The 57,671-nt window shown below is 38.6% G+C and carries 50 protein-coding genes and 1 tRNA gene (2 of these 51 cut by a window edge); 25 read left to right on the forward strand and 26 right to left on the reverse strand.

The genetic code is table 11. From position 1 onward, the window contains the following. From L0668_RS16420 to L0668_RS16455, 8 genes are all read right to left on the reverse strand, one after another. Nucleotides 1-189: the 5' portion of a DUF2254 domain-containing protein gene (locus L0668_RS16420; protein ID WP_235313807.1), read on the reverse strand. It extends 1,152 nt beyond the left edge of the window; 189 of the gene's 1,341 nt are visible here — the first part of the coding sequence; the start codon lies at nucleotides 187-189; its stop codon lies beyond the left edge, outside the window. 1,247 nt (nucleotides 190-1,436) lie between these two features. Next, the gene (locus tag L0668_RS16425) at nucleotides 1,437-3,461 is read right to left on the reverse strand and encodes a HAMP domain-containing methyl-accepting chemotaxis protein (RefSeq protein WP_235313808.1); all 2,025 of its coding nucleotides are present in this window, start codon (nucleotides 3,459-3,461) and stop codon (nucleotides 1,437-1,439) included. 165 nt (nucleotides 3,462-3,626) lie between these two features. Further along, nucleotides 3,627-4,442, reverse strand: coding sequence for a symmetrical bis(5'-nucleosyl)-tetraphosphatase (locus tag L0668_RS16430; RefSeq protein ID WP_235313809.1), 816 nt, complete (start codon nucleotides 4,440-4,442; stop codon nucleotides 3,627-3,629). Between the two features lie 18 nt (nucleotides 4,443-4,460). Further along, complete coding sequence (gene apaG, locus L0668_RS16435) at nucleotides 4,461-4,835, reverse strand: Co2+/Mg2+ efflux facilitator ApaG/CorD (protein WP_235313810.1); 375 nt, start codon at nucleotides 4,833-4,835, stop codon at nucleotides 4,461-4,463. A 27-nt stretch (nucleotides 4,836-4,862) separates the two neighbouring features. Continuing rightward, nucleotides 4,863-5,669, reverse strand: a complete 807-nt coding sequence (gene rsmA / locus L0668_RS16440) for a 16S rRNA (adenine(1518)-N(6)/adenine(1519)-N(6))-dimethyltransferase RsmA (protein WP_235313811.1) — start codon at nucleotides 5,667-5,669, stop codon at nucleotides 4,863-4,865. Nucleotides 5,670-5,707: 38 nt separating this feature from the next. Further along, a complete protein-coding gene (pdxA, locus tag L0668_RS16445; protein WP_235313812.1) occupies nucleotides 5,708-6,691 on the reverse strand; it encodes a 4-hydroxythreonine-4-phosphate dehydrogenase PdxA in 984 nt (327 codons plus the stop codon). Continuing rightward, on the reverse strand, nucleotides 6,692-7,987 hold the full coding sequence (surA, locus tag L0668_RS16450; protein ID WP_235313813.1) for a peptidylprolyl isomerase SurA: 1,296 nt from the start codon (nucleotides 7,985-7,987) through the stop codon (nucleotides 6,692-6,694). It abuts the gene before it with no gap. A 115-nt stretch (nucleotides 7,988-8,102) separates the two neighbouring features. Continuing rightward, a complete protein-coding gene (locus L0668_RS16455; RefSeq protein ID WP_235313814.1) occupies nucleotides 8,103-10,292 on the reverse strand; it encodes an LPS-assembly protein LptD in 2,190 nt (729 codons plus the stop codon). A gap of 150 nt (nucleotides 10,293-10,442) precedes the next feature. On the opposite strand from L0668_RS16455, the gene L0668_RS16460 reads away from it, so the two are divergent. The 4 genes from L0668_RS16460 (at nucleotide 10,443) to L0668_RS16475 (ending at nucleotide 13,953) form a co-directional block, all read left to right on the forward strand. Beyond that, nucleotides 10,443-11,459, forward strand: coding sequence for an aminoglycoside phosphotransferase family protein (locus L0668_RS16460; RefSeq protein WP_235313815.1), 1,017 nt, complete (start codon nucleotides 10,443-10,445; stop codon nucleotides 11,457-11,459). Beyond that, complete coding sequence (gene murU / locus L0668_RS16465) at nucleotides 11,459-12,133, forward strand: N-acetylmuramate alpha-1-phosphate uridylyltransferase MurU (RefSeq protein ID WP_235313816.1); 675 nt, start codon at nucleotides 11,459-11,461, stop codon at nucleotides 12,131-12,133. Before L0668_RS16460 ends, murU begins: the two co-directional genes overlap by 1 nt. Before the next feature lie 51 nt (nucleotides 12,134-12,184). After that, a complete protein-coding gene (gene djlA, locus L0668_RS16470) occupies nucleotides 12,185-13,015 on the forward strand; it encodes a co-chaperone DjlA (RefSeq protein ID WP_235313817.1) in 831 nt (276 codons plus the stop codon). 149 nt (nucleotides 13,016-13,164) lie between these two features. Continuing rightward, nucleotides 13,165-13,953: a choice-of-anchor H family protein gene (locus L0668_RS16475; RefSeq protein WP_235313818.1), complete on the forward strand. Its 789-nt coding sequence runs from the start codon at nucleotides 13,165-13,167 to the stop codon at nucleotides 13,951-13,953. A 76-nt stretch (nucleotides 13,954-14,029) separates the two neighbouring features. Here L0668_RS16475 and L0668_RS16480 read toward each other — a convergent pair whose 3' ends face one another. After that, nucleotides 14,030-14,239 carry a type II toxin-antitoxin system antitoxin gene (locus tag L0668_RS16480; RefSeq protein ID WP_235313819.1) on the reverse strand — a complete coding sequence of 70 codons (210 nt, stop codon included), beginning with the start codon at nucleotides 14,237-14,239 and terminating at the stop codon, nucleotides 14,030-14,032. Between the two features lie 26 nt (nucleotides 14,240-14,265). Continuing rightward, a complete protein-coding gene (locus tag L0668_RS16485; RefSeq protein ID WP_235313820.1) occupies nucleotides 14,266-15,123 on the reverse strand; it encodes an SPFH domain-containing protein in 858 nt (285 codons plus the stop codon). Nucleotides 15,124-15,432: 309 nt separating this feature from the next. Here L0668_RS16485 and L0668_RS16490 point away from each other — a divergent pair, with 309 nt between their 5' ends. The 3 genes from L0668_RS16490 (at nucleotide 15,433) to L0668_RS16500 (ending at nucleotide 21,078) form a co-directional block, all read left to right on the forward strand. Then, entirely contained in the window at nucleotides 15,433-20,001 is a 4,569-nt protein-coding gene (locus tag L0668_RS16490; protein WP_235313821.1) for an ExeM/NucH family extracellular endonuclease, read from the forward strand. Between the two features lie 13 nt (nucleotides 20,002-20,014). Then, nucleotides 20,015-20,563, forward strand: a complete 549-nt coding sequence (locus L0668_RS16495; RefSeq protein ID WP_235313822.1) for a hypothetical protein — start codon at nucleotides 20,015-20,017, stop codon at nucleotides 20,561-20,563. A gap of 224 nt (nucleotides 20,564-20,787) precedes the next feature. After that, nucleotides 20,788-21,078, forward strand: a complete 291-nt coding sequence (locus tag L0668_RS16500; RefSeq protein ID WP_235313823.1) for a YebG family protein — start codon at nucleotides 20,788-20,790, stop codon at nucleotides 21,076-21,078. Nucleotides 21,079-21,127: 49 nt separating this feature from the next. Here the strand turns inward: L0668_RS16500 and olsF are convergent, their stop codons facing one another. The 3 genes from olsF to L0668_RS16515 all read right to left on the reverse strand — a co-directional run bounded on the left by olsF (nucleotide 21,128) and on the right by L0668_RS16515 (nucleotide 24,986). Beyond that, nucleotides 21,128-22,900 carry a bifunctional ornithine lipid synthase OlsF gene (gene olsF, locus L0668_RS16505; protein WP_235313824.1) on the reverse strand — a complete coding sequence of 591 codons (1,773 nt, stop codon included), beginning with the start codon at nucleotides 22,898-22,900 and terminating at the stop codon, nucleotides 21,128-21,130. Nucleotides 22,901-23,080: 180 nt separating this feature from the next. Continuing rightward, nucleotides 23,081-23,734 carry a dUTP diphosphatase gene (locus L0668_RS16510; protein ID WP_235313825.1) on the reverse strand — a complete coding sequence of 218 codons (654 nt, stop codon included), beginning with the start codon at nucleotides 23,732-23,734 and terminating at the stop codon, nucleotides 23,081-23,083. Nucleotides 23,735-23,747: 13 nt separating this feature from the next. After that, nucleotides 23,748-24,986, reverse strand: a complete 1,239-nt coding sequence (locus tag L0668_RS16515) for a multifunctional CCA addition/repair protein (protein WP_235313826.1) — start codon at nucleotides 24,984-24,986, stop codon at nucleotides 23,748-23,750. Between the two features lie 176 nt (nucleotides 24,987-25,162). On the opposite strand from L0668_RS16515, the gene L0668_RS16520 reads away from it, so the two are divergent. Together L0668_RS16520 and L0668_RS16525 are read left to right on the forward strand one after the other, a co-directional pair. Then, nucleotides 25,163-26,074, forward strand: coding sequence for an ExeA family protein (locus tag L0668_RS16520; protein ID WP_235313827.1), 912 nt, complete (start codon nucleotides 25,163-25,165; stop codon nucleotides 26,072-26,074). Beyond that, nucleotides 26,067-27,215, forward strand: coding sequence for a general secretion pathway protein GspB (locus L0668_RS16525; RefSeq protein WP_235313828.1), 1,149 nt, complete (start codon nucleotides 26,067-26,069; stop codon nucleotides 27,213-27,215). Before L0668_RS16520 ends, L0668_RS16525 begins: the two co-directional genes overlap by 8 nt. Before the next feature lie 233 nt (nucleotides 27,216-27,448). Here the strand turns inward: L0668_RS16525 and L0668_RS16530 are convergent, their stop codons facing one another. Continuing rightward, entirely contained in the window at nucleotides 27,449-28,618 is a 1,170-nt protein-coding gene (locus L0668_RS16530) for an HD-GYP domain-containing protein (RefSeq protein WP_235313829.1), read from the reverse strand. Between the two features lie 149 nt (nucleotides 28,619-28,767). Between L0668_RS16530 and L0668_RS16535 the strand changes: the two genes are divergently transcribed. The 3 genes from L0668_RS16535 (at nucleotide 28,768) to L0668_RS16545 (ending at nucleotide 33,501) form a co-directional block, all read left to right on the forward strand. Further along, a complete protein-coding gene (locus tag L0668_RS16535; protein ID WP_235313830.1) occupies nucleotides 28,768-29,574 on the forward strand; it encodes a substrate-binding periplasmic protein in 807 nt (268 codons plus the stop codon). 176 nt (nucleotides 29,575-29,750) lie between these two features. Further along, nucleotides 29,751-31,112 carry an MFS transporter gene (locus L0668_RS16540; protein WP_235313831.1) on the forward strand — a complete coding sequence of 454 codons (1,362 nt, stop codon included), beginning with the start codon at nucleotides 29,751-29,753 and terminating at the stop codon, nucleotides 31,110-31,112. A gap of 1 nt (nucleotide 31,113) precedes the next feature. Then, nucleotides 31,114-33,501 carry a GH36-type glycosyl hydrolase domain-containing protein gene (locus L0668_RS16545; RefSeq protein WP_235313832.1) on the forward strand — a complete coding sequence of 796 codons (2,388 nt, stop codon included), beginning with the start codon at nucleotides 31,114-31,116 and terminating at the stop codon, nucleotides 33,499-33,501. 36 nt (nucleotides 33,502-33,537) lie between these two features. Here the strand turns inward: L0668_RS16545 and L0668_RS16550 are convergent, their stop codons facing one another. Further along, nucleotides 33,538-33,891, reverse strand: a complete 354-nt coding sequence (locus L0668_RS16550) for a hypothetical protein (protein WP_235313833.1) — start codon at nucleotides 33,889-33,891, stop codon at nucleotides 33,538-33,540. Nucleotides 33,892-34,208: 317 nt separating this feature from the next. Between L0668_RS16550 and L0668_RS16555 the strand changes: the two genes are divergently transcribed. Next, nucleotides 34,209-35,117 (forward strand): transporter substrate-binding domain-containing protein, encoded by a 909-nt coding sequence (locus L0668_RS16555; protein WP_235313834.1) that lies wholly within the window; start codon nucleotides 34,209-34,211, stop codon nucleotides 35,115-35,117. Here L0668_RS16555 and L0668_RS16560 read toward each other — a convergent pair. After that, a complete protein-coding gene (locus tag L0668_RS16560) occupies nucleotides 35,101-35,298 on the reverse strand; it encodes a YwbE family protein (RefSeq protein ID WP_235313835.1) in 198 nt (65 codons plus the stop codon). The two genes, L0668_RS16555 and L0668_RS16560, sit on opposite strands and share 17 nt — an antisense overlap. 214 nt (nucleotides 35,299-35,512) lie before the next feature. Here L0668_RS16560 and L0668_RS16565 point away from each other — a divergent pair, with 214 nt between their 5' ends. Beyond that, nucleotides 35,513-36,637: a DUF3083 family protein gene (locus L0668_RS16565; RefSeq protein ID WP_235313836.1), complete on the forward strand. Its 1,125-nt coding sequence runs from the start codon at nucleotides 35,513-35,515 to the stop codon at nucleotides 36,635-36,637. A gap of 360 nt (nucleotides 36,638-36,997) precedes the next feature. On the opposite strand, the gene ychF is transcribed toward L0668_RS16565, so the two are convergent. The 7 genes from ychF to lolB form a co-directional block, all read right to left on the reverse strand. Then, a complete protein-coding gene (ychF, locus tag L0668_RS16570; protein WP_235313837.1) occupies nucleotides 36,998-38,089 on the reverse strand; it encodes a redox-regulated ATPase YchF in 1,092 nt (363 codons plus the stop codon). A 117-nt stretch (nucleotides 38,090-38,206) separates the two neighbouring features. Then, nucleotides 38,207-38,803: an aminoacyl-tRNA hydrolase gene (pth, locus tag L0668_RS16575; RefSeq protein WP_235313838.1), complete on the reverse strand. Its 597-nt coding sequence runs from the start codon at nucleotides 38,801-38,803 to the stop codon at nucleotides 38,207-38,209. 6 nt (nucleotides 38,804-38,809) lie between these two features. Beyond that, nucleotides 38,810-39,442 carry a 50S ribosomal protein L25/general stress protein Ctc gene (locus L0668_RS16580; protein ID WP_235313839.1) on the reverse strand — a complete coding sequence of 211 codons (633 nt, stop codon included), beginning with the start codon at nucleotides 39,440-39,442 and terminating at the stop codon, nucleotides 38,810-38,812. A gap of 237 nt (nucleotides 39,443-39,679) precedes the next feature. Next, on the reverse strand, nucleotides 39,680-40,627 hold the full coding sequence (locus tag L0668_RS16585) for a ribose-phosphate pyrophosphokinase (protein WP_235313840.1): 948 nt from the start codon (nucleotides 40,625-40,627) through the stop codon (nucleotides 39,680-39,682). A 133-nt stretch (nucleotides 40,628-40,760) separates the two neighbouring features. Continuing rightward, nucleotides 40,761-40,835, reverse strand: a tRNA-Gln gene (locus L0668_RS16590). A 54-nt stretch (nucleotides 40,836-40,889) separates the two neighbouring features. Beyond that, entirely contained in the window at nucleotides 40,890-41,780 is an 891-nt protein-coding gene (ispE, locus tag L0668_RS16595; protein ID WP_235313841.1) for a 4-(cytidine 5'-diphospho)-2-C-methyl-D-erythritol kinase, read from the reverse strand. Next, nucleotides 41,771-42,400: a lipoprotein insertase outer membrane protein LolB gene (gene lolB, locus L0668_RS16600; protein ID WP_235313842.1), complete on the reverse strand. Its 630-nt coding sequence runs from the start codon at nucleotides 42,398-42,400 to the stop codon at nucleotides 41,771-41,773. The genes ispE and lolB overlap by 10 nt, the downstream gene beginning before the upstream one ends. 124 nt (nucleotides 42,401-42,524) lie before the next feature. Here lolB and hemA point away from each other — a divergent pair, with 124 nt between their 5' ends. The 8 genes from hemA to L0668_RS16640 all read left to right on the forward strand — a co-directional run bounded on the left by hemA (nucleotide 42,525) and on the right by L0668_RS16640 (nucleotide 50,283). Further along, nucleotides 42,525-43,787, forward strand: coding sequence for a glutamyl-tRNA reductase (gene hemA, locus L0668_RS16605; protein ID WP_235313843.1), 1,263 nt, complete (start codon nucleotides 42,525-42,527; stop codon nucleotides 43,785-43,787). 111 nt (nucleotides 43,788-43,898) lie between these two features. Next, nucleotides 43,899-44,984: a peptide chain release factor 1 gene (gene prfA, locus L0668_RS16610; protein ID WP_235313844.1), complete on the forward strand. Its 1,086-nt coding sequence runs from the start codon at nucleotides 43,899-43,901 to the stop codon at nucleotides 44,982-44,984. 53 nt (nucleotides 44,985-45,037) lie between these two features. Then, nucleotides 45,038-45,892: a peptide chain release factor N(5)-glutamine methyltransferase gene (prmC, locus tag L0668_RS16615; protein WP_235313845.1), complete on the forward strand. Its 855-nt coding sequence runs from the start codon at nucleotides 45,038-45,040 to the stop codon at nucleotides 45,890-45,892. A gap of 207 nt (nucleotides 45,893-46,099) precedes the next feature. Beyond that, nucleotides 46,100-46,540 (forward strand): phosphate-starvation-inducible PsiE family protein, encoded by a 441-nt coding sequence (locus L0668_RS16620; RefSeq protein WP_235313846.1) that lies wholly within the window; start codon nucleotides 46,100-46,102, stop codon nucleotides 46,538-46,540. 36 nt (nucleotides 46,541-46,576) lie between these two features. Beyond that, nucleotides 46,577-47,194 carry a MarC family protein gene (locus L0668_RS16625; RefSeq protein WP_235313847.1) on the forward strand — a complete coding sequence of 206 codons (618 nt, stop codon included), beginning with the start codon at nucleotides 46,577-46,579 and terminating at the stop codon, nucleotides 47,192-47,194. Nucleotides 47,195-47,346: 152 nt separating this feature from the next. After that, on the forward strand, nucleotides 47,347-48,897 hold the full coding sequence (locus L0668_RS16630; protein WP_235313848.1) for a response regulator: 1,551 nt from the start codon (nucleotides 47,347-47,349) through the stop codon (nucleotides 48,895-48,897). A gap of 50 nt (nucleotides 48,898-48,947) precedes the next feature. Next, nucleotides 48,948-49,322, forward strand: coding sequence for a SirB2 family protein (locus L0668_RS16635; protein ID WP_235313849.1), 375 nt, complete (start codon nucleotides 48,948-48,950; stop codon nucleotides 49,320-49,322). Nucleotides 49,323-49,464: 142 nt separating this feature from the next. Next, nucleotides 49,465-50,283, forward strand: coding sequence for a SirB1 family protein (locus L0668_RS16640; RefSeq protein ID WP_235313850.1), 819 nt, complete (start codon nucleotides 49,465-49,467; stop codon nucleotides 50,281-50,283). Nucleotides 50,284-50,305: 22 nt separating this feature from the next. Here L0668_RS16640 and argJ read toward each other — a convergent pair whose 3' ends face one another. Further along, nucleotides 50,306-51,550, reverse strand: a complete 1,245-nt coding sequence (gene argJ / locus L0668_RS16645; protein WP_235313851.1) for a bifunctional glutamate N-acetyltransferase/amino-acid acetyltransferase ArgJ — start codon at nucleotides 51,548-51,550, stop codon at nucleotides 50,306-50,308. 193 nt (nucleotides 51,551-51,743) lie between these two features. Between argJ and L0668_RS16650 the strand changes: the two genes are divergently transcribed. Continuing rightward, nucleotides 51,744-52,913: a sugar efflux transporter gene (locus tag L0668_RS16650; RefSeq protein WP_235313852.1), complete on the forward strand. Its 1,170-nt coding sequence runs from the start codon at nucleotides 51,744-51,746 to the stop codon at nucleotides 52,911-52,913. Between the two features lie 29 nt (nucleotides 52,914-52,942). After that, nucleotides 52,943-53,290 (forward strand): cupin domain-containing protein, encoded by a 348-nt coding sequence (locus L0668_RS16655; RefSeq protein ID WP_235313853.1) that lies wholly within the window; start codon nucleotides 52,943-52,945, stop codon nucleotides 53,288-53,290. 70 nt (nucleotides 53,291-53,360) lie between these two features. Here L0668_RS16655 and L0668_RS16660 read toward each other — a convergent pair whose 3' ends face one another. Continuing rightward, nucleotides 53,361-55,016, reverse strand: coding sequence for a sulfatase family protein (locus tag L0668_RS16660; protein ID WP_235313854.1), 1,656 nt, complete (start codon nucleotides 55,014-55,016; stop codon nucleotides 53,361-53,363). 501 nt (nucleotides 55,017-55,517) lie between these two features. Further along, entirely contained in the window at nucleotides 55,518-56,810 is a 1,293-nt protein-coding gene (bioA, locus tag L0668_RS16665) for an adenosylmethionine--8-amino-7-oxononanoate transaminase (protein WP_235313855.1), read from the reverse strand. 139 nt (nucleotides 56,811-56,949) lie between these two features. Between bioA and bioB the strand changes: the two genes are divergently transcribed. After that, nucleotides 56,950-57,671 carry the 5' portion of a biotin synthase BioB gene (bioB, locus tag L0668_RS16670; RefSeq protein ID WP_235313856.1) on the forward strand. 415 nt of this gene lie beyond the right edge of the window, so 722 of the gene's 1,137 nt are visible here — the first part of the coding sequence; it begins with the start codon at nucleotides 56,950-56,952; its stop codon lies off the right edge, out of view.

Here is a 57,671-nt window from a genome sequence, read left to right on the forward strand (position 1 = left end):
AATAGCGTCAATATCAAGTTGATAAATTAATGGTAAGCTATGCTTAATACTATCAATATAAACGGCATCAATGTATATCGCTAATCCTGCAAGTAAGATTGACGATAACACCATAAAGCTTGGGACAAACCAAAAGCTGGTGCGGGCTTGTTCAATTATTGGCGCATATTTGGTGATACTAAATGGCAAAACGCTTCCTTTTAAATATTTAGACTAATTCAGTGACTTTACTACTCATTTTTCACTCTTAGAGATTGAGGTTTGAATTGAATATTTTAATTGGTGGGTGAATTGGTCAATCCACTGCGGGCTAAATCAGTTAAGTTGAGCATCTTTTCACCTACGGTTATATCTCCTTGTAACCAAGTAATATCTAATTTTCCGTCAGATAAATTTGGCTGTCCTCATCCTTGAGCTAGAATAGTAGAAAATGGTGCTGCATTTGCCATAACCAAACTGGCGGTTTCTAGCTTTAACGTAGGGCTTCATCGATCGTGACATTTGTTACCACTGACTCGCCTAACTTAACTGCATTCCACAAACCTTTGAGGTAAGCAAGTTGCCCTCCCTCATCTTTTTTTCAGCTCTATCAGCCGATTTAATCATTTTCTGACCTAAACCAATACTCATCATCAATAAAACTGGTTCGTTATTACATATTGCCGTATCCATGGTGCAAATGTTTGCTTATAACACAGTGTTGCAGCGCTTTAAGCTGTTGTGGATTTAGCCCTGCAGTCTTTCTAACACCATGAATAGCTTCGAGGGCATCTAAAAATTGACCATTTCTTATTTTTAATCAACAAATAGGCTGTAACGATAAAAACTGTTCGACTCTACTTCTACCCAAGGCACATTGCGCCACAAGGCTATTGTGTGCCACATTAACAAAAACTACAAAGACAGTCACTCTTAACAGCCAGCGTAGACGATCTTGTTTGTAAGGTAGTCATATAAAAACACCGGTTAACTTAAGTAAACGCCAAAAGAGCTATTGGATGTATTAGAGTCATCCATGGTTACAGGTAAAAATGTAGCTAAAAATCGACGCACTGCAAACAAATCCCGTATCCAATAAATTATTGGCTGGGTGAAACTGGATTCTCTAGAAGCGAAGCTTCGCCCAGTTGAACGGCTTGCCATGCAAGGCAATACTGGGTGCATATCATCATGGATGTGAATCTGACTTACTCTAAGTGATTTGTTTTTTAGGCATCTTTCATCGCAGGATGCGACTTATGCCCGTTTCGACAGCAATGAATAGGTATTTTTAGGTACGGAAGGTTAAGTGACGCAGGAGCAGTTACTGAGATTGCAGTGAATGCTTTGTCGCGAAGCGATGCACAGTGAACGAAGCACATGCCTTTTGGCGTAGCCAACAAAAAACCGGCTTTCGCCGGTTTCAACATTACTCTATATAAGCTCGTAGCTTATATCTAAACCCTAAACTGCTGTACTGAGTTTTGTAGCTCTTCTGCAAGTTTTGCCACTTCCTGACTTGAATCTGACGTTTGATGCGCGCCAACAGAGGTTTCTTCGGCTAAATTCACTATGTTTTCTAATTTCTGGCTTATCTCTTGAGATACAATATTTTGTTCACGAGCAGATTGTTCTATTTGGCTACTCACGTCGTGGGCTTTGTGTACCGCATCGGTTATTGATTGCAAGGCTTTCGCTGCGTTTTCAGTTTGTTCTACACAAACTGTTGTTTGCTCTTTACCTTGATTCATAACTGCAACTGCTTTTTCAGCGCCAGCTTGCAATACTTCGATCATAGAATTAATTTCTTGAGTAGATTGTTGTACTCGGCTAGCTAACGTTCTTACTTCATCAGCTACCACAGCAAACCCTCTGCCTTGTTCTCCGGCTCGTGCTGCTTCTATCGCAGCGTTTAACGCGAGTAGGTTGGTTTGATCAGCAACACCACGAATAACGTCTAAAATTCCGCCAATACTGGCGCTATCTTGATGCAGTTTGTTAATGACTTCAGCTGCTTCTTCAACATCTTTGGCTAATACTTCAATGGTTTGTCTGTTTTCTTCAGATATATTTTTAACTTTTTCTGCTTCGATATCTGCATGTTTGATTTGATTTAGCGTGTCTTCGGCACTTTGGGTAACAAGTTGTGAAGTACTGTGCATTTCTGTAGTGGCAGCTGCAACCTGTCCTACTTGCGATTTTTGCTCTTGAATTGACAGGGTTGTTTGATTGGTCACGGTAGAGGTTTCTTCTGCCGCGGCAGCAAGTTGAGATGCGCGTGAGCTAATGCCAGAAATTAATGTTTTTAAACTATCGATTAAATCATTACAGTTTTTGGCTAATTCACCAAATTCGTCATCAGAAGAGTCATCTAACTTGCGGGTTAAATCACCGGTAGACACGACTTTAAGCATGTCATTAACTTTATTTAAAGGTTTAATTATGGCCATAACTGTTACGTATGCAATACCAGCAGCGACTAGAATTGAGATTAGCGCAATAATGATTGTACTGGTGATCCCCATGCTAACTGAACTAGAAACATCTTCTTTGGATATTTTAGTTTTCTTATCAGCCAAGGCTAGAAGTTCGTTCAATTTGACTATGGCTTGTTTGATGTTTTCATCAGACGCAAGGTAAGCCTCTTTGGCTTGTTTCTGGTTATTTAAACGATTAACTTGAGCTTGTAATAAGCCATCGGAAGAGGTCATTGAATCTGTGATTGATTCGACTAATTCATAGACTTCACTAAGGGTATCTGAGTCATCACTACCATTTTCGGCAGATTGAATTTCATCAATTTTTGCTTCAATCTGATTAATTACTAGGGTGACTTCATTGCCGATAGTATCAGCTCTTACCAAACTAGTGGTTTTGATATATTCGGCACTCACTGTTAAAAGTGACATTAGATTTGACTCTAGACCATTAGCTATGTCTGAGGCTTTTTTGAGTTGTCGGTTATTTTGCACTTCATCCAGATCAGCAAAATCTACAATTAGAGTCGATGCGTCATCTGAATTATCTTCAATATCACCCAATAAGCTTTCCACTTTATTTAGAGAACTAAGGCCAGCTTTTTTATTGTCAAATATAGCTGCTACATTTTCTATGTATTGTCGGTAGATTTCTTCAGTTTCAACAAGTGATTCACGTAAGTCTTTTTCTTTGCTCACAACACTGGTTAGGGTGCGCATCTCGCTATCAAAGCTCGCTTCACTGGCTTCAAAAGCGGCTTGTTTGGTATTTACATCATCCAAAGAGGTTTCATAGTAGGCTTCTGTGGCTAATCTGCCCATGTTCAAAAATGAAACTTTAAGTTGGCTACTGCCGGTAACTGTGGGTAAAGCCAGGGTATTAACTTCTTCAGTAGCTTGGTCAATGCTATTTAAGTTAGATACGGCGACAACACCGAGTAGGAATAGAAGTATAGTGATTATAGAAAAACCACCTACGACACGTTTTGCGACTGTTATTTTCATTTTTGGCCTTAATAAAGTGAGCAGCATCCATACTGACTTTAATTAGTTATTATTATTAGTTGAAAATTTGCTACTCAAATTCAGTAGCAAGGTTAACTATAACTGACTCAGACATAATTTGAAGCCATTGAGCTAATTAATATGATAATAATTATCGGCTTAAAGTTATTTTTCTTTATTTTCAACTGAATATTTAATCTTAGTATCAAAATCAAGTAAGGTCATGGATAGTCCCCACAAATATCCAGTATCTAACCCAATTATGTTTTTTAAGCGGGTTTTACCTTGAAGTGCAGCCCAATGACCAAAAATAATCGATTGATGCTTGGTTAATTGGCTGTTCGTAATGTTAAACCAAGGTTCAAGTTTTTTAGGTGCGTCTTCTGGGGTACTTTTGCAGTCAAAATTTAATGCTGACTTTTGTTCTAAAAAGCGCATTCTGGTGAAGGCATTCACAATAAACCGATTTCGCTCGGCACCTTTAAGCTTGTCATGCCAAATATTGGGTTGTGAGCCATACATATTTGCTAAAAATATTTTCCACTGAGATGAACCTAATATCTGGCTTATTTCTTTACTATATTTTACACCTTGTTTAATTGACCATTGCGGATAGAGCCCTGCATGGCAAATTAAGGTTTGCTTATCTAAGGTTAAAGCCAACGGCTTTTGGCGTAACCAATCTATATAAGTTTCAATTTTGGGGGAGGCGAGCAGATCATCAAATTTGTCACTGGCTTTAGCCTTACGCACACCTGCGTAAATGGCTAAAAAGTGTAAATCATGATTACCTAAAACTGTGTCAAAGTTATTTCCTAACCCCATTAAATACTCAAGGGTATCTAATGCTTCTGGACCACGACCAATTAAATCACCAACGGCAATTAATTTGTCTGTTTTAGGGCAAAAATTTACTTTCTTAAGTAACTTTTGTAAACCAGATAAACAGGCTTGAATATCGCCTACTATGTAAGTCGCCATAGTTGTTTAGACTCTAGGCTAATTGAGAATATTGGGCACAGCTAAACTAAATACTTCGATCGGAGCTTTAAACCATTCTCCTGATTCGTTTTTCATTTCGTAATAACCTTGCATGGTACCCACTGGGGTTTCTAATACAGCGCCGCTTGTGTAAACAAATGTTTGGCCTTGTCGTATGTATGGTTTTTGGCCTATTACACCTTCACCATGAATTTCGGTTTTCTTGCCATTTCCGTCTGTGATTAACCAATAACGATTAATAAGTTGGACTAATTGATTGCTCGAATTTGAGATGGTTATTTTGTAGGCGAACGGAAATTCATTTTCTTTGTTTGTACGATCGCTCAAATATTGAGTTTGTACCTTGACAGAAATGCTATTGGAACTTTGCATAAGTTTTCTGAGTCCTCAATAGAATGATTAAGTTGGGTTTACAGAATCAACAGCGTTAGCTATCTGTGCATATTGCTGTAAGGATAAATTTTCAGCCCTAAGCTCAGGATTGATATCTAAATCAAGTAATTGTTGTTCGCTGATACATTCTTTTAAACTATTACGAATGGTTTTGCGTCTTTGGTTAAAAGCTTTAGCGCACACTGTGTGTAAAGAAGCTTCATTAATTAATGAAACGGGTTTTTCTTGGTGAGGTATTAACCTAACCACAGCAGAATCTACTTTAGGTGGAGGATTAAACGCCCCAGGTGGTACTTGGAGCACAGGAATAACCTGACAATGATATTGCGCCATGACAGATAATCGACCGTAGTTTTTATTACCAGGCACAGCGGCTAGACGGTTGACGACTTCCTTTTGCAGCATAAAATGCATGTCCTGAACTTTATTAGCAAAAGAAAATAAGTGAAACATCAGTGGTGTAGAAATATTGTAAGGTAGGTTACCGAAAATTCTTAAAGGTTTATCTTCTCGCATGATGTCTGCAAAATTAAACTTTAACGCATCAGCTTCGATTATATTTAATTTCTTGGCGATAAAAGGATGGGTACGCAAACGCTCTGCTAAATCTCTATCTAGCTCTACAACTGTAAGTGAATCCAATAATTCACAAACAGGCTCGGTGAGAGCCCCTAGTCCAGGCCCAATTTCAACCATGTGCTGGCCTTTTTGTGGCGCAATAGCGCTGACAATTTGATCGATAACATAATTATCATGCAAAAAGTTTTGACCGAATCGTTTTCTTGCTGTGTGACCTAGATGTTGTTTACTCAATGTGGCTTACTCAATGTGATTGGTGCAATAGGGATTATTCATTGTTTTTCTGCTGCGATAGAAACGGCTTTTTCAATGGCTAGAATAAAACTCCCTGTATCTGCTTCGCCTGTTCCCGCTAAATCTAGTGCTGTGCCATGGTCTACCGAAGTTCGAATAAATGGTAATCCTAATGTGATGTTGATAGAGGCGCCAAACCCTTTATATTTTAAAACCGGTAAACCTTGATCATGATACATAGCTAATATTGCATCGGCTTGTTCAAGATACTTAGGATTAAAAATAGTATCAGCCGGTAAGGGGCCTGTTATATTCAAGCCTTCAGCCCGCAAAGCTTCTAGTGCAGGGTTAATAGTAGTAATTTCTTCAGTACCTAAATGGCCATCTTCACCAGCATGAGGATTGAGTCCACAAACAAAAATATGTGGTTTTTTAATACCAAATTTCAACATTAAATCCGTATTCACTATGTGAATGACTTTGTGTAGGCGTTCAAATGTAATCGCTTTTGACACATAAGCTAAAGGAATATGGGTAGTGGCTAATACCACTCTTAGTCCTTCTGTCGCTAACATCATGACTACGTCATTAGTATTGGATTCATTTGCAAAAAACTCAGTATGACCACTGAAAGATATACCGGCTTGGTTGATAGAGCCTTTATGTACAGGGCCTGTTACCACAGCATCAAACTCAGCATCCATATTTTTTTTGCAAGCTTGACGTAATGTTTCAACTACGTAATGGCCATTTTCACTATCTAATTTGCCACAAACTACCGGTACTTTAGTTTTGATATCAACTAGATACAATTGTCCTGCAGGTAATAAAGTGTCGGAGTCTACAGTATAAGGAACTAAGGTTATGGGGAGACCTAAACGCTTAGCTCTTTGTCGTAACATTTCACCATCAGCAAAGACCACAAGCTGGGCTTGCCACTCTTTCTGCGCTACTGCTAATACTAGGTCTGGGCCAATACCCGCTGGCTCTCCAGGGGTGACGGCTATTTTTAATGGTTTCACTTATTGATTATCTTTTTTGGCAATGAGCTCAACATAAGCACTGGCTCGGATTTCTCTGATCCATGTATCTGCTTCTTCAGCAAACTTACGTTGAAACAATAATTGATAGGCTTTGTCTTTTTTACGTTGTTCAGTCGCATCTCCCACACGTTTATCCAGAAGTTGCATGATGTGCCAGCCAAATTGCGATTTAACCGGTTGGCTGATTTCGTCAATTTCAAGAGTGCCTAAAGTATCACGGAATGTTGCATCATAAACGTTAGGATCAGCCCAGCCTAATTCCCCACCTTTTAAGGCTGAACCAGGGTCAGCCGAGTGCTCTTTGGCTAATTCAGCAAAGTCTGCTTCACCTGCGAGCAATTGTTCTCTAAATTCGGTGAGCATTTTTTGAGCTTTTTCGTCACTTAAAATAATAGAAGGTGTAATCAAAATATGACGGGCATTCACTTCGTTAATTTCAACTTTTTCGATACCACGCATATCTTTAATTTTAAGTATATGGAAACCAGCGCCACTTCGAATCGGGCCAACTAACTCATCTTTAGCTTTGTTTTGAACGGCTTCGGCAAAAAGTGTTGGCATAGAGTTAATGTTCATCCAGCCTAAATCACCACCTTCAAGGGCCTTAGGACCACCAGATGAGGCGGTAGCGACTTTAGTGAAGTCCGAACCTTTGTTTAATAGTTCAATGACTTTAGCTGCTCGAGTTTTAGCTTGTTCGATATCGGTGTCTGTAGGTTCACTAGGAAATTCAATTAGGATATGGCCAAGGTGATACTCAGCTTGTTGATTACCTTGTTCGTCTATTAATTTAACTAAGTTGTTGATTTCTTGATCAGTAATATAAACACGACGACGTACGTTTGCTCTACGTACTTCCCCCAAAATGAGTTCTTTACGAATTTCTTCACGGTATTTTGTGTATGTAGTACCTTCTTTAGCAACTTGCTCTCTGAGTTGGGCAACTGTCATATTTTGACCTTGCGCAATATTGCCTATGGTTTGTTCAAGTTGTGGATCACTAATTTGGATCCCCATTCTTTCTGCCATTTGAGTTTGCAAGCTATCTATAATGAGTTTTTCAATTGCTTGGGTTCTTAAGGCTCTGTCAGATGGTAGTGTTTGCTCCTTTAACATGGCGTTACGTTTTACTGTCGCCACTAAGTCTTGGATTTGGCTTTCTAACACCACTCCTTGATCAACAATGACAGAAACACTGTCTAACATCTCAGGTGCGGCTTTTGCCGGCAAAGAGACTAAAGAACCAATAAAAAGAGCAACTGCTAATACTTTCATAATGTTATTTACTTTCTCGTTTAAGCGTTTTTGTATCACGCTTGTTAAAGGTGTTTTTACAAAACACCATGGATATTGATAATAGTTTGAAAAACTTAGTGGTCTGAAACCTAAATTAGTTCAACAAGTATGGACGTCTGTAACCAAACAAACCATCCCTTAATAAGTTGCGACTGGTGAAGTATACATGAAAGCCTGATTCAAATTCATCAGTACTTTGTGTTCCAGCCAAGTCAAAACGATTACTTAAATGACGTTGTGCGACTAAACTAACTGTCCAGCAGCAAGACTCATATTTTACACCTGTATAGGTTTCAACTGTTCTATTTTTTTGGGTATCTTGATACCAACGTCCCACCCACTGCCAGTTTTTGCTCAGAGGCCAGCTAGCTGTTACGCCCACTTGATTAATTTCTTCAGAAGAGAGATCGCGGATAAACCTGTGGTTAATTTGTAATATCTTATTTTTACTTAGTTGGTATTCTAATGACACACTACTGCGTTCTATTTTGTCGGTACTGGTGGATACCTGTGCTTCTGTATGTGCATACCATTTACTGCCTATTTGCCAGTCTAACTCAGCAGCTAAAGCGGAGCGATCTTGCTCTTGGGCAAGACCAGTTATTTTGCTGTCAGACAAATAAAATATTTGGCCTAAACTTAATTTAAATTGTTCTTGGTTGTTGTTATCAATGATTCGTGAGGTTAAACCTAGTGTAATTTGATTATTGTCACTTATGCGATCTAGCCCAGTAAATTCTTGTCCTCTGAATAAGCCAGAGAAGTTTTTAAATATTTGAGTGGTATCGTATAAACCAATATCTGATTGGTCTTGAAAACTGGTATATAGGTATTGTGCTTTAGGCTCAAGAGTTTGGGTCATTTGTATACCAAACAAGTTGATGGGGCGTTCAAATGCCATTGCGCCATATATTTTGGCTTGGCCTATGGTACGAGTCACTTCTTCATTTAATGTGGTGTTTTGAATGTTCTCTTGTAAATAGTGAGTGTGCATCACAGTGGCTTCTGCTAGAAATTCACTCCACTGATTTTGATAAGGAAAACGTAATGTTGGCGCAATATGAAAACGTGTTGCGGTTGGGTTATCTAACTCAGCGCTTTCAAAATAAGCCAACTCAGAATGGATCTCGAACTCGGTATTAAAAGGCAAGTCAGTTAAATAATCTAAGCGAATTTCAGGTAAAGCGCGATAACTATCAGGATGATCACCCAAAACTTCAAAGTCCCTAAATTGTGCAGTTAAACTCAAATCTTCAGAAAAGTAACTCATACCTAATGTTTTATACAGGTGAGTATCAGCGCGATTGTAATAATTAGAACCCAAATCAACTATGTAATTGTCGTCACTCAATCCATTTAAGTCGGCATTGATGTGCCAGTTTTCGCTAATTTGCCCTGAATGAATAAAACGATAAAAATATCTATCTGTGTTGTCAGCTAGTTCCTTGTCGTTTGCTAGGTATTCTAAATTTACTTGCCCTGTATGCTGCTCGGTTAAATACCTAAATTCTGTTTTAAGCTGTAAACCTCGTTTTGTCATGACTCTTGGGCTCAAGGTTAAATCATAGTTGGGAGCAATATTCCAATAAACGGGTTGCTCAATACTAATGCCAGTAGCACTATTACTTTTTAAGCTTGGGTATAAAATTCCAGACTGCCTTTGGTCATTAACCGGAAACGAAAAATAGGGGAGGTATAAAACGGGGACATCTTTAATATAAAATCGAGCATGTTTCACTATCCCTCGGGCTTGATTTGGGGTTAGTTCAATGTTACTTGCTTGAATTCGCCATACCTGATTATCAACCGGACAACTACTAAAGCTGGATTCAATTAAATTTATCCCCGACTGTTTACCAATGGCTATTTTTTCCGCCTGACCATGACCTTGTACTTTGTTTAACGTGTACTCAGAGTTGTCGATTAATAATTCATTAGAGCTTCGATTTAGCTCTATCTTTTCACTTGATACAGTGATGTGTTGATCTAAAAAGCTTACATTTCCCGTGGCTTGAACTGTTTGTGTTTGGCGATCAAAAATGGCCTCATCAGCTTTTATTTTGACTTGTTTACTGTCAATTTCAACATTGCCTTTGAATTTAGCAAAGGTATCTTGGTTGATCTCACTATCTTGGGATTTGACTTGAATTTGTCCATCAAGTAGTGAATTTTCAAGATTTGGGTCTGGGGCTGGGACAAAACATACTTCTTGGGCATGGGTTAGCCCAACTGTCATCGACAACAGCAAACAAAGTGAAAATTGGGTGTTTTGTATACTAGACAAGTAAAAAGTGGCCTAATGTTGGTTTAATTACGGTGTTTAAAGAGTCAATTTTAAGGGTTTCGAGATGATTTACCAGTATACTTGCAAAAAAAGCTATATTTCGTCATTCTTGCGTATTTAAAACCCCAATATTACAAATAGAGATTTCAGTTGAGCACAGAGCATATTCGCCAGCAACAACTTCTACAATGGATAAATCAATCTACCGACTTTGAGTGTCAACAACTTGAATTAGTTTCCGGGGATGCCAGTTTTCGACGATATTTTCGTTTTTTATCTAAAGGACAGTGGATAATTGCAGTAGATGCACCACCTAAGGTGGAAGATTGTGGCAAGTTTGTGGACGTAGCTAAAGCTTATCAAGCGGCAGGGTTAAACGTACCAAAAGTTTATGCTTATGATTTAGAGTTAGGCTTTTATTGTCAACAAGATTTTGGTGAAGAACAGTTCTCACAAGCGTTAAATTCAAAAACGTGTGACCTATTATATAAAAATGCCTTAGCCTGTATTCCTGCAATTCAAACTTGCAGAACCACGGAAAGAGGTGAGTTACCGTTATATGATCATGCTTTTGTACAAAGAGAAGTTAACATTTTTACACAGTGGTTATTGGCCGAGTATTTACAATTAAACTTGTCCTCATTACAAACTGCTATGCTTGAGTCTTCTTTTGCATTTATTACCCAAGTTTTTTTATCTCAGCCTATGGTAGGTGTACACAGAGATTTTCATTCACGTAATCTTATGTTGTTAGCTGACCAGTCAATAGGAGTGATTGATTTTCAAGATGCAGTTGTAGGTCCATTAACCTATGACGGAGTGTCATTATTACGAGATTGTTATCAAAGATGGCCAGCTGAAAAAGTCGAACTCTGGTTACAGGAATGGTATCAAGAGTATTTTTCTGAATATGATTTCAAAGAATTTAAACTTTGGTTTGATATTACTGGATTGCAAAGGCATATCAAAGCAAGTGGCATATTTGCTCGTTTGTTTTTGCGAGATAATAAAATCACATATTTGTACGACATTCCCAATACTCTGCAATATATTGTTGAAGTGGGCCGAGAGTACAAAGAACTACATGCCTTGGCCAACTTTGTTGACACTATTGTTTTACCGGCTGTGTTGGCAATACAGCAAAATGTTAGACACGGGACCCAATAATGGCGGCTAAAACGGCCATGATTTTAGCCGCGGGCAGGGGTGAGCGTATGCGACCTTTGACCGATAAAGCACCTAAACCGTTGTTAACGGTAAAAGGTAAAAGCTTAATTGAGTATCACCTATGTGGCTTAAAATTAGCAGGTTATCAAAGAGTGGTCATTAACCACGCTTGGTTAGGGCAACAGATAGAAGAGTATATTGGTGATGGACAAAAATTTGGATTACAGATCCTATATTCACCAGAAAAGCATGCCTTGGAAACAGCCGGAGGCATTACTCAAGCTTTGCCTTTGTTGTGCCAAACTTCAGATGAAACGTATTTTACTGTGGTAAATGGAGATGTGTTTACTGATTTCGATTTTAATAAGTTGCCACTTGAAATAGGGGCTGGCTGTGCACATCTAGTATTAGTGGATAACCCCAAACATAATCCGGATGGTGACTTTTACCTTGTTAATCAAAAGATTCAGCAATCTGGACAACAAAAATTAACCTTTAGTGGTATTGCTAAATACCATAAAGATTTTTTTAAAGGACAAAAAGTAGAAGTCAAACCTTTGGTTCCTCTTTTTAGACAAGCTATTGCTCAACAAAAAATGAGTGCTCAATATTATCCAGGAATATGGACTGATGTTGGTACTCCTGAAAGATTAGAGCAGTTGAATCAAGCTTAAATTAAGAAATTAACTAAGTTAATAATCAAATTACGGATATAGTAAAAAAGTATGACTGGAAAAATATTAGGTACCATTTTTGGCTTTATGTTTGGCAGAATTCCAGGAGCGGTCCTGGGTTTTTTTGTAGGACATTTGTTTGATAAAGGTTATAGCCAAAATTTTAACCAGCAAGGCGGGTTTAGCCGTTTTTTTACTAACCAAGATCAATTTAAATCTCAGGCGATTTTTTTCCATTCTTTGTTTTCTGTGATGGGACATATTGCTAAAGCTGACGGTCAAGTGAGCAATGTTGAAATTCGAATGGCCAGTACCCTAATGGATCAAATGGGCCTTGAGGGGGAAGTTCGGGCTGAAGCACAACAAGCTTTCCGCGACGGTAAAGCTTCCGATTTTGCTTTGCAATCCACCATTAAAGAATTCAAAGAATCTTGTCATGGCCGCAGAGACATCCTGCAGGTTTATTTGGAAATATTGATCCAATCAGCTTATGTCGATGGCAAGTTAGATAAAGCCGAACAAGTTATTTTGGAAAAAGTAGCTGAGTACTTAGGTTTTAAACCACAAGAGTTATTATATTTGTTGTCAGCGTTTGAGGCGGAAATGCGCTTTAGGCAGGGCGGTCAACAAGGAGCCGGTGGCCGGCGACCGAATTATACGTCGCAACAATCAATTGATGATGCTTATAAAATTTTAGGTGTATCAAAACAGGATGATGATAAAAGTATAAAGAAGGCTTATCGTAAACTCATGAGTGAACATCATCCAGATAAATTAGTGTCTAAAGGGTTGCCCAAACAAGCCTTGGAACTGGCTAAAAATAAAGCTCAAGATATTCAAGCAGCCTACGAAATGATTAAGGAAAAACGCGGCTTTAGATAGATTTAAACCTTTTCACTTCAGTTCATAGGGGCATATTTCTTTATGCTCCAATATCTACTTTTATTAAATTCCCACACAGTTAATTTTATCTTCAGTTTTCGTTCATGCTTGATAAGCCACACTGGTTACAAGCTTAAAAGGAGAACGACATGACTAACACAATTTTAACGGCCATATCTAATAAAGTAATTAATGCTAGCCTAATAATTGCTAGTAGTTTATTGATTAGCACAAGTTTATTGGCTGAGCAGACTGACACTTCTTGGTCAGTTAAATCGACGGAAAAACAATTTGAGCAAACGAGTGAAAAAATTGAAAAATCGGCAAGTGGTGAGTTATTAATTCAAAGCATGTCTAAAGCGAATGCTACTAATATAAGTGATTCTGAAAACTCAAAAAACAGACAGCTAGCCAATGCACGAACTCTGACCATTCGGCCTAATGCCAATAATTTAGACCAAACATTTTGGTTGTATGATGCCTGGATAACGTTTCATTCAGATCAAGACAGAGACGGCTTTTACAATCATTTTACCGTTGAATTTGATGCTGATACCGAATTTAACCACGCTGAAGTATACGCTAGGTTGTATTTAGCTAAGGGGGAGGTGTTCAAGGAGTATCACTCAACGTCTAACTTTAATATTTATGCAGATAATAATAACGATAGCTTTGTGGTTGAAAGTGAGTTGGTAACCGGGTTTCCATCAGCTGATTATGAGGTCTTGATTGAGTTATACGACGCTTACAATAATCAATTAGTGGCTACTTTGGATGGTACTAATGACGCTGACTTATATTTGTTACCTTTAGAAAGTGCTAATTACGAAGAAGTATACGTAGATCAAGTGGTGGTTATTCATGAAAGTGGCGGCAGCTTGGGCTGGTTTAGTTTATTACTTGTTCCGTTAGTCGCGTTAAGAAAGTATTTTCAATAAAGTTTTTCGCTGCTTTACATGTCGACAACACAGAATCAATAGAAACCAATGCCCAGCTAAATTAGCTGGGCATTTGTTATTGTTTTTCTGGATTATTCGGATCTTCTATGTCTTCCACTATGGTTGTCATTTTTTGCACTAATTTAACCCGTTTGTGCTTAACTAGTGCATCCCGCAGTACAAATTCAATTTGAGCATTGACACTGCGTAGGTCATCATCGGCCCAACGTTGCATAGCTGCTAGTACGTCGGCATTGATCCTTAATGGAAATGCTTTTTTAGACATGGTTATACTTCTTTTTCCCAGAATAATTAATACAAGCTGCCACTATTGACTATGGGTTGGGCGTTCTTATCACCGCACAAAACTACAAGTAAATTACTCACCATCATGGCTTTACGCTCTTCATCCAAATCCACCACGTTTTGAGCTTTGAGCCTATCTAAGGCCATTTCAACCATACCAACCGCGCCTTCCACTATTTTACTACGAGCGGCAATAATAGCGGTGGCTTGTTGCCTTTGTAACATGGCGCTGGCAATTTCTGGCGCATAGGCTAAATGACTAATTTTAGATTCATGCACAGTTAGCCCAGCTTTGCCTAAACGTTCTTGTACTTCTCGTTTAAGTTTTTCTGAAACTTCTAAAGGATGGCTTCTAAGAGCTACGTCAGACTCATTGTCAGATTGTGGATCGTAGGAATAACTGCTGGCCAAATTTCGCAAGGCTGATTCACTTTGTATAGTGACGTAACTTTCGTAATCATCTACTTCAAACATAGCTTCAGCTGAATCGGTTACAGACCATACAACGATAGTGGCGATCTCAATAGGATTGCCTAAATTGTCGTTCACTTTAATTTTTGCTGATTCAAAGTTTCTGATCCTTAATGATACCGTCTTACGCATGAAAAATGGGATCGTCCAGCGTAAGCCATTGCGTTTTTCAGTCCCCACATAACTACCAAATAAGGTCATAACTTTAGCTTGATTTGGTTGCACCATAAAAAATCCACCCCAACAAATTAAGGTTAATACAGAGCCTATTATGCCAATGATAATGTTTGTTTGACTGAACAACACATAACCAAATACAACTTGTAGTAAAGGTAATACGGCAAAAAACGCTAAGTAACCATTAATTGAAAACCCTTTTTTCTCAGTAATCATGTTTATCTCTTTTTGATATCATTATGATATCTAAATGTTAGGCTTGGTTTTTAAATTAAGCAAGCACTTTATATAAGCCATTATGTAAAAAATTATTTTTACTTTTATGCAAAATAGTTAAGTAATTGGTTTGTATATAAAAAGGGGAATAGTTATTGCTTTAAACCAGACCGTATGGTCAATAAACGGATCGGAAAAGGCTTAAGTTCGCTAGCTTGTCATTAAATTGACATAAAAAGCTAGGAACATTACGCCCACAGTTTTTACAGTTTAATGCTAGATACTCGACTTAACTTACAAGGAATAAATATGAAATTTAGATTTTCAACGTTGGCGGCGTTGATGCTTGGGTCTTCGGCGCAAGCTAATGACCTCGTCATCACGGGAGTTATTGATGGGCCGCTTTCAGGAGGCACTCCCAAAGCAGTAGAAATTTTTGTTCTCAACGATATTACTGATTTATCAGTTTGTGGTTTGGGATCCGCGAATAATGGTAATGGAGGGGGGATACAAGAATACACTTTTAACAGTGGCGCAGTATCGGCAGGTAGTTATATCTATATATCTAGTGAAAGTGTCGGTTTTGAAGCATTTATGGGATTTCAACCTACTGATACCTCAGGAGCAATGTCGGTAAACGGTGATGATGCAATTGAATTGTTTTGTAATGGTGCAGTGGTTGATACTTTTGGTGAAATAGACGTAGATGGCACTGGTACCGCATGGGAATATTTAGACGGCTGGGCATATCGTTCCACTAACACAGGACCAGATGGTGAAACCTTTGTTTTAGGGAATTGGTCATTTAGCGGAAAAAATGCTCTAGATGGTGAGTCATCAAACGCAACTGCTACGACCGGGTTTCCACTTAAATCTTTTGCTGAGGGTAATGGTAATGACTCGGGGGATGGAAATGAAGAGCCACAAGACGGCAATGAAGGTTCGGATCCAGTAAATACTGATGTGATAAGTGGCAATGTGTGCACAAATTGTCCTGACGTACCAAAAATTAAAGACCTTAGTCTGTTTGATGCTTCAAGTTATTATGCCGCAGCGCAAGTAGAAGTTGATGCTAATTCAACAGCCGCTACGATAAAACTGGCTATTAACGACATTATTTCAACGGGTCATAAAAATTTGACTTATTCAGATGTGTGGACCGCTTTAACCTACACAGATGAGGATCCAGCCAATACTAATAATGTTACATTATGGTATAGCAATCGTTCGCAAGCCAAATCAACTAATGGCAGTGGCAGTGCGAGTTCTAATCCTGATAATTGGAACCGTGAACACTCTTGGCCTAAAAGTCATGGTTTTTCAAGTTCATCTCTAGAAGCCTATACCGATATTCATCACTTAAGACCCACAGATATTAGTATTAATAGTTCACGTGGTAATTTAGATTTTGATAACAGTGATAACCCTCTTTCTGAAAGTCCTTTAAATCGTGTAGATAGTGATTCTTTTGAACCAAGAGACGATATCAAAGGTGATGTAGCCCGTATGATGTTTTATATGGATACCCGTTATGAAGGTTTTGGTTCTGATGCGACTCCTGATTTGGAATTGGTAAATCGGTTAACTACCACCAACGAAAGTAAATTAGGTATGTTGTGTACTTTAAACGCTTGGCATGCTGCAGATCCAGTGGATGACGCCGAACGTACTCGTAACAATAGAATTTACGAATTACAAGGTAACCGTAACCCTTACACTGACAATCCGGCCTGGGTAGATATTTTGTATCCAGCGACAGATTGTAATTCCAATGGTGGGGACAATGGCGAGCCTAGCGATGGTAATGACGGAGACACTGGGACGGGTGAAGAAGAGCCGGTCGATAACGGATCTTCTGTCACATCAGATATCATCATCAGTGGTGTAATTGATGGTCCTTTAAGTGGCGGCATTCCTAAAGCTGTTGAAATATATGTTGTAAATGATATCGATGACTTAAGTGTGTGTGGTGTAGGTTTTGCCAATAATGGTGGTGGTTCTGACGGACAAGAATTTACCTTTAATGCCGTTTCTGCCAGTGCTGGTGATTTTATTTACGTTGCATCTGAAACCACTGGGTTTACTAATTTCTTTGGTTTTGCCCCAGATTATGAAAATTCTGTAGCTAGTATTAATGGTGATGACGCCATTGAACTGTACTGTGCTGGTGAGGTGGTTGATACATTTGGTGATATTGAGGTAGATGGCACCGGTGAAGCTTGGGAATACCTGGATGGCTGGGCATATCGTGTTGCCAATACAGGCCCAGATGGAAGTACTTTTGTATTAGCTAATTGGAATTTCAGTGGCAAAAACGCCTTAGATGGTACAAGTGATAATGACTCTGCTAACCCTGCTTTTCCATTAGGCAGTTTTTATGTTGAAGAAAAGTTAATTATTACAGGCGTGGTTGATGCGTCTTTGTCTGGCGGTACTCCAAAAGTTATCGAGTTTTTTGCGGCCACAGATATTCAAGACCTGAGTGTGTTTGGTTTTGGCTCTGCTAATAATGGTGGTGGTTCCGACGGCCAAGAGTACACTTTTTCTGGCTCAGCCAATAAAGGTGATTATTTTTACATTGCCTCTGAATCGACAAATTTTGAAGCATTTTTTGGTTTTGCGCCAACTGATACTTCTGGTGCAGCTAGCATAAATGGTGATGATGCTATCGAGCTATTTAAAAATGGTGCAGTGGTTGATGTATTTGGTGATATCAATACAGACGGCTCAGGAACTGCTTGGGAATACTTGGATGGTTGGGCTTCGAGAAAGGTTAATACTGGCCCTGATGGTGCTAGCTTTAACATAGATAACTGGGTGTTTAGTGGTATAAATGTTTTAGACGGTCAAAGCACTAACGATACTGCTACTACTCCTTTCCCTATTGGTTCTTTCTCAGGAACGGGCAACAATGGTGGAAGCGGTGGTGAAGAGCCATCGGCTGATTTAGGTGTGTGTGCTGACCCAACTACTTTGATTAGCGCTATTCAAGGTAGTGGTGATGTATCTCCTTTAGAGGGGCAAGCTCATGTTGTTGAAGCAATAGTAACGGGAGTTTATGCAAACTTTAATGGATTCTTTGTGCAAGAAGAAGATGCCGATATGGACGCAGATAGCCAAACATCAGAAGGTTTATTTGTATTTTATACTGGAGATTTACCAAGTGTAGGCAGTGTTGTACGTGTTAAAGGAGAAGTTGAAGAGTTTTTTGATAAAACCCAATTAAAAGCATCCGAAACCCTTTTAACATGCGGCACTCAAATCGCATCTACTACTCCTTTGATTTTGCCCTTTAGTTCTGCAAATGACATTGAAACTTTAGAAGGTATGTTAGTCACAAGTGCACAAGAACTAGTGGTAACCAATACCTTTGAATTGGCACGTTACGGGCAAACAAGCTTGTCGTCTAAGTTGTTGTTTCAACCGACCAATGTTCATGTACCAGGTTCTCAACAGGCCATTGATTTAGCGGCTACTAATGCGTTAGATCAAATTATATTGGCTGATGATTCGAGTGAGCAAAATCCAGAAGTTATCCCGTATCCTACTGGCAATTTGTCTGCGACTAATTCATTGAGATTGGGTGATACAGTAGCAAGCTTAACGGGTGTGGTTGATTATAGTTTTGGTGATTTTGTTATTTTACCAACTACTGAACCAAGTTTTGTCAATACCAACCAAAGAACTAGTGCACCTGATTTAAATCTAGGTAACTTAAAAGTAGCAAGTTTAAATGTACTTAACTATTTCACTACCTTAAATATTTCAGGTAATACCTGTGGGCCAAGTGCATTAGGTTGTAGAGGTGCAGAAAGTGCTGAAGAATTCACTCGTCAAAAAGCCAAAACGGTTGCGGCGATTGTGGCTATGGATGCAGATATCTTAGGATTAATGGAAATCGAAAATAGTGGGACTAATGAAGGCTCTGCTATTGCTGATTTAGTCGCTGGTATAAACGCTGAGATGGGTGCCGGCACCTATGCAGTTGTCGATACAGCTGGTCCAGTTGGCACAGATGCTATAACCGTTGCATTGATCTACAAGCCAGCCAAAGTGTCATTGGTAGGTGCGTTAGGTATATTAGATAGCAGTAACTCAATTACAGATGCAAATGGTCCACTATTTGTCGATACTAAAAATCGTCCAGCGTTAGTGCAGAAGTTTGCTTTAACTGAAAACGGCGAAGAGTTAGTGGTGAGTGTCAATCACTTCAAATCAAAAGGCTCAGGCTGTGGTGTGGGTGATGACGATTTAACAACGGGTCAAGGAAACTGTAATTTAACTCGAACTCGCGCTGCACAAGCATTAACTGCCTTCATTGCAGCTAATTTTGCTGATACGCCAACACTCATTTTAGGTGATTTAAACGCTTATGCTAAAGAAGATCCTATTACTCAAATTGAATCTGCTGGTTATACCAATCTAGTGAATTATTTTGGTGGTGATAAAGCCTATTCCTATTCATTTGATGGACAGTTAGGCACTTTAGATCATGCATTAGCTAACAATAAAGCCTTAGCTAAAGTGGTGGATGTAACTGAGTGGCACATTAACGCTGATGAGCCAATTGCCCTTGATTACAACACTAACTTCAAAAAAGCCAATCATATAACAGATTATTATGCGCCAGATGCTTACCGCATGTCTGATCATGATCCTGTGTTGATTGCATTACAGTTTGATCTTGCTGCTATTTTAGGGGACTTGGATGGTGACGGAGACGTAGATACTTTAGACGTTCGCTTGTTCCAAATAGGTGTCAGAAATGGCGAAATCACTGATTTAAATTTCGATTTCAATAACGATGGTGCGGTGAATACTCGTGATGTACGTGGCTTCACTGGATTATGTACTCGTGCTAGATGTTCAACTAATTAAGAGGTAACCGAACATGAAAAAATTAATTACAACTTTAAGCTTAACTTTCACTCTCGCTTTGGCACTTGCGTTTAACGCAAGTGCCGGGCTTATCACTAACGAAACCGTAAGTGGAGACAAACTAACTGTTGAATTTCGTTTAGATAATGCGAATCCTGACTTGTATGACTTTGTTTTCGACTTTGCATTTGACCAAACAGCTTTAACAGTAGATAGCCTATTTGGTTTAGGTGGATTTGAAGCTAACGCGGCGATTGATACTGAGTTTTTTGTCGATGGATTTGAGTTTGCACCTGGTATTTTTGAAGTATACGGTTTTGCATACTTTGCAGATTGGGCAACACGATTAGGTACAGATTTGTTACTTGGTACTGCTCAATTTGATATTGCACAAGGCGCAAATTTAGCCAATTCAAACTTTACAGTAGATTATGTCGAAACCTATGATGTGATTGGTAATGAGATATCTGCCGCTGCCGAAGTGTCTGCTCCATCAGCCTTAGCTTTATTAGCTTTTGGAATGTTAGCTATAGTCAGAATCCGTAGCAAACAAAACAGCTAAGTTTTATGTTTCCAATAAAAAGGCGATGAGTTTCTGACTTATCGTCTTTTTTTGTGCTTGTAGTTCGGCTAATAAGACGTCGAACATAAATTATCTATTGACTTTTTATACAGTGGTTTATACAGTGTTTATAATTAAACAATTTGACTGTTTTAACTGTAACCCGCTACTTTTAGTATTTGTGTTATGGTTATAAAGTAGCCAGTGACGGGAGAGTAAATATTATGACTGTAATTACACGTTATGTAGTTGAGCACAAAGGGGTAGAGAAGTTTGTGACAGCAGATAAAAAAGAAGCCGATCAATACGACAAAATGTTAGATGTTGCCGATAATTTAGGTGAATATATTCAGGGCAAAGGCATTGCTTTAGAGCCTAAGGTGTTAGAAGACCTTTCAATCATGTTGTCCAAAAATAAAGACTCGTTAAGCAAATTATTGAAAGGTACCACGGCAGAATCTTTGTTAACGACCGAAACCGCCGAAGTGGTCAAGATCGATAAGAAAAAAGCCTAGTTCAGCCTAGGCGTTGTTTATTTTTGCTATGCCAATTTTTATTCAGGCGCTATTTTGTTAGCGTCTTTTTTTGTCTGTGTTTTTTTTCACTTATGTTTATTTCATCTGTTTTTATTTCAGAACAGGGCATGTACCTTGCTCGTTTTTTGGCTTTTAAGCAGTTTATGTCTGCTAAGACTAAACCATCGATACAATGGTTAAAGATTGGGTCGACATTAAAATCCATAAAATGCACGCCACCTGTTTCATAGGTTTCTGTATACTGTTTGTATAAAGTCGGTACAGCCATGCCCATGTTAGATAATAAGTGTTTTAGTTGAGTAAAATCAGCGCGATAGTCATCACCAGTAAACGAATGATGATAGTCATTGGGCAACAAATAGGGCATTTGAGCTTTTGCACAGTTTCCAGCATGTTGAAAATATAGGGTGTAAAACTTCACTAATAGGTCTTTAGCTGCTTTGGGATAGTGATCACTTAAACTCACTGGGCCAAACAAGTATCTAAAATGAGGGTGACGTTGTAAAAATGCTCCAATGCCAAACCACAAATAATCAAGACTGCGTTTACCCCAATATTTAGGTTGCACAAAACTTCTGCCTAATTCTAAGCCTTGCTCAAAGTATTGCTCCATTTCCGGGCTGTAATCAAACAAACTGGCTGAATATAATCCTTTAACAGTTTTGTTAGCGATGATTTTTTTTGCATCGCCAAATCGATATGCGCCGGCAATTTCTAAGTCATCTCTATCCCATAAAATTAGGTGATAATAATCTTGATCGTAGGCATCTAAATCTCGTCTTTTGTTAGTGCCTTCGCCTACTGCTCTAAAGGATATTTCTCTTAAGCGACCTATCTCTCGTAAGATAGGAGAGCTATCTGCGGCAGGTGTGTACAAATACATCACTTTGCCGTCCAAGGTTTCACCTAAGTGTTCACACTTGTCTTTAAGAGCATGGTACAAATCAGCGCGATTTTCCGGTTGAGCAATGGCACTTTGGGTTTTGAATATGCCGCTTTTGCCTACGCCGATTTTATATAAGTGTTTTTTAAATAACTTAACTTGTTGCGTGCGGCTGATTGTATTGTTGTTATATGACTCAAATGGGATCACCTCACCAACTCGCATGGGTAAATGATTACGTTTTTGTTTGAACATTTCTTTAACTAATAAAATCGCTGCCAAAGGTTTGTACAACATAGATAAACCATAAAACACCGGTGAGTTTTTACCATCAATAAACACAGGAAGAATGGGCGCTTTTCCTTGTTTGGCCATCCGTAAAAAGCCACTACGCCATTTTGTGTCACGAATGCCTTGAGGGCGTAAGCGTGATACTTCACCGGCGGGAAACACAATCACTACACCTTCGCTTTGTAAGTGGTGTTGAATATTCTGTAGGCTTTGTTTGGCTGTATTGCCTTGTATATTATTAACCGGCAATAGCATAGATTGTAAAGGGGGTAAGGCCATCAGCATTTGATTAGCGACGACTTTAATGTCCCGCCTTACTTCGCTCACAAGTTTGATTAATGCCAATGCATCCAAAGAGCCGATAGGGTGATTGGCGATAATGATGAGTTTACCTTCGCTGGGTATTCTTTCTTTTTCACTGCTACGGGCTGAATAGCTAATATTGAAGTATTCCAATACTTGTTCGACAAAATCTAAACCTTGGTGATTAGGGTAATCTTTAGCAAATTCCTGCATTTCTTTTTCGTGTAACAAATGACGTAACACAAAGGTCATAGGTTTTAGCAAAATGGGTTTATTTGCCAAGCTGGGATAGTGTTTTTCTAATACTTCTGAAACAGTAAACATAGCTGTCCTAAATAGACGGATTTGTTTACAAGATTAATGATTTTTTGTGACTGTTTAGTTTAAGAATAATGTTGCTTTTGTGACATCTAGATATATGGGGAAGTTCTTTAATCAGTTTTTATTGAGTTTGGCAATAGATAGCTCTATTACCAAATCTTGGCTTTAACTGTAGTAATTTTACTAGCTCGGATAACGCTGTTTTAATCCTGCATATACTTGGTCGCTGTAGTCCGCTAGATTAATGTCTAGGCTGTTTAAAACGTCTACTAGATGTTCATTGTCTTCACGGCCAGTCCATATTTTTATGTAACTGCCATCTTTGTAACCATGATCTTGGCGGAAAAAGTTTAATACGTTTTTACCTACGTATTGACGATACAACTCGTCAGAGTTCATTTCGGCTTGTTCAACAATTTGAATGAATAGAGGCACATCAAAACGTTTGGCGGCGCACAGGCCAGCCATGAGTTCTAGATTATCTAAGATATCTAATTCAGTAAAAGTGTAGTTTTTGCCATCAAAAGTGACTTGATTGCGGCCGGATGCTAATTCTTGCGCTATGGTGTCAGCTGATTTGGCAATATCGCCATCAAAGCCAATAATAATGTCAGACAAAGCGAAGTGCCAAATGTCTACTAGTTCCATTTGTAATTGTGGTAAGTCTTTTTGCTGGGCTTTCCACCATTTCCAACCATGGTGTTCTATACCTTCTACTGATTCAATCATAGCAGCGCGCAAGTATGCATATCCAGCGTTTAACCAGTCTGGATTGACCTTTTTATTCATGCCGTCTTGTAGAGTTAACATAGTGGAGAGTTGAGTCGCACTTAACATTAGGAGTCCTGTTTTAATTAGTTGGAATGGGATAATTAGATTTTATTTCAACAATGGCTTTAACTTTTTGCTGATCGAGTTGTTGTTTTATCTGCGGCCCTTGAAAGCCTTGAGCAATAATAGATTGTACATCAACAGCCTGGGCTGCTTGATAACATTGCCACATATAATCTGCTTGGTGATAGGGGATAGTTTCAAAACTTGTTCTACCCCTGGCGTCAGCTTTGCAAGCGGTTAATAAATCTTTAAAACGTTCTGGTTTTCGCCACACATCACAGCGATTAAGAACGCCTAATATGGTGCTAGGCTTTAGCTCAAAGGCTCGATGAACATGACTATGGTATTCACTGACTAATAATCCAAGATCACGGCAGTCGTTAGGGGCTTTTAATCGTTTACTGAAGGTTTTTATTGCATCTAACCCCAGTTTTTCGTGGCCATGATGAGATGGCCATTTATCAGCAGGCGTTAAAGCCTTACCTAAATCGTGTACCAGAGCTGCGTAACGTACTGTGATTTTGTCAGATAGTTTAGCCACTTGCTGCATCACCATTAGAGTGTGAATGCCCGTATCTATTTCAGGATGCCATTGGGCTGGATTGGGTATGCCCCAAAGTTTGGCAAGCTCTGGAAACCAAATGTCTAAGGCACCACAATCTTTAAGGTTTTCTAAATACACTTCTGGATGATCTTCTAGCAAGGCTCGTGAGGTTTCCTGCCACACACGCTCCGCACTAAGAGTTTGTAGTTCACCTTGTTGGACTATGTCACTCATCAAACTCAATGTTTCGGGTGCAATACTAAAACCTAATTGGTGGTAGCGCGCCGCAAATCGGGCAACTCGTAATACTCTAAGTGGGTCTTCAACAAAAGCATCGGATACATGGCGTAGTTGTTTACTGGCTAAGTCAGTTTGACCGTTATAAGGATCTATTATGTTTCCAGCTTCATCCATGGCCATTGCATTAATGGTTAAATCACGGCGTAGTAGATCTTCCTCCAAAGTGACATCTTGTGAGGCGTCGCAACTAAAGCCGGTATAACCCACACCATTTTTACGCTCGATACGGGCGAGGGCATGTTCTTCTTTAGTTTTGGGGTGTAAAAATACTGGGAAATCTGCGCCAACCGCTTGATATCCTTGGTCTAACATTTGTTGAGGTGTACTACCTACTACTACCCAATCTCGATCTTTAATGGTTAGCCCAAGTAACTTATCGCGTACTGCGCCACCAACTAAATATGTTTGCATCTTGTACTGAATAACGCTTTTAAATAATTCATTGTTATATTATGCCTGATTAGCCAAACTCTGTGAAAGTTATTAACTGATCTTTGACAATATTCAGTTAACTGGTTAGCTTAGAGCCTGCTAATTTTAGCTTCATCGCTAAGCGATTATTATTAAAGGATGTGGTTACACAGTTTATGTATCTTAGCTATTTTGGATTAAACGATAATCCGTTTTCAATTGCCCCCAATCCCGATTATTTATATATGAGTCCTAGGCATAAAGAAGCTCTGGCTCATTTGATTTTTGGTTTAAGAGAGAGTGGTGGATTTGTGATGTTAACCGGTGAAGTGGGAACCGGAAAAACCACTGTGTCTCGTAAGTTGATGCAGCAACTTCCTGAGAATACCCAAGTGGCGATGATTTTAAACCCTACTTTATCTGCGTTGGAGTTATTAGGCACAATTTGCAATGAGCTAGGCATTACTTACAAACAAAAACAGGCCAGTTTAAAATATTTCACTGACCAAATTTTGGCTAAGCTCTCAGACAACCATGAGCAAGGCATTAATACCGTATTGATTGTGGACGAGGCTCAGCACTTGCTGCCAGAAGTCTTAGAACAATTACGTTTGTTGACTAATTTAGAAACTAATCGAGAAAAGTTACTAAAAGTTGTGTTGATTGGTCAGCCTGAATTACAACAACTATTAAAACGTAATGAATTACGTCAATTGGCCCAGCGAATTACCGCTCGTTATCATTTACTACCATTAACAGCTTCAGAGGTTGGGGCCTACATTAATCATCGGCTGGGTGTGGCAAACGGTGATATCAACATATTTTCAAAAGGAACCATAAAAGCCGCTTTTAACATTACAGGTGGGATCCCAAGAGTGATCAACTTGTTATGTGACAGGGCGTTAACTTTAACTTTCACTAAACAATTGCCTGTGGTGCCGCAGCATATATTTCATGCTGCTGCTGAGCAAATATTAGGGGCTGATGTGGTAAAACAACGCCAAGGAAAAATGTGGACTTACACTCTAGCTGCTGTGTTTGTTGGTTGTGCTGGTTTAGGATATTTGGTTGGGTGGTTAAATGCTTAATTCAACGCAGTTTAAAACCTTAAATATCCAAGACTTACTGCCAGGTATGGTGATTATTCGGGTAGTTAAACAAAATGGTCCGATTAAAATTAAGAAGTCAGGTTTAGTTACAAGTCTTGAAATGGTGCAAGGTTTGATTGAAATGGGTATTCAACAAATTGAAATTGACCCTGATCAAACTGTTGAATTTGAAGACATAGATAATGTTGAAGTGGACAGCTCTGTGGTGACCAGCAGCCACAAAAAAGTTAAAAAGTCAGCGACACAGAAAATGCTGCAAAGCAATAATCTAACTAATTCGCGTATTGAAGATAATTTGTCTAGTCAATTTCATCGAAGTTTATTTTTACCTACAGTGCAAAGCATACCTTCTGGATGGCAATATTTTGCTAGGAGATACACACTAGTTGCTTTGATGGCCATAGGTGGTTTTGGTTTTGGTTGGATCTCAGCTAATTATCAACTTATAGTAAATTTGTTTCCAACAGAGCTTGAAATTAGTCACATTGAAACTGAGCAACAAAAACAAGTTAATGATCAATCTGCACCTTTGCTCAAAAGTGAACAAGATACAAATATAGATTCACTTCAACCTGATGGAGAGTTAAATATCGTTCCATCAAGCCAATTGCAAGAGATTGTCACTAATTTACCTAGAGTAGACATAAATATTACACAAGTGGATCACAATCAGTATAAAACGTCTTCAACATCGACGGATTTAGCAAAAGTAGAGTTAGAACCTTCTGAGCTTTCACAAAGTCTTACTGAAGTAGAAGCGACACCTAAGATTTCAGCTGATCTATTAAAAAAGTTTAATCAGGCGATTGCTCAAGTTTCTGAATCGCCTGTTAATGAGGCTCCCCAAGTTACTCAAGGTACAAATACAGAAAATCTAAATAGTGTACCTAGGGTTGATCAACTTTCGGCTTGGGTACTGACCGAGTTACCTAGCATGTCTTTCTCGGCCCACATGTATGCTTCAGAGCAAAATGAAAGATGGGTTCGAGTGAATGGAACCAGAATGGTTGAGGGAGATGTCATTGATAAAAAAGTGACAATTATCAGTATTGAACCACAGCGAGTGATTTTAAATTATGCTGGCCAAGAGTTTTCAATGGCCGCATTGACTGATTGGTGACTTTAAGAGTTATACTAGGTTTTGGTTCAGCTGTTATAACATTCGGTATAAATAATTAGTTACATAGAATGTATCCAGCGCCTTTTGATTAAGGTTTAGCTAAGCTGTGATGATTGCTTCCTTCCTTGCAAATAGTGATAACTCACTCTGGTTCACAAATAGATGCAAAATCCGCTGGGCATTTCTTCTAATTTATCGCTGAGAGACCAATTATTTATGCCGAATGGTTTTTATTAACTTTCGAAGGATTTCTGCAACAGTTGTTTCATGCTCAAATTAACATCATCTAAAGAAATACATGCTGAAATTTCTACATCAACTTTAGTCAGATCGATTCTATTTGGAGCATTATTTCTAGTGTTAATATCGTAAAATACCATCACAACTGGTTCTAAGGGGTGATCTTTATTTAAGCGAGTCACCATGGCTAGTTTGTTATTATTTAATTTGACTAAGCAGCCAATTGGATATGCACCAAGGCAAGTAACAAATTTGTTAGTGAGTTCTTTGTCTAAGCCTTCTATTTCATTGCTGATTTTGAGTAATGCTTGGGTTGGATGTATTGCATCGCGGTATGGACGTTCAGTAATTATTGAGTCGTAGGTATCTACTATGGCGGCCATTCGGCCATAAAGTGAAATTTGTTTGTCTCGTAAACCATCTGGGTAGCCTGAACCATCTAATCTTTCATGGTGTTCTTTGACTACTTTTATGCTGATATCATCTATTTGTTCAATTGGTTCAATTAAGTTTAATGCAATGTCTACGTGAGTTTGCATTTTTTTTTGTTCGGAGCTGGTTAATGTTCCTTGTTTTTGAGTAAGTAATAACGGCAACTTCATCATACCAATATCCATGAGTAATGCGCCTTTGCCTAAGTGATGTAATACCGACTTTTCCAAGCCAAGATATTTTCCAAAAATAATAATTAACAACGCACAATTAATACTGTGTTCAAGAAAATACTCAGGATCTTCGTTTAGTAATGTCACTAAGCTTAAAGCTTCATCACATTCAAAAGCTGATGTGACTAACTTTTCAGTAATCTCATTGGCTTCTTCTAAGTGGATTAACTTCCCTTTGGATGCCCGTTTAACCACTTTTTTATGGATACTTTTGGCTTGATCATGTAATTGCAGGGATAATTCTAATTGTTGATTGTAGGTTAAACCGGCTGAATTAGTATAATCCTTATCGTGGATAAGCCCCTCTTCAAGTGCTTGATGTGTGCTTTTTTCTAAGTCGACTTGTACTTCAAGCACGCCTTTTTTCTGCATGGTGGCGATAACCTCAGCGTCCTTAACCTTGCCACTTTCCGTCACCTTTAATTTGCCGTTTTGTTTAGTGACTTTAAGTACGTACATACCTGGAAGTAGTGCTGAAATATCAATTGTTTGTATCATTAAGTTTTCTCACATAACGTGAAGTGTAAGAGGATTGATTACTTAGTAAATATTGTGTTTCACATTCAAAATAGCATAGAAAAATTAACTACCCTATGATACTTATTATACATACTATAGTAGATTGCAAAAGCTTAATGGAACTGTGCTTGATTAGAATTTTAAATAAGTTTAGTGTTTTTTCTACTCACTTGGGTTGTGTCGCTTTCTGTGTTGTATTGTTGCAGGGTAAAAGTTTAGCTAGTGGCAGTATTGACACTGCAAAAAGTGTCATAAAGCTCGCTACTGGAGCGCATTATTCTCCATTTATTGACGATAAACTTCCTGATGGAGGTTGGTCAGCGAGCATTGTTAAACGAGTTTTGGATTCAATGAAGTTGCAAGCTGACATTAAAGTTTTGCCATGGGAACGTGCTCTTAAATGGACAAAAGAAGACCAGATATTTGGGGCTTTTCCATATGTATATTCAGCCCATAGAGCTGAGTATTTTTTGTTTTCCGAGCCAATTAATTATGTTCCTGTACATCTATATGTTGCTGAAAATTCAACAATTAAGACCCTAGAAGATGTAAAATTTAAGCGTCTTTGTTTTCCGTACGATTACAGCCTTAGTCCGATTGAACAACAAATTGTTGATAATTTTAAAATGACTATAAACCGTGTGAAGGATGGCATAGGTTGTATTAAACATGTGTATAAAGGTTGGAGTGATGCAGGCTTAATCAATGGTTACATTAACCCGAAAAAAATATCCTCTGGTGATTGGCAAGGGAAACCAATCACTATATTTCCTGAGCAACTAGGACTCGTCCCACTATATTTTGTAGTAAACAAAGTAAATCAAGAGTCGAAAAATTGGTTAGTTAAATTTAATGATGTTTTATTACAGCTTGTCGATAGTGGAGAGATATCTACTATCAATAAACGATACCTCCAATTACTCCAAACGAATTAATTTCAAATCATAAGTTTCCGGATATAACTAAACAATCTCGATATTCGAAATAAATCATTTCTCCAAGCTAGTTTTTAGACTATTTAAAATTTATTTATGAAATCGTTTTCAATAATGTAAAATAAATGTATATAATTCATCACTGAATTAACAAATCGTCTTGAAAGGAGCCTTAAATGGCTGATATTCCACATAACCAAAACCTCTCTTTTGGTGAAAAGTCTGCTTACGCATTAGGCGATACAGCCAGCAATTTATATTGGGGAGTGTTTAGTGGCTTTCTGATTTATTTTTACACTGATGTATTTGGTTTGCCGGCAGCTGCCGTTGGCACCATGATGTTGTTAACTAGAATAACGGATGCGTTCACCGACCCTATGATGGGAGCATTGGCTGATAGAACAAAAACTAAGTTCGGTAAATTTAGACCTTATCTTTTGTGGGGGGCATTACCTATTGCTGGAGCTGGCGTACTGACTTTTACGGTTCCTGATATTAGTGAAGACGGTAAGTTAATTTATGCATACGTGACTTACATTTTAATGATGATGGCTTATACATTTATCAATATCCCTTACGGCGCCTTGTTAGGAGTAATAACGCCCAGCTCGCAACAGCGCACTATGTTAGCGAGTTTCCGTTTTATTGGCGCTTTTACCGGTTCAATTTTAGTATCAAAGTTCACGCTTGTTTTAGTTGAATGGTTTGGTGAAGGTGATGAAAAGCTAGGTTGGCAGCTAACTATGGTGTTATACGGTGCAATTGCCATTTTACTATTTTTGGTGACATTTTTAATGACCAAAGAGCGTATAGAGCCTCCGCAAAAACAACCTACACCGGTAAAACAAGACATTTTAGATTTATTCAAAAACAAGCCTTGGATTGTACTTTTCTGTTTAACCTCAGTGATCATGGTCACTATTACACTAAGAGGCAGTTCAGGAGCTTTTTACTTTAAATACTTTGTGGGCAGAGAAGACTTAATCGGCGACTTTTTGACTGTATACGGATTCTCTTTGTTAATCGGTGCAGCGAGTGCGCCACTATTAACCAAATTATTTGATAAGAAGAAACTCTTGGTTATTTTAATGAGTGCGGTTGCGGTTTTATCCTTTGCTTTCTACTTTGTGCCTAAAGATCAAATCTGGTTAATGTTTACACTACATGCCTTAATCGGTTTTTGTTTAGGACCAAAATCTCCTTTGGTGTTTTCTATGTATGCTGATACAGCGGATTACTCACAATGGAAAACTGGTAGACGGGCCACCGCTATGATTTTTTCAGCGGCTTCTTTTTCACAAAAGTTAGGTGGGGCATTAGCCGGAGCGTTTATTGGTTGGACTTTGGGCGCGTTAGGATATGTCGCAAATCAAGCTCAATCAGCAGGCTCTGAGCACGGGATCATTTTATTAATGAGTGTGACCCCAGGTGTATTCGCCATTATTTCAGTGTTTGTTATTCGTTTTTACCCTCTGGATAAAACTCAGATGGAAACCTTACACCAAGAATTAAAATATACTGAAAAGGGATTGAATTAGTATGTTCAAGAATGAGCCATCAAGCATTGAACGCCAACTAGGCGGTGCGCGTTATGTGCTAAAAAGTCCTAAAACCTTACCTAATGCCAGTGGCTTTTTGTGGAATCAAAATATGTTGATCCAAGCTAATTGTCGAGGGTTTGCCCTCGCACAATTTATGCAACCTGATGCGGGTAAATATGTGTCTGGGCCTGCGTTTGAAGCTAAGACCTTTATGCAACCAGAGCAGCCTTATTATGCTAATCATCCCGGCCGTTTTGTGTATGTAAAAGATAATGCCGATGGTAGTATTTTTTCTGCGCCTTACGAACCGGTAAGAGCTAATTTAGATAGGTTTGAGTTTATTCCAGAGCCTCACCAAATTAGTTGGATTTCTGAATTTAACCAAATTAGGTTAACCCTAATTCTACGTTTGCCAACTGAAACGGCTTTAGAATGTTGGCAAATTTCAGTTGAGGATTTGTCTGGTCAGGTTCGGGATTTAAGTGTGTATCCCTATTTTCCCATTGGATATCGCTCTTGGATGAATCAATCTGGAAAATTTGAAGCAGCGCTAAATGCTGTTGTTTGTAGAAGTATTGAACCGTACCAAAAAGTCCAAGATTACTTTAAAAACCAGAGTTTGCATGAGCTGACTTTTTTGGCCGCAGATGTGCCAGCCGATGCTTGGGAAACCAGCCAAAGTATGTTTGAAGGTGAGGGCGGGTTACATAATCCATCCGCTATTCAACAAAACGTTTTGAATAACAGTGTGGCTAATTACGCTACACCAACTGCTGTGATGCAGTTTAAAACCAAATTAAAACCCAATGAGGTAAAACAGATCCATTTACTATTTGGGCCGGCTAAAGATCTGGCTCAAATTAGTACCTACAAGGCACAGTTTTTGACTCAAGGGCAGGCACAATTTAATAATCGAGCTGAAGAATTTAAAGCCTATCTGTCATTAGGTAAAGGCGTATTACAAATTGAAACACCTGACAGCGATTTAAATGCTTATGTGAATCACTGGTTAGCCAGACAACTTTATTATCATGGCGACGTAAACCGCTTAACCACAGATCCGCAAACTCGGAATTATCTGCAAGATAATATGGGCATGGCTTACATCAAACCAGAAGTAAGTCGAGAGGCGTTTATTTTAGCCTTGAGCCAACAACATGTTAGTGGAGAAATGCCAGATGGGATCTTGATCCAAGAAGGTGCTGAACTTAAATATATAAACCAAGTTCCCCATACTGATCATTGTGTATGGTTACCGGTTTGTTTAAAGGCATATTTAGACGAAACAGGTGACTATGAATTGTTAGAAGAGGTTGTGGGATACGCAGATAGTGAAGAACAATCCATTGTTAGCGAGCATATTACCCGTGCCATGTTGTGGTTAGAGCAAAGCCGTGATGAACGAGGGTTAAGTTACATCAATCAGGGAGATTGGTGTGACCCGATGAATATGGTGGGTTACAAAGGCAAAGGAGTATCGGCTTGGTTAAGTTTAGCATCAGCTTATGCTATGAATGTTTGGATAGATATCCAGCGAACAGTTGATCCAAACTTGTCTGAGCCGCTTCAGTTTTTAGTCAAACAAAGCGTACAGATAAATCAAAAAGTGAATCAACACTGTTGGGTAGATGACAGGTTTGCACGGGGGATCACAGATGACGGTCGAGTGTTTGGTATTGCTCAAGATGATGAAGGCAAAATATTCCTTAACTCGCAAAGTTGGGCTTTATTAAGTGGTGCTGCCGATGCTTCACAAACGCCCCTTATGTTACAGGCGATAAAGCAAAACCTTGATACACCCTATGGCTGTATGATGCTAGCGCCGTGTTTTACTAACATGGTTGAAGACATAGGAAGAGTCACCCAAAAATTCCCTGGTACTGCAGAAAATGGCTCTGTGTATAACCATGCCAGTGCATTTTACGCCTACAGCTTATTTGTGCAGGGTGAGAGTGATTTGGCCTTTGAGCAGTTAAAAAAGATGCTACCTACAGACGAGGATATTCATGTTAAAGGCCAATTGCCTTTGTTTATTCCTAATTACTACCGCGGGGCTTATTATCAATTTCCTGATGAAGCGGGTAAATCTAGCCAGTTGTTTAATACAGGTACTATTTCTTGGTTTTATCGCTGTTTAGTGGAGCAGGTATTTGGTGTTGCAGGTTGTAAACAAGGTTTAAATATTGCGCCTAAATTACCGAGTCATTGGTCACATGCCAAAATCCAGCGTGAGTTTAGAGGAGCGATTTTTAATATCGAATATCACCGCAGCAATGATTGCAGCCAACAGTTGGTTTACCTTGATGGTGAGTTGTTAAAAGGCACGTGTATTCAAAATATTAAACCGGGGAATACTTACCAAGTTGTTGTAAAGCTGCCTATTTAAAAAAGTCTCAAAGGCAGTTAGTAATGGGCCGTAAGGCTAGTTTATCCAGCTTTTTGACTTAGCATGCGTGGCTAGCCAGAGTAAAAATAGGGCAATGATAGTCACCAAGCTGGGCCTAACGGCAGCACCTGGCCCATAAACTTTAATTGAATCGGTTATGAAAAAGGAATGGTACATTTGGACCAGTACTCCCATAACTGAAAGCAGTAGTGCAGGTAGTGCGATTGCTTTTTTGAAACATAAAGCAACACAGCCTAAAGCTCCGCCAAATACTGCACAAGCAAAAGCCAAGTTCACCCATAATGGAATGTTTTGATAAAGGCCTTGTTCTGCTTGTGGAAGTTCAGCAATTTGTTCTGGGGTCATCATCATTTGTGCTACAAACGCCATCACTCCTATTAAATTCCAAATTACAAGAACTATACTTATTATCAAGAACCATTTTGGGGCTTTATTTTCATTGGATGATTGATTGGATGAACTAATTTTAGTTAGGCTTGGCTCTGTCATATTAACGATCTGCTAGTACCATATATGGCACAATTATTAGGTTGAAAGACTTTAGTAATAATCCGGTTGAAAATCAATGAGGCGTTTTTGTGTTCAGTCAAATAGAAGACTGTTTGCACCTTAGTTCCACTGTGCTTGCTTTGCGGGATAACATAAAATACAGTGCTTATATTCTTTGAGTTGATATGGGTTAGCTAATGATTCAATTTGTATTGAAGCCATGCTTTTTACTGCTAATACTATTTAGTTCTTCTATTTTTGCTGTTTGTGACATGACAGTGACAGTGCCTAAGCTTGAGTCAAGCAAAGACAAACTAATCAATTCACTTTTGCAACTTTCTCTAAATAAAGTGCAAGCCAATATTTGTTATCAGCAAAATAACCAAATAGTCACCGAAGCCCGTAAAGCCAAACTTATTGAGGATGGCGTAATTAATATTCAATGGGCCAGTGCTTCATCTAAAGTTGACGAGTATTTACAGCACATAGAACAGCCTATTTTTAAAGGCCTAATGGGCTTTAGGATTTTTGTTATCAGAGATAATGAACAAGCAAAGTTTGACCACATCAATTCTGTAGAGCAGTTAAAAGAATTAGTGGCGGGGCAGGGGGCTTTTTGGGGAGACACCAAAGTACTAAAAGCAGCGGGTTTGCCAGTGGTTACCTCTACTCAGGGGCGACGATTGTGGCAGATGTTAAACTTAAAACGTTTTGATTATTTGCCATTAGGTGCTCATGAGCCTTGGGCTGATATTGAGCTTCGACCTGAGTTAAACTTTACAGTGGAAAAAAACTTATTACTGATTTATCCCTCTGCCATGTACTTTTACCTAAGTAAAAATAATCAGCAACTTTTTGAGTTACTCAATAGGGGAATGCGTCTAGCAATAGACGACGGTAGTTATGATGAATTGTTATTTAAATCAGATATGCTGCAAGGGGCTATCAATAAAGCAAATTTAGCCAATAGAAAAATCTTAGTGATTGATAATCCTTATTTTTCCAACAAAAAAATAGATTTAGATTTATACAAAAAACAAAGTATTCAAATTATTCAAAAGTTAGTTAAGTTAAAAATGGAGCACGAAGTTATTGCGAGTGAATAGCTTTAACTCTGCCAACATCTCCAGTATCTAATCTGACTTTAATGCCGTGGGGATGATTAGGACTATTGGTTAATATTCTTTCTACTTGCCCTTGGGTTAAATTACCACTTCTTTGATCTTGCTTTAATACAATCGAAACCTGAGCGCCAACTTTAATATTTGCTCGTTTATTTCCATCCATTTTTATGTTTATTCCAGAACCGGTAAATATTCACTTAATTATGCCTAATCTAGAAAAATCCAGCAAATTTGATGCAAGAATTTAAGGTGTTAAATTTTACCTTTTTGATAGTTCTTATTTTTCTAGGTAACAAATATTACTTCTAAAGTCTTAATAAAAGATTTATCTGCTAATGTTATTATGGATTAAATAACTTAAATTAAAAGAAGGGCTTATGAGACGTTCCACATCCATTTTAAGAAAGCACCGCGCTGGCGATAAAGTTTATTTGCCTAGTGACTCCCGTGATAATCAATATATTCTGGCCGAATTCCCCTTAACAGATGAATTAGTAAAAAGTGTTGCTGGTTCTATTGACACTAATCTAAAAAAACCTTACCAAAGGTTTTATCAAAAGTTAGCTTCTTCTATCTTTGAAACCACAGAAAAGCACGGCATTGAACGAGCTAACCTAGTGGCTAATAATAAGCTAGTTCGTGTTCGTTACGGTTCAGAGCAACAAGTTTTGCACACTGAACAACAGTCATTTTTCTTTTATTGTCCAAGTCATAACGCTACATTTAAAGGATATTTTGATGGCGCAGTTAAGGCCCGAAAAATTAAACTACTATTTTTAGCGACCGGTGAAAACTTGCGCTTAAATAGCGCTGCATTTCATGAAAAGGTTTTTGGCGCCGTAAAAGAGATTGCTTCGAATCTAGGTTTAGCTGCAGATTCAGTTAAGGTACGTGATCATCAGCACATTACATTCGATATATTTGCGCAAGAAAAAGGCTTGAAAAGTACCATTACCCATTCTTTCAGAGAAATGGCTGATCGATACGCCAAACAAGGGTTTAATATTGGTCAAGATCATACTTCATTAACCTATACAGTGGTGAGTATTCCAATGATGCGCCGCCTACTTAAAGGTACCAATATCGACTATGACTCAGAACAACCTTATCAAGCTTTATATCAAAAAATTGAAGATGCCTTCAAATCTGCTGTAGAAAAAAATGCATTAAAACATGCAGCATTATTAGGTATTAGTGCGTCACCGATTGTTCGCTACAATAATGAAGATAGTGTTAATTTAAATGGTGAAATTGTGGGTATTGGTTTTGATCCGACCAAAGAAGAAACTTTTGTTACTTCAATGTGGGAAGGGGATACATTAGTAGACACAATTCGCTTTATTTTCTTCGCAAATGAGCGTGACGAGTCAAATAATAATTACGGAAAGTTTGCTAATCAATCGATTCAGGCAGTAAAAGATTTTGCTGATGAGGTAAATTGGAAAAAAGATCATGACGATATCATAGTGCGTATTCACCAGCATATTATGCGTAAAGTTTAATTTTAAAAAACTGCGCTAACCACATGAAAACCCTAAACTTTGTTTAGGGTTTTTTATGATCTGTGTATTGGTTTTATTGATTTATATTATTTGGCATAAATAAGTAGTCACTTACAATGCAGCTAGCAGTTTATGTGCCTATTTTTATTGAAAAGAGCTTATTCTGACTATTTGAAAGGAAACAGCCATTGTTGCATAGTGACGATTGTATTCTACTGCCCTTAGGCAGTTTAAAATGAAATAATTTGGCCCTAGGGCGAAAACTGATGTTAAGGTGAATAGCTAACCAGATAAAATAGCGTATTTATTGCCAGCTTAGCTACAAGGCTCTATGTGTAATAGAGCCCATTAAAAATTTTTCTAAACGTTGAACCTAAAGTGGATCACATCGCCGTCTTTTACTATGTAATCTTTACCTTCTAAACGCCATTTACCCGCGTCTTTTGCACCCTGTTCACCGTTAAACTCGATAAAGTGATCGTAACCGATTATCTCTGCTCGAATAAAACCTTTTTCGAAATCAGTGTGAATAATTCCAGCAGTTTGAGGGGCAGTGGAGCCTTCTGGGAAAGTCCAAGCGCGCACTTCTTGAACACCTGCGGTGAAGTAGGTTTGTAGGGTTAATAACTCGTAACCACAACGAATAACACGGTTTAAACCAGGCTCTTCTAAGCCCATGTCTGCCATAAATTCGGCTTTTTCTTCTTCGTCTAGCTCACCAATTTCTGCTTCAATTTCAGCACAAACCGCCACCACTACCGCACCTTCAGCTTCAGCGATTTCGCGAACTTTGTCTAAATAAGGGTTGTTCTCAAAACCGTCATCGTTCACATTAGCAATATACATGGTTGGCTTAAGCGTTAAGTAATTCATATAACTAATTACTTTTAACTCGTCTTTATCTAACTCTAAAGAGCGTAATAACTCGCCCTCGTCTAAATGCGGTTTGATTTTTTCTAATACTTTGAGTTCGGCTTTAGCTTCGGCATCGCCACCTTTAGCGCGTTTAGCAACACGGATTAAGGCTTTTTCTGTGGTGTCTAAATCAGCTAAGGCTAATTCGGTATTGATGATTTCGATATCATCTTGAGGACTCACTTTGCCGGCTACGTGAACGATGTTTTCATTGTCAAAACAACGAACTACGTGACCTATAGCATCCGTTTCACGAATATTGGCTAAAAACTTATTGCCTAAACCTTCACCTTTAGACGCACCTGCTACTAAACCGGCAATATCAACAAATTCCATGGTAGTGGGAATGGTACGTTTAGGTTGTACTATGGCTGCTAATTTATCTAAACGTAAATCAGGAACCGGTACTACACCTGTATTGGGTTCTATAGTACAAAATGGAAAGTTTGCCGCTTCTATGCCTGCTTTGGTTAATGCATTAAAAAGGGTTGATTTACCTACATTTGGTAGGCCAACAATGCCGCATTTAAAACCCATTTTGTATTTCCTCTTATATTTTAAGGTGTTACTAGCTTTGTATGTTGGCTAGTAAATCTAAATTTGTGTAAACAATTACGTTGTTGTAACGGGACTTTTTACTCTACTACTAAATAACTAAGTCGCTTTAAAAGAATGCAATCGATTCATAGCTGTTTTTAAATCTTGTTTGATTAATATCTCAGTACAGCGAGTCGCTTCGTCTATGGCGTCTTCAATTTGTTGCTGTTCTTTTTGTGGTGCTTTACCTAACACGTGACCTGTGACTCGATTTCGGTCTCCTGGATGGCCAATACCAACACGCAGTCGTAAAAAATCTTTTTGGTTTCCCATACGACTTACTATGTCGCGGATGCCGTTTTGGCTAGAACTACCACCTATTTTGAATTTTGCTACGCCTGGAGGTAAATCTAATTCATCAAAAGCCACTAATAAACCTGATAAAGGAACACGATAAAATTTAGCCATAGCTGCTACGGCTTGGCCACTTTTATTCATAAAGGTAGTGGGGATGAGTAAACGGATATCTTGTCCAGCAATAGAAATGCGACCTGTGTATCCAAAAAATTTGTTTTCGAGTTTTAACGTGCAGTTATAGCTTTTAGCTAAAGACTCTACCAGCCACCAACCCGCGTTATGTCGTGTGTGCTGATATTCGGGGCCTGGATTACCCAGGCCCACGATTAACTGAATACTGTTAGCAGATTCAGTCAAAGCAACTTATTCCTCTGTTGCTTCTTCTTCAGCTGAATCATCTTCAACTTTAGGACCTTTAGCTACTTTAACAGTAACAACGGCTAAATCGTGAGATTCACCTTTGTTAAGTTCTAATAAAGATACACCTTTAGGTAAAACTAAATCAGTTAAGTGAAGAGTTTGACCAAGTTCAACGTTAGTTAAGTCAACTTCGATGAACTCAGGAAGATCACCTGGTAAACAACTAATTTCAACGTCAACCATGTGGTGTTCAGCATGACCACCTTGAGTTTTGATTGATTCAGCTTTTTCTTCATTGATGAAGTGTAAAGGCACATTAGTATGTAATGCTTTCTTAGCGTCAACGCGTAAGAAGTCTAAGTGCATAACTAAAGGTTTAAAAGCATGACGTTGCATGTCTTTGACCAATACTTCAACATTTTCTCCAGCAATGTTCAAAGTAAGAACATGAGAGTAAAAAGCTTCAAATGCTTGCGCTTGGAAAACTTTGTTGTGACTAAGTGTTAAAGAAACAGCTTCTTTATCTGCTCCGTATAAGACTGCAGGTACTTTACCAGCGTGACGTAGGCGGCGGCTCGCACCTTTCCCTAAATCAGTACGGACTTCTGCGTCTAGAGTGAAAATTCCATCAGACATTGATATAACTCCAAAAAATAAGTAAATGAGTGTAGATTTTTGCGACCAAAATCTACGTTAATTTGGTCAAATCAGCATACCTAAGTAAACAAATTAACCTAACCCAAAAAATTGGGCGGCGAATGTTAACACTAGGCTAGGCGGTACACAATCTTTGGAAACTAAAAAGGCGACATAAATGTCGCCTTTTTAGTAAATCTTTCATTTTAGGGGATTAAAACCCTAATAATGTACTGATTAGTACTCAAACATAGCTGAGATCGATTCTTCATTGCTTACCCGTCTAATCGCTTCAGCCAACATGTTAGACAAAGTTAACTGTTTTACTTTAGGTATAGCTCTGATTTCAGGATCTAATGGGATACTATCAGTGATGATAATTTCATCAATTACAGAGTCGCGAAGGTTTTGCGCAGCATTGCCAGAAAATATAGCATGGGTTGCATAGGCGTAAACATTCTTAGCGCCGTGAGCTTTGAGAGCTTCAGCGGCTTTAGCTAAAGTCCCACCGGTATCAATCATATCATCTACAATAATACAGTCGCGATCTTGTACATCACCAATAATATGCATAACTTGGGCTACATTGGCTTTTGGGCGACGTTTGTCTATGATAGCTAAGTCAGTGTCGTTCATTAATTTAGCTAAGGCTCTAGCACGCACTACACCACCAATATCAGGTGATACAACGACTGGGTTATCAAAGTTACGCTGACGCATATCGTCTAATAAAATGGGGGTTCCAAAAGCATTATCTACTGGTACATCGAAGAAACCTTGAATTTGTTCTGCGTGTAAATCGATAGTTAACACACGATCAACACCTACATTTGATAAGAAGTCGGCCACTACTTTTGCAGTAATAGGTACTCGAGCAGAGCGAACACGCCTATCTTGTCGAGCGTAACCAAAATAGGGGATTACAGCGGTAATTCGACCTGCAGATGCGCGACGAAAGGCATCGATCATTACGATCAATTCCATTAAATTATCGTTAGTTGGGGCGCAAGTAGATTGAATAATAAAAACATCTGATCCACGCACATTTTCGTGCACTTCGACACTGATTTCACCATCGCTAAACCGTCCCACACTCATGTGTCCAAGTTTAGTGTAAAGTCTATCTGCAACTTTTTGGGCTAATTCAGGTACTGCATTTCCAGCGAAAAGCTTCATATCCGGCACGATTCAAATCCTCGGTGCTTAAATTGAGTTTAGACAAATTAATAAATGGCGAGATGTGGAGCTTAAATGCAGTCAACGCATAACGTTGGGAACACATCTAAGTCTCGCCAAATTTATTACATTTTTAAAAAAATGGCTGGGGTAGCTGGACTTGAACCAACGAATGGCGGGATCAAAACCCGCTGCCTTACCACTTGGCTATACCCCAATTAAACTTTTATACCTGCGTTGTGTAATTAACACAGGTATATTATATCAAATCTTACGATTGCATATGTGTATATAAAGGTGAAATATTCAGCCCTTTGGCAACAAAACTCACACTGCCTTTGGGCAATAATGCCTGAATATTTAGCGCTTTTTGATGCCGATTAAACTTAGCAAATACACATGCGCCGGTACCGGTCATTCTAGACGGCGCGTATTCTAACAACCAGTGTAATGTGTTTGCAACATTCGGATACAGATTACAGACTAATTCTTGGCAATCATTATGAGTATTGTCGAACTTGTAGTCATTAAAATTTATTTTAGCGGTATTTCTAGGCAAATCAGCATGCTTAAAAATATCTGCGGTAGAGATATGGCAATTTGGAAACACCACCAAATAATATGTTTCGGCTAGTTCTATCGATTCTAATATTTCACCTACACCTTCGGCAAAGGCGGTTTTACCATGGATAAAGATAGGAACGTCAGCCCCAAGAGTTAAACCTAATTCAGCTAGGTCAGGTTGTTGTAAATTAATGTTCCATAACTTGTTAAGGGCGACTAGAGTAGTAGCGGCATTGGATGAACCTCCACCTATACCTCCGCCCATAGGTAAACGTTTTTTCAAGTGAATGTGACAACCAAGGGTATCGTCAATAACAGGGGGTTGCTGAGTGTTTAATACTGACTGGTTTTTTAATAGTTCCGCCGCTTTTACGATTAAATTGTCTTGATCAGGCACACCTTCAATGGGATTTGCTAGGGTGATTTTGCCACTGGTGTTGATTTCGAATGCCAGTTCATCACCAAAATCTAAAATTTGAAAAAGGCTTTGCAATTGATGGTAACCATTTTCATATCGACCATTAATATGCAAAAACAAGTTTAACTTGGCTGGGCTGGGCCACCATTCTAATTTTTTTGGGGTACTTGTCACGACCATGAATTGACTCTAATTAATAGTTGATTGTTATTACTACGATTGAGGAAGGTTATAGTGTGAGGTAACCAAGTATCACCCACTAATTTATAATTGTCGTAATTTATTAACCAATCTTCACATTGGTCACAATTAGGTTGGATTTGTGTCACCCAGCCCTGTTCAGCATTAATGAAATCAGCATTTTGTGTAATTTGGCCCTTAATCCAAATGGGAAATTGTTCCACTGGAATTTGCCAACCCGTCATACGCCAAATTAAAAAACTCGCATTGCTATCTTGGTGTACCTCGTCATCTGCTTCTAAGGTGACTTGATTTTTATCGCCGTACATTTTGAGTATGGATGTACCTATGACTGAGGTTAAGTTTAGTTTGTATTCAGATTGTTTTTGTTGCCAACTAAAATTTGCACTTTGTTTTTTGTTTGGACTTTTAAAACCAAGTCGACCTTTTATTTGCCAGTTTTTAAACTCAGACAAACTTTTTTGGTGCTGTACTGAGTTTAATTGCGCTTGGGGAATGGGTGTTTGAGCACAGGCAAACAAAACCAAGGTAAGGCAAAAAACGGATAACCGAGGTACATAAAGTCTAGTTAAATAAAGTTTAGATCGAGAATTGTTCAAATTTTACTTCTGAAAGTGTAAAGTTTAGGCATGCAATATGAACATAAAAATGACTTCTCTTTCAATACTTTTACCTTTTGCGTACAATGCCGCCAAAATTTTGCTGTAAAATAATTATTATTCAATGACACTAATCGCGTTTGGCATTAACCACAAAACTGCATCGATTGAATTACGGGAGAAAATTGCCTTTTCTCCTGATGCAATTGTAGATGCGTTAGCTTTGTTGGGTGAAAAAACTGGCGCCAAAGAATCTGTCATTGTTTCTACCTGTAATCGCACCGAAATTTACGCTCAAGTTGATGAAACTCAAGTGGGCAATATTGCCACTTGGCTAGCAGATTTTCATGGTGTGGATGCCAGTGAATTACAGCACAATAGTTATTTGCATACTCAAAATGAAGCAATCCATCATATTATGCGAGTGGCCTGTGGATTAGACTCCTTGATGTTAGGTGAGCCACAAATTTTAGGTCAGGTTAAACAGGCTTTTACTGATGCCAAAAATTCAGGCGTGATCCAAGGGGATTTTGACCGTCTATTTCAACATACTTTTTCTGTGGCTAAACGAGTGCGCAACGAGACTGAAATAGGGGCAAATGCCGTGTCTGTGGCCTATGCCTCTGTGCAGTTGGCTAAACATATATTTTCGTCACTAGAAAAAAGTCGAGTGTTATTAATAGGTGCTGGTGACACAATAGAATTAGTGGCCAAACATCTTTCAGAGCAAGGTGTAAAGTCATTAACGGTCGCCAATCGTACTTTAGCTAGAGCACAAGCTATTGCAGAGCCTTTAGGTGGTTCGGTATTGACCTTGGCGCAAATACCTAGTCATTTAAAAGATGCCGATATAGTGATCAGCTCCACTGCCAGTCAATTACCTATCATTGGCAAAGGTTTGGTACAAAGCGCATTAAAAGAACGTAAACATAAACCTATGTTTTTAGTGGATTTAGCCGTACCCAGAGACGTTGAAGCTGAAGTCTCTGAGCTAGATGATGCATATTTATACACAGTGGATGATTTACAACAAATTGTCGAAAAGAATTTAGCTTCTCGTCAAGATGCGGCTGTTTTGGCTAATGAAATGGTCGAACAACAAGTTGAACAATTTGTGCAATGGCAACAAAGTCAGTCATCCATAGACGTATTAAAAAACTTTCGTGAGCAAAGTGAATTACAACGAGACATGTTAGTAAATAGAGCGGTTAACCAGTTAGCTGACGGTAAATCAGCCGAGCAAGTGGTAAATGAATTGGCTCATAAATTGACTAATAGTTTGATCCATGCCCCAACCAAAGCCTTAAAAAAAGCGGCAAGTGAACAAGATGTGCAAAGCTTATCTATATTAAAAGATGCATTAGGTTTAAAAAGTCCGGATAATTAGCTTAATTTCTGATTTTTAGATCCTAATAAAATCCAGAGTTTTAGTTGACACAACTTTTAGTTAACACAATTTTTAGTTAATACGTAACACCCCAGTTTACACAGGAAAAAAATGAAACAATCTGTTCAACACAAATTAGAAACCCTAGTTGAGCGCTTTGAAGAAGTGCAAGCATTACTAGGTGAAGCTGAGGTTATCGCTGACCAAGACAGGTATCGTGGATTAACCAAAGAATACTCTCAACTTGAGGGAGTGGTTAAGTGCTTCCGTGATTATCAAGGTGCCCAGCAAGATTTAGAATCAGCACAAGAAATGATGCAAGAAGACGATGCTGAAATGCGCGAAATGGCTCAAGAAGAATTTAAAGCAGCTAAACAAAGCATTGAAGAATTAGAGCAAGCATTACAGGTATTACTATTACCTAAAGATCCAAACGATGACAGTAACTGTTTTGTTGAAATCCGAGCGGGGGCAGGTGGTGATGAAGCCGCAATCTTTGCCGGTGATATTTTCCGTATGTACAGTCGTTATGCTGAAAAACAAGGTTGGAAAGTTGAAGTGGTCACGCTCAACGAAGGTGAACATGGCGGATATAAAGAGGTGATCGCCAATATTTTAGGTACTGGCGCTTATGGCATTATGAAATTTGAATCAGGTGGTCACAGAGTTCAACGTGTACCAGAGACTGAGTCTCAGGGGCGAGTGCACACTTCTGCATGTACTGTGGTGGTGATGCCAGAAATTCCAGAATCAGAAGCTATAGAAATTAATAAAGCTGATTTGAAAGTCGATACCTTCCGGGCATCAGGTGCAGGTGGGCAGCACGTTAACAAAACAGATTCCGCTATTCGTATTACCCATGTTCCAACTGGTGTGATCGTAGAATGTCAAGATCAGCGTTCACAACATAAAAACAGAGCCCAAGCTATGGCCATACTTCAATCTAGATTGACTCAACTTGAAGATGAAAAACGTCAAGCAGAAGAAACCTCAACACGTCGTAACTTAGTTGCAAGCGGTGATCGTTCTGAACGGATCCGTACCTATAATTTCCCGCAGGGTAGGGTGACAGATCATAGAATTAACCTAACACTTTATCGTTTAGATGATGTAATTGCAGGTGAACTAGGTGCGGTACTTGAGCCTATTAGACAAGAACATCAAGCGGATTTATTGGCATCTTTGTCCGATGAATAATAGGTTTACGAGTAAACGGACAAATAGACACTACAAACTTGGGCGTTAGTTTTATGACTATCGCTCAAGCCATCCAATGGGCAAAACAACAACTTAGTGATCATCAAATTAGTGATGATGGTCTAAATGATTCAAGTAAAATCGATAGTAGGGTTTTATTATGCGCATGTTTAGATTGTGAGCCTGTATATTTACACACTTGGCCTGAAAAAGAACTCACCCACGAACAACAAGACTGCTTTGAACGTTTTGTGGCAAAACGCATAGATGGACATCCTGTTGCTCATATCATTGGTTATCGTGATTTTTGGTCATTACGTTTAAACGTATCACCTGCCACCTTAATACCTAGGCCAGAAACAGAGCTTTTAGTAGAGCTTGCCTTAGAATTACCTTTGCCCCTTAAAGCTAAAGTGCTTGATTTAGGCACAGGAACTGGTGCTATCGCTTTATCACTTGCCGCAGAAAAGCCTAGTTGGCAGGTTTGTGGCTTAGATAAAAGTTCGGATGCCGTTGATTTGGCTATAAAAAATGGAAAATTTAATCAATTACCTAAAGTAAACTTTGTGCAAAGTGATTGGTTTTCAGCCGTGCAAGGTAAAAAATTCGATTTGATAGTGACAAACCCACCTTATGTTGAATCAACTAGTGAATATTTATCCCTTGGTGATGTGCGATTTGAGCCGGCAAGTGCGCTCACTTCAGGGCCTGATGGCTTAGATGATATTCGGTTGATAGTGCAGCAGGCTAGGGACCATATGTCGCCTAATGCTTGGTTGCTAATTGAGCATGGTTTTCAACAAGGAGAGGCTGTGAACCGTATACTGGAGTTAAATGGGTACTGTAATTTAGCTATAAAAAATGATCTCAATGGATTACCACGTATTAGCTTTGCTAGGTTTTGTTAAGTATTGAATATGCTGTTATCGCTATTTGTGATATTAATGTGGCCTAGCATTAATCAGGTCTAGCTGTTCTAAATGAATATAATTGGGCGATAAATGATTAGAATTATCATACAAACTTGTCCCTTTGACTATTGAGTAGTTATTCGAGGTTTATCAAACCGTCAAGGTGCACAGTCTCGAATTTAGTATGAAGATAGGAGTGTTTTTATGAGTAAAAATATTGACCACGCTGTTTCTGTTATTCATGTAGCAAAAAAATGGATGTCATTCGCCGTCCTTGTCTTAATGACAATAGTAGTGTTTTTGGCGATAGTGGAACTAGGTATTATTCTTTATTTAGATTTGTTTGATACAAAAGATGATGTTCTTTTTCTAGAGATTAATGAGCTATTTAGAATATTTGGTTTCTTTTTCATTATTCTCATAGGATTTGAGCTGGTCGAAACTGTAGAAATGTATTTTAAGGATAATGTGATACATGCTGAAGTTGTATTGTTGGTCGCTGTTATTGCGGTTGCTCGAAAGGTTATTTTACTCGATTTAGAAAAATATGATCCCCTCGCAATAATTGGATTAGGGATCATTATATTATCTTTAGGAAGTTGTTATTTTCTCATCAAAAAATGTTACAGAACCAAAAGGTTATAATGTTTGGCACTGTTCTTAAGGCAGGGGTAGAGTTATATGATTGATTTTTTAGCTGTTTTTATAACTTTTTTTGCCGTAATCGATCCGATTGGCACAGTACCGGTTTTTATAGCGGTAACAAGTAAGTACGATCAAAAAACAAAACGTAAAATTGCGCTACTTGCAACTATAGTGGCAGGGTTAATTTTATTATTTTTTATTGTAATAGGTGAAATTCTATTAAAAGCACTATCTATTCCACTTCCTGCATTTCAAATATCTGGCGGTATTGTTTTATTTTTGTTCGCATTAAATATGATATTTGGTGAGAGTAAACCCGAAGAAGAAATAAAAAATATAAATAAAAGTCACAAAGATATGGCTATTTTCCCCATAGCGGTCCCCTCAATTGCTAGTCCTGGAGCAATATTGGCCGCAGTATTATTAACTGAAAACTCTATGTACAATCTTTTCGAACAATTGCAAACCGCATTGGTTATGTTGTCGGTTTTATTTGTTGCTTATATTCTGATGTTAGCTTCTGGAATTATTTCTCGTTTAATTGGTACTAGCGGTGCCAGCGTGGTAAGTCGAGTTATGGGCCTAATTTTATCAGCTATTGCAACAACAAACATACTCACCGGTATTAGTGAATATTATCAGCTTTATGTCTAACTTCGGAAGGCAAATAATGATTCTGGAAAATATTAAATTCGTTAATTATTAACGAATTAACTTGTTCTTAGACTCAGTAAGCATTATTTTGTATGACGAAAATTACCTGGATGTGTTCATTTAAAGCACTGAGTTAAAAATGGGAATAGCGTATGTCTGATGAAATTTTGTTTGCTGAAGATGATGGTGAAGAAGAAATAGTCAATAGTGGCAAATGGAAAGTACTGATAGTTGATGATGAACCTGAAGTACACGCGGTAACTAAACTTGCTTTAGGTGACTTTGTTTTTCAAGATCGTAATTTAGATTTTATTAGCGCTTACAATGGTGAAGAAGCCAAACAAGTGTTTCGAGAGCATGATGATATAGCAGTAGTGTTACTTGATGTAGTAATGGAAACTGACGATGCAGGGTTGAAAGTAGCAGATTTTATTCGAAACGAAGCACATAACCATTTTACCCGAATTATTTTACGTACTGGCCAACCAGGCCAAGCGCCGGAACGAGACGTAATTATCAATTATGATATTAACGACTACAAATCAAAAACAGAGTTGACCGCGCAAAAACTATTTACCGTAGTGATTTCTGCATTACGCTCCTACCGAGATATCAATTCCATTGAGGAAAATCGCAAAGGTTTAGAAAAAATTATCTCAGCATCTGCTGACTTATTTAGCATTCTGTCTCTTGAAAATTTTATCGAGGGCATAGTTCAGCAATTAGCTTCTTTGCTAGGCGGAACTAAAGGCGCTGTGTATTTGACTTCAGCTGTAGCTGGTCCTAGACCACTGGATGCATACAATCCAAATGAATTATATGTATTCACGGGCAAAGGTGCTTATGAAAGCCGCTCTGGCGAGAAGTTAGAACAGGTATTAAGTGGTGATGAATTAATGTCTTGTAAAACGGCATATGAAAATAAGTGTTTGGTGTATGAAGACGAATATTTAGTCGCTTATTGTGGCAGCAAAAATCAAAAAGGTTCCTTGTTGTATTTGTCTGGACTACCTAGAAAACTAAATGCCACGGATAAAAGGTTAGTTGAAATATTTTCACAAAATGTACAAATAGCTTTCGATAATGTGTTGTTGACCAAAGATATTGAAGATACCCAAAGAGAGGTAATTGAACGTATTGGTAAAGCCATGGAGTATCATTTTGGTGAAGGCAAACATATTCAGCGTATGGTTAAGATATGTGATGTATTGGGCCGTGAAGCGGGTTTAACAAAAGCCGAACTGAATACTTTATGTTTAGCTGTACCGTTACATGATATTGGCAAAGTTAAAGTACCAGAAGGGATTTTAGCCAAAGATGATGAACTTGACGAGCAAGAGTTGAATACTTTAAAAAATCATGCTGAATTTGGTTACAATTTATTAAAAGATTCTAATAGACCACTCATTAAAACCGCTGCATTGATTGCTAGAGATCATCACGAGTTTTGGAATGGTAATGGTTACCCAAGAGGGAAATCGGGTGAAAATATTCATATATTTTGCCGGATTACTAGCTTAGCTGATACATACGACTCATTACGTAATAAGCGTAAAAAACAACAAAGTTTGGACGTAGAAAAGGCATTAGAATTAATTAAAAGTGAAAAAGGTCAAAAGTTTGATCCTACTTTGGTAGATAGTTTACTGACTAATATTGAAGAAATCGAAGATATAATTGCGAAGTACCCAGACGAAGAATAGTAACTGGCTTATTCACCAACAATAACAATAACAATAACAAGGTTCCAACTATGTATACATTGTTTAAACATCTGCACTTAACGGCAATTGGATTAAGTGTTTTACTCTTTTTGTTTCGTTTTGTTTTACTGACTTTACAATCACCTATGCTACAAAAAAAGTGGCTAAAAATCCTTCCCCATATTGTTGACACTCTGCTATTAGTTAGTGCCATTTCACTCATGGTGTTGATCCAGCAGTATCCTTTCGTGGATGCTTGGGTTACGGAAAAGCTCTTAGGCCTAGTCATGTATATATTTATGGTGACATTAGCCTTAAAACCGTCTAATACCAAGTTTATTCGTTTTGTAGGTTTAATTGGTGCCATAAGTTGGATTGCATTTGCTGGTATGGTGGCTGTAAGTAAACAGGCAATTCTGTTTTAGTATTGGTTAAAGTTCCTTTCACGCCTTTAATTTACTCATAAACAGTGAGTTAGCTTAATTTGGGAAAATTAAGCGATTTTCTAATAAAGGTTACTGGCTAATACCCGATATATTTATTGAATAAGTATATTGGGGGACTTGAGTGGAAAAGTTAACAAAAGCAATCAAACAAAATGATTGTTTAATGGCCTGTTTACAATTAGCTGGCCTATTTCAGCAAAGTAAATTTGTGCCTCAAGATTATCAAAGCCTGTTGCTAGCATGGGCAAGTAAAGCTAAATTTTTTATCAAAACCCCCGTGCGCAATCTTGATAGCTTTCGAACATTTATTCGTTATTTCTATGTGGAACTGGCATTTAGTGGCGATGAACTAGGTTATTTTTCCTCGCGCTATAACTTACTAAATAAAGTGTTTGAATATCGAACCGGCATTCCAATTACTCTGTCTATTATTTTTCAACAATTAGCCAAACAAGTGGGGTTTGATGTGTGTGGGGTTAATTTCCCAGGGCATTTCTTACTAAAATGTCGGTTTGAGGAACAAGCTACCATTTATCTCGACCCATTAAATGGCAACATCTTACAGCGTCAAGATCTAGAGCGAATGTATTTCTCTATTTTAACTGAAATTGAAGATGAAACAATGCCAGAAGAAGCGCTAAATGAAGCAAGTTGCTCTGAAACAGTGATTAGTTTGTTGCACAATTTAAAAGCCTCTTATATCAAACAAAAATGTTATTCAAAAGCTTTAGATGCAGTACAACTATTAGTGGAACTTTGCCCCAATGATCCTTATGAGCGCAGAGATAGGGGATTTTTATTGTATCAATTAGATTGTACTCAAGTGGCCATGACCGATTATCAGTATTTTATTCGTCAATGCCCTGATGATCCTTCCTCACAACTTTTGCAAGCTCAATTACAACAGCTAGCAGAGCAAGCTCCAGAAATACTTCATTAAGGCATCTTTGGTAAATAAAAAGTTAAGTGCGATATTCAGCATTGATCCGCACATAGTCGTAACTAAAATCACAGCTCCAAATCGTGGCAAGTTCGTTACCTCGGTTGAGTTTGACTGTGATCTCAATTTCAGACTCTTGCATGATCTTTTGTCCAGCAGCTTCGGTATAACTTTTGGCTCTACCGCCTTTCTCAGCCACCAATACATCAGCGAAATATAACTCTATGTTATCGACATTAAGATCCTGTAAGGATTCACATTCCCGTGACGCATAACCTATGGCCGCTAATACTCGACCTAAATTTGGATCGCTAGCAAACATAGCTGTTTTCACTAAAGGACTTTTGGCTATGGCATAACCCACGGTTTTCGCTTCGTGATTGTTAAGGGCACTTTCAACATTAACTGTAATGAATTTAGTGGCGCCTTCACCATCGCGCACTATAGCTTTAGCTAAATATTGGGCCGTTTCTAACAAAGCTTGAAAAATAACCTCAAAACCAGGATCTTCGCGACTAGTGATGGGGGCATGGTCTGCTTGACCACTAGCCATTATTATAAAAGAATCGTTAGTGGAGGTGTCACCGTCAACGGAAATACAGTTGAAAGATAAATCAGCAATCTGTTTAGTGATTTCGTCTAACAATGATTGAGAGATAGCTGCATCGGTTGCCACAAAGCCTAACATGGTGGCCATATTCGGGTGGATCATGCCAGCGCCTTTTGAAATACCAGTGACTTGTACTGAATGTCCGCCAATTAAGCAGTTGCTAGCGTAAGCTTTAGGCGCTATGTCTGTAGTCATAATTGACCAAGCTGCTGGCTCCCAAGCATCTTCAGTTAATCTAGATACAGCTGGCGCTAAGCCTGCCAATAATTTATCCATAGGTAGGTGTTCTAAAATCACCCCTGTAGAAAAAGGTAAAATCGAATTGACCGGTACTTGAAGTTGATTGGCTAATTGTTCACAGGTTGTCATAGCATCTACCATGCCTTGTTCACCTGTGCCAGCATTGGCATTACCTGTATTTATGACTAATGCTTTTATCTGTTTTGATTCTGCTAAATGCTTTTTACAAATATGTACCGGGGCCGCACAAAACCTATTTTGAGTAAATACCCCAGAAACACTACTTCCGTCTGCGACTTCAATGATTAACATGTCTTTGTGGTTAGGTTTTTTGATATAGGCTTCTGCCCACCCTAAACGGACACCTTTTACTGGTGGAAGAATTTGATTTTTAATAGAAGGTAAATTGACTGGCATTATGTAAAATTAAGCTGAAAAATGTTGCGCTGAATATTACTTGGCAATGCAATAATATGCAAAAATCATTAATAAATATTCATAGTCGGGTGGTGAGTAAATTGCTTAGGTATTTTTAGCTATTTTTAACTAATTGAACTAGAATGCGCGCCTTCTTGCTTCACCCAAATTTATTGTATTTATTATGCCCTCTATGGCTCCACTAACATCTTCAAAATTATTTATCTTACTGAGCATATTGACTGGCTTAGTTGGCGCTTTTATTCACCCGTTGATGAGCTTCTTTTTAGTGGACGAGCTACAAGTTCCTCCCGTGTATATTGGCATTTATATGGTAGCAGTAACATTGGCAGGCTTGGTAATTAGTCAAATTTTAGGTGGCTTAGCAGACAAGGGTTACAGCGCAAGAAAGATGTATATTGTGGCTAGTGTAGGTATTATTTTGGCGTTAATTGTCTATATAAACAGCCATATGTTTGCTTTGATATTAGTGGCTGGTGTGTGTTTTATGGCATTTGGAAATGCCAGCGTACCGCAAATGTTAACCTTAAGCCGGCAATGGGCAGACGATAAACCCATCGATATTACACAATTTAACGCGCGAATTCGTGCCGGTATTTCGGTGGCCTGGATGATAGGGCCACCCATTGCCTTTAGCTTATTAGCTTTTGTGGGATTCCCCGGTGTATTTGGTATGGCAATTTTGATCGCAATATTGGGTATTATTTTTGTTTATAAATTTATTCCTGAGAAACAACAAAAAAGTACGTCCATTACCGACAAACCAAACGTTAAACCTCCATATTCTTTTTGGTGTTTAGTGCTGGCTATTGTTTTGGCCTCTATGGGGAATAATATGTATACAGCATCATTACCCTTGTACACTATCAAAGAACTGAGCTTGCCCAGTTACACACCAGGTGTGTTGATGGGGGTCGTGGCAAGTTTAGAAATCCCCATTATGTTGTTTTGTAATCGCTTATGTCGAGTATTTAAGAAAAAAGATCTGCTTATAGTATCCTTTATCAGTGGTTTGATATTTTATGCTGGTGTTTTCTTTGCGGATACATTCTGGCAGTTACTTTTATTACAAGTATTCAACGCCATATTTTACGGGTTGTTTGGTGGCTTAGGCTTAACCCTAATGCAAGAAGAGTTACCGTCTAGAATTGGATTCACCTCAGCTGTTTATTCTAATGCCTTTAAGATTGGTGTGATGATTGGAGTGTCTTGTACTGGTATTATTGCCCAATTTTTTAGTTTTCAATTCGCACTTCTTGGTGCAATGTGCGCAGCTTTGTGTGCTGTAATTTTAATGTTGGTATTTAGTTATTTACAGTACCAAGTGGTTAAACAAAGCTAAATCTAATTTTCGCTCTTGGGAAGAAGATCTTGAAAAATTACATGATAGAACATTTAGATGACATTGCTTCTGTGAAATGTCCTTGTGGTGACTCAAAGCGGGCATTTGTCACACCAGATAATCAAGTTGCGACTTTGCATATGGTGGATATAAGCGAAGATGCTCAATTACATTATCATAAAAAGATGACTGAAATTTATGTGATTTTAGAAGCGGAAGAGGGGGCTTATATGCAACTAGATGGGGAGAAAGTGCCGGTTAAAGCTATGACTAGTATTTTTATTAAGCCTGGATGTCGGCACAAGGCAGTGGGTAAAATGAAAATTTTGAACATGCCGATCCCTGCTTTTGATCCACAAGATGAGTATTTTGATTAAATTAACTGTCATTTAAGCAAAGGGGAAGATATTGTATCTTCCCCTTTGTTTATTTACTGTTTAATAAATATTAGTCGTCCCAATGTTTGGCTATCACTTCTTGAATATGTGGGTAGTTCTCATCTGTTTCATTAAGCTCTTTTCTTTGGTTAGCTAATTCAACTTTTAACTCTTTGATTATGTCTTGGTACTCTGGGTGGTGGTAACGGTTCACCATTTCATCAGGATCCTTTTCCATATCATAGAACTCCCACGCGACTGGTGTAGGAGTTTTAGCTGGGATCACTCCGTCTTTTCTACTCCAGTCCATTCCATAATAAACTTTGTCAGTTTGTTGAAAATCGACATCGTAATTAATCCCGTAAAAGAAGATTAGTTTGTATTGCTTAGTCCTTAAGCCAAAGTGTGCGGGCACATCATGGTGAGCTCTATGCATCCAGTATCGGTAATAGGTGCCTTTTCGCCAATCAGTTAACGGTTGATTATCGAGTACCGTAGCGAAGCTTTTGCCTTGCATAAAGTCAGGTGTATCAGAGCCTGCCAGTTCAAGCATAAAAGGTGCAAAGTCAGTGTTATTTGCTACTATATCAGACATTTTAGGCGCACTCGGCTTTCCAGGGTGACGCACAATAAATGGCATACGCATTGATTCGTCATACATCCAACGTTTATCAATATAGTCATGCTCACCCAACATCATGCCTTGGTCGCTGGTGTAAATAATGATGGTATTTTCGTATTGACCTGATTGTTTTAGGTAATCAATTAACCGTCCCATATTGTCATCTACACCTTTTACCGTGCGTAAGTATCGGCGTAAATATTCTTGATAGGCTAGGTGGGTATATTCTTTGTCACTTAGAGCAGGATCGATTTCCATATGAATACCCATGTTTCTGCGAGGGTTTCGTTTAGAAATTGAGGTACCGATCTCCCATAACATACTGTCATTTTCACCACGGGTTGCCTTAGAGCCAAATTGGGTTTGAGTATATAAACTCGAAGGCTCTGGAATGTGTACACCTTTTAAAAAATCCTCATACCTTGGCGCATATTCGAACATATCGTGTGGAGCTTTAAAGTGATGCATCAAAAAGAATGGTTTATCTGAATTACGATTTTTTAACCAGTCAATTGATATGTCTGTTACCACGTCAGAAGAATGACCTTTTATGGTGACTTCATTATTTGGCCAAGCACCTTTGTGTTTATCTCGTAAAATTGGGTCAAAGTATAAACCTTGCTCTGGTAACACTTTGTAATAATCAAACGCGCCTGGCTCTTCTCTTAGGTGCCATTTACCTATCATGGCTGTTTCAAAACCAGCTTGTCCCATCAATCTGGCGAGATGTTGTTTTTCGGTTGGTATAGTGCCGTTTAAATCTAATACGCCATTGGTTTGCCCGTACTGACCAGTCAAAATGGATGCGCGACTTGGAGTACAAATTGAGTTGGTGGCAAACACGTTTTCAAACAATGTGCCTTGGCTGGCTAACTGATCAATATTGGGCGTAGGGTTTAGCTTGGCCAATCTAGATTGATAAGCGCCTATGGCTGACGCTGTATGGTCGTCAGACATCACGTATAAAATGTTGTAGTTTTTATTGGATGTTTTTGTGGTTTTTGCTGGTTCGATTGCTTGGTCTTGATTACAACCGAATAAGACTAATGCTGTACACAAAAACAAACATGTGTGGCGAATCGTATTGTTAATTTTAGTAGCCATTGTGTATGTACCCTTAATTTCCTTTAAGTATTAATACGGAGTGATGAGTAGCTGATCACCATTTAAAAATAAAAAATCTATATTGCTAGTAAATGATACCTGGTGAATTAGGTACGGGGCGCTTTTCAGGTTTTTTCATATTTTAAGTAGCTTTAAAGCTAGGTGGTTTGCTGTTTATTATCAATTAATTTACATTTACTTTGTTTTGTTTACAAGTGAAATTGATGGGTGTTTTATCGTCTTTTACAGCCAGTCTGTGTGCATGTTATAAGTGACTTTAGGTTAAAACAAAATTCGAATGGTGGGAGCATAGATGGAATAACGGTTGAATTGCTCATTGCTAGCGACGCACGGGAAGGCTCAACTTTAAATAATAAAGACAGAGTATTTATAGCTGGGCCAATTATTTCTAGGGATGATTATCCAACTTATTAGTGGTGCATACTTCGTTTGTTGATAACCTCTGTAACTAGCAGCCAATAGGCTGCTTGATTTTGTCATTTACAGTTTTTTCACAGCATTATAAATAGCTTGGGTCAACTGTCGTAATTGTTCTGGGCTGATGATGTAGGGCGGCATGATGTAGACTAACTTGCCAAATGGCCTTATCCACACACCGTGTCGTATAAACTCTTTTTGTATCTCTGCCACGTTTACCGCTGACTTGGTTTCTACCACACCTATGGCGCCTAACACTCTAACATCGGCTACGGTATCAAGTTCTTTGCAGGGCATTAACTCAGCTTGTAATTGTTTTTCTATGTTGGCGACTTGTTGTTGCCAATCCCCTTGTTGGATAAGTGTTAAACTAGCGTTGGCTACTGCGCAGGCTAGGGGATTACCCATAAAAGTCGGGCCATGCATAAATACGCCAGGTTCGCCTTGGCATACGCCTTGGGCCACATCTTCTGAGCAAAGCGTAGCGGCTAAGGTCATATAGCCACCGGTTAGTGCTTTACCTAAACATAAAATATCTGGGCTGATATCTGCATGTTCACAAGCAAACAATTTACCCGTACGGCCAAAGCCTGTGGCAATTTCATCACAGATCATTAATAAGTTGTACTCGTCGCATAACTGCCGAGCGCGTTTTAAATATTCTGGATGATAAATACGAATGCCACCTGCGTTTTGTACTATCGGCTCTATTATCAATGCCGCTAATTCGTGGTGATGAGCTTGAATGAGTTCTTCTAGTGGAATAATGTCGTCCTCGTTCCACTGCTTGTCAAAGCGGGTTTGTGGTGCAGGAGCGAAAACTTGCTGGTTAAGTGCATCCGTAAATAAACTGTGCATACCATTAATTGGGTCGCAAACCGACATAGCGGCAAAGGTATCCCCGTGATAACCATTACGTGGCGTAATAAATTTATGTTTATCTTGATTGCCCTGGCAGGCCCAATATTGCAAAGCCATTTTCATGGCTACTTCTACCGATATCGAGCCTGAATCGGCTAGAAATACCCGCTCTAATCCTGAGGGGGTCATATCGATTAACTTTCGACATAAATCTATGGCCGGTTGGTGGGTTAGGCCACCAAACATCACATGGGAAAATTTTTCGGTTTGTTGCAGTACGGCTTGGTTTAAATCTGGATGATTGTAACCGTGAATGGCGGTCCACCAAGATGCTACTCCGTCTATTAACTTTTCACCACTGGCTAAATGAATATATACACCTTCTGCTTTGACTACTTCGTAACAAGGCAAAGGGTCGATCGCTGAGGTGTAAGGGTGCCAAATATGTTGTTGGTCAAAACGTAAATTTTCAGTTTGTTTGATTTGGTTGGTCAAAATTCATCCAGTTGTAAAGTTTTAATATTAAATTAGGTTGACAATGTGCGCCGGAAACATAGACTAAGCGCGCACGCTATGGAAGTAAAGTAGCGAGCTCGCATTGGAAGTAAAGTTTGATAAAACATTAAGGTCTATTATGTCGCAACCCTCATCACAAGCATCTAGTTCATTTTTTAACTCTTCAGCAGAAGTGCGTCATGATTGGACGCTAGATGAAGTTAACGCCTTATTTGCTTTACCTTTTAACGACTTACTATTTCAAGCTCAATGTGTACACAGACAACACTTTGACCCTAATCATGTACAAGTAAGCACCTTGTTATCAATAAAAACCGGTGCATGCCCTGAAGATTGTAAATATTGCCCACAAAGTGCTCGTTACGATACTGGACTTGAAAAAGAACGTTTGTTAGAAATTGAAAAAGTGATCCAGCGGGCCAAAGAAGCCAAACAAACGGGCTCAACTCGCTTTTGTATGGGCGCTGCTTGGCGTAACCCTCGTGACCGTGATATGCCATATGTAATTGATATGGTTAAAGAAGTGAAAAAGCTCGGTTTAGAAACCTGCATGACCTTAGGTATGTTAACCCGTGATCAAGCTTTAGCCCTTAAACAGGCTGGTTTAGATTATTACAATCACAACTTAGATACATCACCAGAATTTTACGGCGACATTATCACTACACGTACCTATCAAGATCGTTTAGATACTTTATCAAACGTGCGCGATGCTGGCATGAATGTGTGCTCTGGCGGCATAGTAGGCATGGGCGAAACGGCTTCAGATCGCAGTGGTTTATTGATGCAATTAGCCAATCTAGAACAGCAACCTGAAAGTGTACCCATTAATATGTTGGT

The organism is Paraglaciecola algarum (genome assembly GCF_021532655.1).
Classification (GTDB): domain Bacteria; phylum Pseudomonadota; class Gammaproteobacteria; order Enterobacterales; family Alteromonadaceae; genus Paraglaciecola; species Paraglaciecola algarum.

Excerpts from the sequence above, each read along its gene's own strand:
- L0668_RS16425 (WP_235313808.1), bottom strand. The coding sequence starts at position 3,461 with ATGAAAATAACAGTCGCAAAACGTGTCGTAGGTGGTTTTTCTATAATC.
- L0668_RS16430 (WP_235313809.1), bottom strand. The coding sequence starts at position 4,442 with ATGGCGACTTACATAGTAGGCGATATTCAAGCCTGTTTATCTGGTTTA.
- apaG (WP_235313810.1), bottom strand. The coding sequence starts at position 4,835 with ATGCAAAGTTCCAATAGCATTTCTGTCAAGGTACAAACTCAATATTTG.
- surA (WP_235313813.1), bottom strand. The coding sequence starts at position 7,987 with ATGAAAGTATTAGCAGTTGCTCTTTTTATTGGTTCTTTAGTCTCTTTG.
- murU (WP_235313816.1), top strand. The coding sequence starts at position 11,459 with ATGGCGGCTAAAACGGCCATGATTTTAGCCGCGGGCAGGGGTGAGCGT.
- djlA (WP_235313817.1), top strand. The coding sequence starts at position 12,185 with ATGACTGGAAAAATATTAGGTACCATTTTTGGCTTTATGTTTGGCAGA.
- L0668_RS16475 (WP_235313818.1), top strand. The coding sequence starts at position 13,165 with ATGACTAACACAATTTTAACGGCCATATCTAATAAAGTAATTAATGCT.
- L0668_RS16480 (WP_235313819.1), bottom strand. The coding sequence starts at position 14,239 with ATGTCTAAAAAAGCATTTCCATTAAGGATCAATGCCGACGTACTAGCA.
- L0668_RS16485 (WP_235313820.1), bottom strand. The coding sequence starts at position 15,123 with ATGATTACTGAGAAAAAAGGGTTTTCAATTAATGGTTACTTAGCGTTT.
- L0668_RS16490 (WP_235313821.1), top strand. The coding sequence starts at position 15,433 with ATGAAATTTAGATTTTCAACGTTGGCGGCGTTGATGCTTGGGTCTTCG.
- L0668_RS16495 (WP_235313822.1), top strand. The coding sequence starts at position 20,015 with ATGAAAAAATTAATTACAACTTTAAGCTTAACTTTCACTCTCGCTTTG.
- L0668_RS16500 (WP_235313823.1), top strand. The coding sequence starts at position 20,788 with ATGACTGTAATTACACGTTATGTAGTTGAGCACAAAGGGGTAGAGAAG.
- olsF (WP_235313824.1), bottom strand. The coding sequence starts at position 22,900 with ATGTTTACTGTTTCAGAAGTATTAGAAAAACACTATCCCAGCTTGGCA.
- L0668_RS16510 (WP_235313825.1), bottom strand. The coding sequence starts at position 23,734 with ATGTTAAGTGCGACTCAACTCTCCACTATGTTAACTCTACAAGACGGC.
- L0668_RS16515 (WP_235313826.1), bottom strand. The coding sequence starts at position 24,986 with ATGCAAACATATTTAGTTGGTGGCGCAGTACGCGATAAGTTACTTGGG.
- L0668_RS16520 (WP_235313827.1), top strand. The coding sequence starts at position 25,163 with ATGTATCTTAGCTATTTTGGATTAAACGATAATCCGTTTTCAATTGCC.
- L0668_RS16525 (WP_235313828.1), top strand. The coding sequence starts at position 26,067 with ATGCTTAATTCAACGCAGTTTAAAACCTTAAATATCCAAGACTTACTG.
- L0668_RS16530 (WP_235313829.1), bottom strand. The coding sequence starts at position 28,618 with ATGATACAAACAATTGATATTTCAGCACTACTTCCAGGTATGTACGTA.
- L0668_RS16540 (WP_235313831.1), top strand. The coding sequence starts at position 29,751 with ATGGCTGATATTCCACATAACCAAAACCTCTCTTTTGGTGAAAAGTCT.
- L0668_RS16545 (WP_235313832.1), top strand. The coding sequence starts at position 31,114 with ATGTTCAAGAATGAGCCATCAAGCATTGAACGCCAACTAGGCGGTGCG.
- L0668_RS16550 (WP_235313833.1), bottom strand. The coding sequence starts at position 33,891 with ATGGCGTTTGTAGCACAAATGATGATGACCCCAGAACAAATTGCTGAA.
- L0668_RS16555 (WP_235313834.1), top strand. The coding sequence starts at position 34,209 with ATGATTCAATTTGTATTGAAGCCATGCTTTTTACTGCTAATACTATTT.
- L0668_RS16560 (WP_235313835.1), bottom strand. The coding sequence starts at position 35,298 with ATGGATGGAAATAAACGAGCAAATATTAAAGTTGGCGCTCAGGTTTCG.
- L0668_RS16565 (WP_235313836.1), top strand. The coding sequence starts at position 35,513 with ATGAGACGTTCCACATCCATTTTAAGAAAGCACCGCGCTGGCGATAAA.
- ychF (WP_235313837.1), bottom strand. The coding sequence starts at position 38,089 with ATGGGTTTTAAATGCGGCATTGTTGGCCTACCAAATGTAGGTAAATCA.
- L0668_RS16580 (WP_235313839.1), bottom strand. The coding sequence starts at position 39,442 with ATGTCTGATGGAATTTTCACTCTAGACGCAGAAGTCCGTACTGATTTA.
- ispE (WP_235313841.1), bottom strand. The coding sequence starts at position 41,780 with ATGGTCGTGACAAGTACCCCAAAAAAATTAGAATGGTGGCCCAGCCCA.
- hemA (WP_235313843.1), top strand. The coding sequence starts at position 42,525 with ATGACACTAATCGCGTTTGGCATTAACCACAAAACTGCATCGATTGAA.
- prfA (WP_235313844.1), top strand. The coding sequence starts at position 43,899 with ATGAAACAATCTGTTCAACACAAATTAGAAACCCTAGTTGAGCGCTTT.
- prmC (WP_235313845.1), top strand. The coding sequence starts at position 45,038 with ATGACTATCGCTCAAGCCATCCAATGGGCAAAACAACAACTTAGTGAT.
- L0668_RS16620 (WP_235313846.1), top strand. The coding sequence starts at position 46,100 with ATGAGTAAAAATATTGACCACGCTGTTTCTGTTATTCATGTAGCAAAA.
- L0668_RS16625 (WP_235313847.1), top strand. The coding sequence starts at position 46,577 with ATGATTGATTTTTTAGCTGTTTTTATAACTTTTTTTGCCGTAATCGAT.
- L0668_RS16630 (WP_235313848.1), top strand. The coding sequence starts at position 47,347 with ATGTCTGATGAAATTTTGTTTGCTGAAGATGATGGTGAAGAAGAAATA.
- L0668_RS16635 (WP_235313849.1), top strand. The coding sequence starts at position 48,948 with ATGTATACATTGTTTAAACATCTGCACTTAACGGCAATTGGATTAAGT.
- argJ (WP_235313851.1), bottom strand. The coding sequence starts at position 51,550 with ATGCCAGTCAATTTACCTTCTATTAAAAATCAAATTCTTCCACCAGTA.
- L0668_RS16650 (WP_235313852.1), top strand. The coding sequence starts at position 51,744 with ATGGCTCCACTAACATCTTCAAAATTATTTATCTTACTGAGCATATTG.
- L0668_RS16660 (WP_235313854.1), bottom strand. The coding sequence starts at position 55,016 with ATGGCTACTAAAATTAACAATACGATTCGCCACACATGTTTGTTTTTG.